This window comes from Stappia sp. BW2 (assembly GCF_008107695.1).
In the GTDB taxonomy this organism is placed as follows: Bacteria; Pseudomonadota; Alphaproteobacteria; order Rhizobiales; family Stappiaceae; genus Roseibium.
In genome coordinates this window covers 1198046-1255716 of the sequence record NZ_VIRG01000070.1, presented here as the reverse complement: position 1 = coordinate 1255716, position 57671 = coordinate 1198046, and the positions used below count along the sequence as shown (strand labels likewise).

Sequence of the window (57671 nt, the reverse complement as noted above, 5' to 3'; positions counted from 1 at the left end):
GTCAGGCCTTAGCCTTCATAGCCTCAAGCACCACATCTGCAGCAGCACCCCGCTGGCTATGACCATCCGGCAGTCGCATGACATCGTCTAGTCTCTGCAGATTCTCGATCTGCTTCTGACGCTCTGGACCGTTCTTCAGAAGCTCGACAAGATGACCGGCGAGCACGTCCGGTTGCACTTCCTCATCAAGGAATTCCGGTATCGCTTTTGTCCCGAGGATAATATTCGGCAGCACGAAAGAATCGACGCTGGAGAATTTGAAGATCCGGTTGAGATCCTTGATACGCCTGAAGAACCAGTCGACCTTGTAGGCAACCACCATTGGAACGCCTGAAAGGGCAAGTTCAAGCGAGACAGTACCCGACGCGGCCAAGGCTGCGTGCGCTTTCCTGAAGGCTGCCCGCTTTGCCTCAAGTCCCGTGACGATCTCGACCGGGACGGACCAACCGGCAGTTTCCAGGCGGATTTTGTCTACGGAATGCGCAACAGCAGGCAAGACCACCTTGAGGCCAGGCACCTTTTTTTCAACGAGTGCGACCGTTGCCCCGAAGTCCGCCAAGAGCCTGTCGATCTCGCTTCGCCGGCTTCCTGGAAGCACGAGCAAGATCTTCTCGTCTGCGTCGACCGATGATCTTTCGCCCGCCGTGGGGCGGAGCTCGTCTGCCTTTTCGCTCAAAGGGTGGCCAACATAATGCGTGCGTGGTCCACCGAGCTTGCGGTGAACGTCTGGCTCAAAAGGCAGCAGGGCCAGAAGGTCGTCTACATAGACACTCATCTTGCGGGCGCGGCCTGGACGCCAGGCCCAGACGGACGGCGAAACATAGCCTACGATGGGAATATGCGGTGCCCGTTTTCGCACGCGCTTGGCAACGTTGTGGGTGAAATCCGGACTGTCGACAATCACCAGCACATCTGGATTGGCCGCAACAACCGCATCCACGGTCTGGTAGACACGTTTGATGATCAACGGAAGTCTGGCAAGCACTGCGGTTAGTCCCATGACGGAGACATCGGACATATCGAAGAAACTCTTGAGCCCCAGAGACGTCATCCGTTCGCCGCCAACACCGCAATAACGAATCCCTGTCCCCAAACGCTCGTTGAGTGCCTTCATCAACTCCGAACCAAGCTGGTCTCCGGATTCCTCCCCGGCGACCACGCAGATCGAGGGCACCTGTCCGTTCATCACGAACGCTCGTCCGACTGATCAGGTGAAGCGCCATCGAGTTTCGATTCGTGCTCTATTCCGACAACAAAAAGACCCGCGTCATCAGCCCTTTTGAGGGTAACTTCCTTTTCGGCGATCAGGGCACCGCTCGCCTCAACAGCGATTCCCGCGAGACCTGCGGCCGCCGCCAAATCGATGGTTTTCGGCCCGACAGTAGGCAGATCCACGCGCAAATCCTGATTTGGTTTGGCCGTCTTCACGAGAACACCGGCGCGACCCTTGGCCCGTATCCGGCCATTGCGCTTCAACTCCGCACACCGCTGAAGGACGGCATCGGTTCCTTCCGCCCCCTCAAGCGCAACAACCCTTCCTCCCACAGCAACGGCTGCCTGGCCGATATCGAGTTCGCCAAGCTTTTCACACGCCCGCAAGGCGAGTTCCGCATCCCGCCAATCCGTCTGGGTTGGCTGCACTTTTCCCAGCACCCCGCTTGAAGCCAGCAGTTGCGGCGCTACATCCTTGATCCCCACAACCCGATACCCCTCGACTTCGAACAGGCGGATCACCTTGGTCAAAAGACTGTCGTCACCACCGGCCAACGCCCTGATAATCGTCGGCAATCGCTTCAATGTACCTAAATCACCAAGGATGGACGTGAAATCGGGGCGTCTGGAAACACCACCGATCAGAAGCACGTCCTGACAGCCCGTTTTTTCCAAAAATTTGTAGAGCCGACCGATTTCGCCCCAACCAAGCTCAGCGTCGGCCTGAACGCGTGTGCGTTCGTCCGCTTCACCCTTGATGGCGATAATCTTGAAGTCACGTCCGGCATTGCTGAGAGCATCCGCGATCTGGCAGGGCAAACTGCCATTCCCCGCAATCAGGGCAAGGCGTGGTCCTGTCGCCGTATCCGCCCCGGCCATCCGTCAGTCGTCGCTGCGCGGCGTGCAGAACCGGCGGTCTTCCTTTTCAAGGATGAAGTCGGTAACCGTCTTGACCAGAGGTTGATCAGCACCTTCAGCGGCCACCGCTTCAGCCCGGCTGCGCAAGGTTCCTTCATTGCTCTCAAACAGTGCCCGATATGCTGCACGCAGGGCATGGATCTGTTCCCGAGGAAAACCCTTGCGCTTGAGACCGACAAGGTTGAGCCCGGCAAGGCGGGCGCGGTCACCGATCACGGAGCCAAAAGGAATGACGTCGAATTCGACACCAGTCATGCCCCCCACGATTGCGCCCGTTCCTATACGCGACCACTGCCTGACAGCACTCAAACCGCCTAGAATGACAAAATCATCAAGTTCGACATGCCCCGCAAGCGTGGCATTGTTGGCCAGAATCGCATGGTCGCCGACCTTGCAGTCGTGGCCGACATGCGAGCTCATCATGAAAAGACAGTTATCACCGACCCTGGTATAGCCGCCGCCACCTTCCGTACCCGGGTTCATGGTCACATGTTCACGGATCTGGTTGTTGGCACCGATTTCCAAAAAGCTGACTTCACCAGAAAACTTAAGGTCTTGCGGTTTGTGGCCAATGCTTGCGAAGGGGAAAATATGCGTATTGGCCCCAACGCTTGTGTGACCCGAAACAACGACATGCGATTCCAGGACAACTCCGTCGGCGAGTTTCACGTCCGGGCCGACAATCGAATATGCCCCGATACGAACGCCCTCGCCGATCACGGCCCCGTCTTCGACTATGGCCGTTGGATGGATGTCAGTCATATATCCTCACGCATCTACCAGCATCGCGCTGACTTCTGCTTCTGCAACCTTGTTGCCATCGACTTTGGCGACAGCATCGAATTTCCAGATGTTGGAGCGTTGCTTGATCTTCTTGACGTGGAAATAAACCTGGTCACCAGGTTCCACCGGCCGGCGGAATTTCGCCTTGTCGATGGTCATGAAGTAGACCAACTGCGGCGGAGCATCGTCACCGCGCGCATGCACGCAGAGCGCGCCGGCCGTTTGAGCCATGGCCTCGATCAGAAGAACGCCCGGGAAAACCGGTCTCTCTGGAAAGTGTCCTGTAAAATGCGGTTCGTTGATGGTGACGTTCTTGATGCCGATACAGCTGTCGTCACCGTCCATCTCGATGATCTTGTCGATCAGAAGAAAAGGATACCTGTGCGGCAGGAGCTTCATGATCCTCATGATGTCTGCGCTGGCAAGTGTTTTGTTTTCTGCGTCTACCATATACCACCCCTTGGCGAATGACCGCCGCAAAGTCCTGTTTGTAATCCGTTTACGATCCGCTGCCGCGCTCTGCAAGCTTTCTGACGGCAGCGACCTCGCGGAACCACTGTTTGACCGGCTTAGCCGGTGTGCCGCCATAGCGCCCGCCGGCAGGCAGGTCATCATTTACAACGCTTACGGCAGCCACCTGAGATCCCATACCGATGGTAACGTGACCGCGCACTCCGCTTTGCCCGCCGATGGCGACAAAATCCTCAAGCGTGCAACTTCCGGACAAACCAACCTGGGAAACAATAACGCAGTGGCGTCCAACCACCACATTGTGGCCAATCTGAACCTGGTTATCGATCTTCGTGCCCTCGCCGATGATCGTATCCCTGTTTGCCCCACGGTCGATGGTCGTATTGGCACCGATTTCTACGTCGTCCTGAATGATCACCCGGCCGACCTGGGGAACCTTGAGGTGCCCCATGGGCCCCATTGCATACCCAAAGCCATCCTGGCCGGAGCAAACGCCCGGATGCAGATAAACCCTGTTACCAATAACAGTGTGCTGAACCGTAGAATTTGGACCTATTACGCAGTCGCGGCCAATCTTCACGCCTTGCCCGATGACAGCATTCGCACGAATGACCGTACCTGCACCGATTTCTGCACCGGCTGCGATCACAACGCCCGCTTCCACGGTGACATTGTCTTCAAGCGAAGCGGCCGGATCAATTACCGCCCGTTCTGAAATCACCGCAGGGCCTGCGTCTACCGGCACCATGGCCGCGGGGTAAAGTTTGGCAAGCACCTTTGCCCAGGAACGGTAGGCATCTGCACAGACAAGAACGGCAACGCCCTCAGGCACCTTGTCCTTGTGCTTCCTGTTAACCAGGCAAGCTGCTGCCGTGGTGCCATCCAGTTTCTTGAGATAAGCAGTGTTGTCGAAAAAGACCAGGGCGCCGGGCGTGGCATCTTCCAGCGGCGCGACACCCGTTATCATCAACTCAGGTTCGCCGCGAGCGATCTCCGCATCCGCCCAGGACGCGATATCTGAAAGAGAGACCGGAGCCGGAGATTCAAAAAAATTTGGCTCGGACATGATATTATCCTTCTTGCCAGCCAACAAAAACGGCCGCCGAACGGATCGGCGGCCGTTTTCTATCCTATGTGACCGCAGTTTAGAAGCGCGTACCGCCGCTCAACCGGAAAATCTGCGTTTTGTCAGAGTCGTTCTTGACAATCGGGTATGCAAAGTCTGCCCGCAGAGGTCCGAACGGAGAGTTCCAGCGGATACCTGCTCCAACCGACGCACGGACGTTGAAGTCGTTCGAGTCGATCTGACCACCATTGTTATCCACGAGGCTCACGAGGCTGCTGTCTGCATCCCACAAGGAACCAGCATCGGCAAACACCGCACCACTCAGGCCGAATTCCTTGGGAATGACCGGGAATGGGAACATCGTTTCGGCTGTTGCAGCGAAGTAGAAGCGGCCACCGATTGCATCTTCAGTCGTGGCGTCACGAGGACCGATACCCTGGTTTTCGAAACCACGCACTAGGTTCCCGCCCAGCATGAACTGCTCGGACACACGCAAGCGCTCGTCACCAAGGGCCATGATGTTACCACCACGCACCGACAGGCTTCCGATGAGACCGTAATCAGCCAGGATTTCCTTGTAGGCACGTGCCTGGACTTCGGTCTTGATGTAGAAGCTGTCACCACCCAGACCAGCGATTTCCTGACCGAAGGACGCATAGATACCGTCGGACGGATCCAGGACACGGTCCAGCGTATTGTAACGCAGCTCGTAACCAACCAGAGACGTCAGATAGGTACCGAGGGAGTCACAGACCGCCAGGGAAAGGCTTGCAGTGTCACAGTTGTTGATGTCGGTCGAGTTGTTGTCCGGATCGGAGTTCTGCTCCTGGAAGATGTTGTAGAACAGACGGACAGTCAGCTCATCTTCCCGTAACGGCAACGTGAAGCCGAAACCACCACCGGTCTTCTCCTGATCGAAGGAGCGATAGTCGTTGGCATCATCCACCTTGCGGTAGAGATCAAGATCCAGCGCGACACGACGCCCCATGAAGAACGGCTCCACAAAGCGGAATTCGTAGGACTGCGTGTCCGTGCCGCCACCAACAGCAAGCTTCACGAACTGGCCGCGGCCCAGAAAGTTCTTCTCGGTGAGCGAAATGTCGCCAATGACACCGTCGACAGTCGAATAACCAACACCGAAAGAGATTTCGCCGGTCGGCTTTTCCTCGACACGAACGTTCACAACCACGCGGTCGGGCGCACTGCCCTGCTGTGTGGTGATCGAGACCCTTTCGAAGAAACCAAGGTTACGCAGACGACGTTCAGCCTTATCGATAAGCGCACGGTTGAACGCATCCCCTTCGGCAATGTCGAACTCGCGGCGAATAACATATTCACGTGTGCGGTCATTGCCGATCACGTTGATCCGCTCGATATAGGCGCGCGGACCTTCTTCGATGTAGTAGATCAGCGAAATCGTGTTGTTGTCGTAGTCGCGAGCACCCCGCGGACGGACACGGGCAAAGGCATAGCCTTCTTCCGAGACACGCAGCGTGATGTCTTCGACAGACTGTTCGACACGCAGAGAATTGAAAGTCTGGCCACTCTTGGTACGTACAAGGCGGCGAAGATCTTCAGGATCAACGTCAGGGATCGTGGAAACGATCTCAACGTCACCAATCTCGTATTTCTCACCCTCTTCCACAGTGAAGGTCACGTAGAAGATGTTTTGCTCGCGATCGAGATCCGCACTCGTGGAGACAATACGGAAATCCGCATAGCCTTTCTTGTTGTAATACTGACGCAGCAGCTCCTCATCCGCGGCCAGACGGTCCGGATCGTAGGTGTCCGTGCTGCGAAGCCAGCTCAGAAGGCCGCTTTCCCGGGTACGGATAACATCGCGCAGCCGGCCATCGCTGAATGCGGAGTTGCCAATGAAGCTGATACGCTCAACGCCGGTCTTGGCACCTTCGTTGATCTCGAACACGAGATCGACACGGTTCTGACCACGATCAATGATCTGCGGCTCGACGGACGCGCCATAGCGACCGGAGCGGCGATAAGCTTCAAGAATGTTCTGAACGTCGGCCTGAACCTTCGCACGGGACAGCATCGAACGAGGCTGTGAGCGTACGGCCGTTTCCAGCGCACCGTCCTTGATCTTCCGGTTACCTTCGAAAGACACCTGATTGATGATCGGGTTTTCTGTAACCGTCACAACGACAACGCTACCACGCGGGGTGATGTCGACCGTTGCAAAAAGCCCGGTTGCGTAGAGCGCCTTTAGAGACTCATCGACATCGAACGCACTGTACGAACGCCCGGGAACGATGGTCATGTAACTGACAACGGTTTCGTCCTCGACACGGGTATTGCCACGCACGTCAATGCTTCTGGCAACGGCCGCCTGAGCCTGTGAAACCAGGGACACCGGCCCGAAAGCTTTCGGCAAAACAGTCCCGATCGAAAATACGGCCACCGCCAACAGTACGGCCCGTGTAAGTCTCTGCAATCGCTGCATTATTGCGCTATGCCTTTATTTTTAATACCCCTTCCGGGAATCCGCACTCACCCCAGCAGATTCTCGGAACCGACGAGTGTTTTATAGGTTTTTACCGATAACGCAACAGCCCTTCCGGGCGGAAAGCGATTTAGTCTGAAGACGTTGCGTCAATGTCACGGGTGTCATGAATTGGTCCCCACAAGCCGCATGATATCTTTCCAGGTGACGAACACCATCAACATGAGAACAAGCCCCAGTCCGATCCTGAAACCGACGTCCTGCACCCTGTCGCTAAGCGGTTTGCCACGCAGGGCTTCGGCAGCGAAGTAGACGAGGTGCCCGCCGTCAAGAATCGGCACCGGAGCCAGATTGATCAGACCGATGCTGACGGATAGCACGGCCGCAAGCGAAATAAGCGGCATGAACCCGAGGTCTGCGACTTGACCGGAGATCTGGGCGACGCGGATCGGGCCGCCGAGCTGATCGGCCGATTGCCGCTGAGAGATGATATCCCCGATATAGCTCACGGTGCTTTCAATAATGCGCCAGGTTTCCGCCGTGCCTTCAACAAGAGCTTCGCCGAGACCGTATTTGATGTGAACGAGGTGGGACGGATCGGAAACACCACGGAGACTGATATCGCCGGCCACCTGTCTCTCGCCAAAAAAGACTTCTTTCTCTTTTGCGTCAGGAGTAACCGTCAAGGTGACATCCTTGCCGGCACGCTCGACTTCAAAGACAAGAGGCGTATTGGCATTCATCAGGACGATCTGTCGCATTTCACCGAAAGTCTGAATCGGCCTGCCGTCAATTTCCTTCACGACATCACCGGCAAGAAGGCCATCGCGCTCAGCAGCCCCACCGGGCATCACCTGTTCGACGACAGGTTCGAAGCCCTGTTTGCCCGAAGTGACGAAAAGTGCCGTGAAAATCACGATTGCGAGGAGGAAATTGGCAATAGGGCCGGCGGCGACCACAGCCATGCGCTGCCAGACAGGCTTGGCGACAAACGCGGTTTTCCGTTCTTCCTCGCTCATTTGCGCAATGGCTTCCCGGCTGGGAACACTTGCCGCATTGTCGTCGCCGGCAAATTTGACGTAGCCGCCAAGCGGGATCCAGCACAGTTTCCAACGGGTTCCTTTCCGGTCGTTAAAACCGAAAAGCTCCCGCCCGAAGCCGACAGAAAAGGCGTCAACCTTCACATTGCACCAGCGAGCCACTGCGAAATGGCCCAATTCGTGGAAGAAGACCACGATTGTCAGCACGAATAAAAAGGGAATGATCGTGCCGACTATCAAGGAATAGGCGGAAGCAAGAAGATCCATGAAGTGTGTCCGATCCTGCGCAGCTAGGATTATTTTGAAGCTTTGTACTAAAAAGAAAATTACGGCGTGTTAATGGTCGCAAACCAAATTTCCAGAACCGTCAACACGCCATATGCCGCGCCTCTATCCATTCAGCGGTCTTTCGCCGCACTTCGGTATCGAGAGCAAGAACGTCTTCCACACCGGCGGCCTCGCTCAACAGCCCTCCTGCCCCCATGGCTTCAAGCACCGTCTCGATGGCAGCCGGAATATCCATGAAACCGATGCGTCCGGTAAGAAAAGCCTCCACGGCAATTTCGTCCGCGGCATTGAGGGCCGCCGGCGCCATTCCCCCTGCCCGCATGGCCTCCAGTGCCAGATGCAACGCCGGGAACCGATCGAGATCGGGAGCTTCAAAAGTGAGTGTGCCGAGTTCGGCAAGGTCCAGACGTTTCACCGGAACGTTCATCCGTCGCGGAAACGCGAGACAATGGGCAATCGGTGTGCGCATGTCCGGACTGCCGAGTTGCGCCAGCAACGAACCGTCTTTGTATTGCACAAGACCATGAACAGTTGATTGCGGATGGACGAGCACACCGAGCTGATCATGAGAAACCGGAAAAAGATGAGAAGCTTCAATCACCTCGAAGCCTTTGTTCATCATGGTGGCACTATCGATGGTGATGCGCGCGCCCATGTCCCAGTTCGGATGCTTGAGCGCCTGCTGCGGCGTCACCCTTTTCATGTCGTCTTTCGAAAGCGCCCTGAACGGCCCGCCGGAAGCTGTGAGAATTACCTTTTCGACCATATCGGCCTTGTCGGTTTCAAACACCTGAAACACAGCGTTGTGTTCGCTGTCGACGGGTAAAAGCTCCGCACCGGTTGCCCGGATCTTTTTCATGAACAAGTCGCCCGCGCAAACAAGGCATTCCTTGTTGGCAAGTGCAATGCGGCGTCCAGCGCGAATAGCGGCCATGGTCGGCTTTAGTCCAGCCGCGCCCACTATGGCACCGACGACAATATCCGTGTCCCGGTCGACCGCCTCCAGGACGGCAGCCTCCCCGGCTCCGGTATTAATCCCGCTGCCTGAAAGCCGATCCCTGAGTTCCGGATAGAAAGTTTCGTCAGCAAGGATCGCCGAACTTGCTTTCAGCGTTTTCGCCATGTCGGCGAGAGCCGCGGCATTCCGGTTCGAAACCAGCGCCACAACCTCATAGCTGTCCGGATTTCTTTCTATAAGGTCCGCCAGGCTCTGGCCGATGGACCCGGTGGCGCCGAGAACAGTTATCCGGGTTTTCGCGCCAGGGTCGCGTGCTGCTAAGGCAGCTGCCATGCCTGTTACTCCAAATTTAGGTCAGACCGAGACCGGCAAGCGGATCAGCGAGGCTGCCGCCTGCCGCCAGGCCAATGAGCACGGCGAAGATCGCAGCAGCGACCAACCCGTCGATCCGGTCCATGATGCCGCCATGTCCTGGAATAAGCCGGCTGGAATCCTTGACGTCGAAACGCCGTTTGATAGCTGATTCCAGAAGATCTCCGGCTTGAGAGACAACCGAAAGACCGGCGGCCAGCAATGCCCACAACACAAGATGCTGTGCATTGGCGACAAGGGCGACTCCCGTGCCGAACAGCGTCGCAAGCACCAGTCCGCCAATAGCACCAGACCAGGTCTTTTTAGGTGATACACGCGGCATAAGTTTGGGGCCGCCCAACGCACGGCCGGTAAAATATGCGAAGATGTCCGTGGCCCAGACCACGAACACCAGGAAAAATGCCACAAGAAGTCCTTCGCTGCCTTCGCGAAGCGCAAGCAGCGAAAACAGGGCAAGCCCGCTATAGACAATCCCCTCTATCGCCCATCGGCCAGTCTTCGAAAAGCCGCTGACGGCATAGGCGATGAAAGCGCCCAGCACCATAGCTACCAGCCCAGGCCCCGGATGCCCGGCGACGCACAGGATTGCAATTGCAAAAAGCGTGACGAACCCGGTCAGGGCCCCTACCGACTTTGCCGGGGTTCCTGTGATCGAAAACCATTCCCAGAGAAACAGACCGGACGCGACCAGCGTCAGTGCAGCGAAGGAAAGACCGCCAAGATACGTTATCAGCAGAACAAGCGGACCCAAAACGAGAGCCGAAAGGAACCTGAGGCGAAGGTCGGATAGTTTTTTCGGGTGCTGGTCGGGTTCTGCCATTGCTCGAGCCGGAGGTCAGTTTGCCTTGGCGTCAAGGCCGCCATACCGGCGCTCGCGGCTGCAGAAGCAGCTCAAAGCCTTGTCGAAGGCCGCTTCATCGAAGTCCGGCCAGTAAAGATCGCAAAAGTAGAATTCCGAATAGGCGGCCTGCCACAGAAGGAAATTGGACAGGCGCATTTCCCCGCTCGTGCGGATGATAAGATCCGGATCCGGCAATCCGGATGTGTCAAGCGCTGCGGTAATCGATTCCTCGGTTATGTCAGCCGGCTGAATTTCGCCCGATTGAACCTTTGCTGCCAGCTCCTGTGCCGCCCGAACGATTTCCGACCGCGAACCATAGTTGAAGGCAACCACAAGGTTCAGACCAGTGTTGTGACGGGTCAGGTCTTCAGCTTCGTTGAGAAGTGCGAGGATGCCCGGCTCCAGGTCGCTACGCCCGCCAATGATACGGATGCGCACATTGGCTTCGTGAAGCTCACTGAGATCACGCTGTACGAACCGGCGAAGCAGCCCCATCAGGAAGGACACTTCGGTCTGCGGGCGGTTCCAGTTTTCAGAGGAAAAGCTGTAGATCGTAATGGTTTCGATGCCGACCTGACCGGCATGACGGATAACCTTGCGCAGCGCGCCAAGTCCCTGCCGGTGCCCCTCAGTTCGCGGCAAACCGCGCGCGGTTGCCCACCGCCCGTTGCCGTCCATGATGAAGGCAACATGACGGGGCATTTTCGCACCGGTTTCATCTGCAGCAGGTGCATGCAGGTTGCGATCCGGGCTGACGCTCATATGCTCCCCCAACTCACCCTTCCCTGGTCGATCAAACCTGGGAAATTTCCTGCTCTTTTTTCTCCAGCATGGTGTCGACTTCCGCGATCATCTGATCGGTCAGCTTCTGCACCTCATCGGAGGCGACGCGACTGTCGTCCTGAGAAATGTCACCGTCTTTTTCCGCCTTCTTGGCGGTGTCCATGCCATCGCGGCGGACGTGACGGATAGAAACCTTCGCCTGTTCAGCGTATTTGTGAGCTACCTTGATCAGTTCCTGGCGGCGTTCCTGGTTCAGCTCGGGAATCGGCAGACGCAGCAGCATGCCGTCCACAACCGGGTTCAGACCCAGATTGGATTCCCGGATCGCCTTTTCGACGGCCGACACCATGCTCTTGTCCCAGACCTGAACCGCAAGCATACGAGGTTCGGGAACGGAAACGGTGGCCACCTGGTTGATCGGCATGGACTGGCCATAGGCTTCAACAGTAATCGGATCCATCATGGACGACGACGCGCGGCCGGTACGCAGTCCTGCAAATTCTGTTTTCAGAACCGACAGCGCTCCCTGCATGCGGCGCTTCAGATCATCAAGGTCCACACCTTCTACCGACATTGTTTCCTCACTGTTGTTTTGTGCTTGGCTGAATAGAGTCTCGGCGCGCGCCAACATGGCATAAACGCACCGAAACACAAGAGCTTGAACCGGGATTGGTTCTTAAAACTTTCAGTCACCCACGACAGTGTAGGTGCCAGTTTCCTGAAGCACGCTGACGAGAGCGCCGGGAGAATGAATGGAAAACACAATGACGGGAATGGAATTGTCACGCGCCAGGGCAATGGCCGTGGTGTCCATGACTTTCAGGTTCCGGGTTATGATTTCCTCATAACCGAGCGTCTCGTAGCGCTCGGCGTTCGGGTTGACCTTCGGGTCATCGGAATAGACGCCGTCCACCTGTGTGCCCTTCAGGAAAGCGTCGCATTTCATTTCCGCGGCCCGAAGAGCCGCGCCGCTGTCCGTGGTGAAGAAGGGATTTCCCGTACCGCCTGCAAAAATGATCACATCGCCGTCTTCCATGTAGCGGTCGGCGACACGCTGCGAGAAGGTCTCGCAGATCGACGGCACCGAGACGGCAGACAGAACACGCGCGTTGACTTTCAGGCGGCGCAGGGCATCAGCCAGCGTGAGGCTGTTCATGATAGTTGCAAGCATGCCCATGTGGTCGCCGGTCACACGATTGCCGCCCTTGGCGGCAACGGCAACACCGCGGAAGATGTTGCCTCCGCCGACGACAACGCCGACCTGGGCTCCCAGAGCCACTGCGTCGGCGATTTCCTTTGCGATCCTTTGCACAATGGCCGGGTCAATTCCAAACGCCTGCGACCCCATCAGGGCCTCGCCGGAGAGTTTAAGAAGGATCCGTTTCCAGCGCAAGGAATTCGTCATGGGTGCACCCTTTAAAAATTGTCTTTCTAAAAAAAAAAACGCCGGACTTGCCGGCGCTTTTTCTTGAGCTTACTGCCCGGTGGCTGCTGCCACCTCTGCGGCGAAGTCTTGCTCTTCCTTCTCGATCCCTTCGCCTAGGGCGAAGCGGACAAAGCCGGTAAGTTTGACTTCGGCGCCGATTTCTTTCGCGAGCGCCTCTACAGCCTGCTCAACCGTCAGATCCGGGTTGATCACAAAGGCCTGCTTCACGAGGGTAACTTCCTCGTAGAACTTGCGCAAACGGCCTTCCACCATTTTTTCAATGATGTTGTCCGGCTTGCCGGATTCGCGTGCCTGTTCGGAGAAGACGGACTTCTCACGCTCGACAACTGCCGGATCCAGCTGTTCGGTGTTCAGCGACAGCGGGCTGGTTGCCGCAACGTGCATGGCAATCTGACGGCCGAGACCATTCAGCTTGTCCTTGTCACCTGCTGATTCCAGAGCCACCAGAACGCCGATCTTGCCGAGACCATCAGCAACGGAACTGTGAACGTAGGTCGCAACAACGCCCTCATTCACCGCCAGAACCGCCGTGCGGCGCAGCGTCATGTTTTCGCCGATCGTGGCGATTGCGTCCGTGATCGCGTCTGCAACCGGCTTACCGCCGAGATTTGCAGTCGAAACGGCTTCAACGGAACCATCGGTGCCGACAGCAACCTTGGCAACGTTCGAGACCAGCTCCTGGAACCCTTCGTTGCGCGCAACGAAGTCGGTTTCGGAGTTCAGCTCGATCACGGCAGCTTTAGTGCCTTCAGAAGCAACACCAACCAGACCTTCAGCGGCCACACGGTCCGCCTTCTTGGCAGCCTTGGCCAGACCTTTGGTACGCAGCCAGTCAACAGCTGCTTCCATATCGCCGCCCGCTTCAGTAAGGGCGGTCTTGCAGTCCATCATGCCAGCGCCGGATTTCTCGCGGAGCTCTTTTACCATCGCAGCGGTAATGCTCATCGATTGCCTCGTGCATGGGGGTTTCAGATAAAACACGGTTTAGCCGATGGCCTTCCGCGTCTTTATGACGAGGCTGCAACAAACTGCAGCCCGCCTTGCGAATTTCAACAGTATTCTGCCGCGGCGAACCGCGGCAGGAGAGGCTTAAGCCTCGGCAGCTGTTGCTTCAGCCGGAGCTTCCTCGGAAGCCGTGGCAAGAACTTCTTCAACCGGAGCTTCTTCCGCTTCGCCGATGTCCATGCCGGAAGCACCCTGTGCACGGGAGATACCGTCGATGGCAGCACGTGCGATCAGGTCGCAGTACAGCGACAGGGCGCGGCCTGCATCGTCGTTACCCGGCACCGGATAGGTGATGCCTTCCGGATTGGAGTTGGAATCGAGGATCGCAGCAACCGGAATACCCAGACGACGGGCTTCCTGAATGGCGATGGCTTCACGGTTGGTGTCGATCACGAAGATCAGATCCGGGATACCGCCCATGTCCTTGATACCACCAAGGTTCCGCTCGAGCTTTTCACGCTCACGGTCCATGAACAGACGCTCTTTCTTTGTCAGAGCGTTAGCAGCATCGGAAGACAGGGTTTCTTCCAGCTTGCGCAGGCGCTGGATGGACTGGGAGATGGTCTTCCAGTTCGTCAGCATGCCGCCGAGCCAACGTGCGTTGACATAATACTGAGCGGAGTTGCGCGCTGCAGAAGCAACGGCTTCCTGAGCCTGACGCTTGGTACCGACGATCAGAACGCGACCACCACCGGCAACCGTGTCGGACACGGCCTTGAGTGCCTGGTGAAACAGCGGAACGGTCTGTGACAGGTCCATGATGTGAACATCGTTGCGTACACCAAAGATGTACTGACCCATACGCGGGTTCCAACGGTGTTTCTGGTGACCAAAGTGAACGCCAGCTTCCAGCAGCTGACGCATGGTGAAATCGGGCAATGCCATGGCCCTTATCTCCTGAGTTTTCCGGTTTGACCTCCGCAAGAGGATGTGGACCGTAGAGATTTCCCTTCGGCCACCGGAAGGATACCGATAAGCTCGGTTTCCGCCCCTTGCGTGTGGAATGCGCGCCTTATAGTTGGCTGGAAAGTTTATTTCAAGGCCTAAGGGCCGGTTTTCTTGCCGGTTTTGCACCTTTGCAGACCTTTGCCTGCATCGCCTGCATCCTACCTTCGGTTCAGCTCTATTTCTTGACTTCGATTTTCTCCAAAACCGCCTGCGACCACTTTTGCGACCAACCGCCGAACGGCGCCAGCAGTTCAAACAGTTCCAACCCAAGGTCTGTCAAAAGGTAGCCACTGCCGTCATGCTTTACCAATGCGCATTCCTTCAGTTCTTTCAATCGCTTATTGAGAACCGTTGGCGACACACCTTCGCAAAGATCCTGCAACTGTCGGAAAGTGAGGCTGCCTTCCGAGAGCTGCCAGATGATTCCCAGTGCCCAGCTGCGCCCGAGCAGATCGAACAACGCCATGATAGGTTTGCCGGACTTTGATCCACGCACCGGCAGCCCGGGCCTGGGTATGGAAGTTGCCATGTATTTTCCTTGCTATTATTTATGTAGCATTGGTATCGCTACTGAATATGTAGCAAACCAAGGATCACCTGTCATGCTGCTTCTGCCAATCGCTGCCGCCGTCGGCGCTTCAACCGGTTGGGCAACGGGCATTGTTCTTGCCCAGACACCAGCAAGGCTTCTAGGAGCGTTCGAATTCACGCGAATCCAGTTGACCGCCTGCGCGGCACTTGTCTCTGCGCTCTGCGCCATCCTCGGATACTGGTCGTCCATCCCCTGGCACCACTGGCCCGCATTCGTTCTGAGCACGACCTTCGGCATCCTCGCCGGAAATCTCGCCATGGTTGAATGCCTGCGCCTGGGAGGACCGAGGCGGACGGAACTGATGTTGTCGCTGAAGGGACCTGTTGTCGCCGTGATGGCATTCTTCTGGTTCGGTGAAACCCTCGGCACTTGGGATATCATTGGTGGTCTTGTCGTTCTTTCGGGTCTGCTGCTGGCAGTCCAGTTTTGCAGCAATGAAAACTCGGACTGCGATCGGCTCAACGGCCAACTCTGGGCCGTTGTTCTGCTGGGTCTTGTTGCGGTTCTGTGTCAGGGGTTCGGTTTTCTGGCGGTAAAGCCCGCTATGGCGGAAGGCATGAGCCCCCTCGCTGTTTCCGCGGTCCGGCTTCCTGGTGCCGCCTTTATCATATCCGTGATCGCGCTGTGGCCCACCCTGGTTTTCAAACCCAAGAGCCAACTGACCGTTCCGCTTCTTGGGCAGACGATCCTTCCTGGCGTCATTGGCTACATCATTTCGACATCGCTGCTGCTTTACGCCTTCAATAATTTCCACGCCGGCCTGGCTGCCATCCTGGGGTCGCTGTCTCCGGTCCTTGTCTTGCCGATCCTCTGGCTTAAGGAAAAACAGGCGCCAAAACCTCTGGCCACGCTTGGCGCCTTTGCAGTGGTCGGCGGGACGGCAATCATTGCGCTGCTCTGACGGTAAGGACAGAATCAGTCCGCGCATGTATGGATAGGCTTCCGCTACTTTTCACGGAGCCTCGTCTTGACCACCAAAGGCATCAACCACCTCGGCCTCACCGTCCAGGACCTGGACCAGACCACCGCCTTTTTTACCGAGCTGCTCGGCTGGAACCTGCTGGCGCGCGATGACAGCTATCCGCGCACCACCGTCTCGGACGGCACAGCGCGTTTCACTCTCTGGCAAGCCGACCGCTCGCGGCCCACGACGAAGTTCGATCGCAAGACCAATATCGGCCTGCACCACGTGGCGTTGGAAGTTGAAAGCGAGAAAAAGCTTCTTGACCTTGCAGCCAGAATTCGCACGTGGCCGGGCATTACAATTGAATTTGAGCCTGAGCCCCTCGGCGGCGGCCCGCGCAAGCACATGATGTTCACAGAGCCGGGCGGCATCCGGCTGGAGATTATCTGGCCAGCCGGAACTTAGGCTTAAACAAGCCTATGCAACCTGAACGTCGGTGACGCCCGGCACCGCCTTCAACGCCCCGGCGATTTCCGGAGAGAGACGGAAACGTCCTGGAAGCTTGACTTCGACTTCCCGTGCACCGTTTTCAAGAAGAACAATCACCGTCACATCGCCTTCCCCCCTCACCTGCAGCTGCTTGGCAAGGCTCGGGATCGGCCGCTCGTCACGGACGAAGACACGCATGCTTTTCTGAAGACGCGCTGCCATCTGATCAATCGGATCGACCTGCTCGATCCTGAGAGACGGTTCGTCGTCGCGCATGTCAGCCCCGACAAGCACCACCACAGACCGACCCGCCTGCAGGGCGTCGCGGAACTGTTCAAGCTTCTCGCGAAAGAGCAGCGCTTCATACTGGCCTGTCGCGTCGGAAAGACGGGCGATCCCCATGCGATTTCCGGTCTTGGTCTTGCGTTCCTGCATGGAAACCACTGTGCCGGCGAGGCGGCCATGGGAAGCCCCCTTCTTGACGGCCTCCGAAAACTGGCTCCAGGGCTGAACCCGCATCTTCTCCAGCACGGATGCATATTCGTCTATCGGGTGGGCAGACAGATAAAAGCCGATGGCGGAATGCTCGCGCTGAAGCTTTTCCTCGTTGGTCCAGCCATGAACATCGTCGAGCTGCAAGGGTTCTTCACTGTCGCTGCTGCCGAAAAGTTCGTCCTGACCGAGCGTCCTGTTTTCTTCCGTACGCTGCGCCAGCCCCATGATCCGGTCCAGACCTTCAAAGACCCGCGCCCGGTTCGGCTCCAACTCGTCAAAGGCGCCGGCCGCCACCAGGTTTTCAAGCGTGCGCTTGTTGAGAGCTTTGGGTGAAATTCGCCGCGCAAAATCACCAAGGCTCTTGAACGGCTTGTCGCCGCGAACCTCAACAATATGCTCTACAGCTTGCTCGCCGACACCCTTGATGGCCCCCATGGCGTAAAGGATCTTGCCATCGGCCACGTCGAAGTAGACCTGCCCCCGGTTGATGGAAGGCGGCTCGATCTCGATCTTCATGCGCCGGGCTTCTTGCCGGTAGTCTCCCAGCTTTTCGGTGTTCCCCAAATCCAGCGTCATGGAAGCTGCCATGAACTCGACCGGGTGGTTCGCCTTCAGCCAGGCGGTATGATAGGAGACCAGCGCATAAGCTGCGGCGTGTGACTTGTTGAAGCCGTAGTTGGCGAACTTCGCCACAAGGTCGAAGATCGTACCGGCGTGGCTCTTGTTGATGCCGCGCTCAACTGCACCATCGACAAAGCGCGCCCGCTGAACTTCCATTTCCGCGGCGATCTTCTTACCCATGGCGCGGCGCAGAAGGTCAGCTTCACCGAGAGAGTAGCCGGACAGAACCTGCGCGATCTGCATCACCTGCTCCTGGTAGACGATAATGCCGTTCGTCTCCATCAGGATAGGTTCGAGCAGCGGGTGCAGACAGTCTGCATCCTGCTCGCCGTGCTTCACCGCGTTGTAGACCGGAATGTTCTCCATGGGGCCGGGGCGATAGAGCGCCACCAACGCAATGATGTCTTCAAACCGGTCCGGCTTCATGCCGGCAATCGCGCGGCGCATGCCCTGACTTTCCAGCTGGAACACGCCGAATGTTTCGCCCCGGGCTAGCAGCTGGTAGGTTTTTTCGTCGTCAATCGGCAACGCCGCAACGTCTACGTCGATACCGCGCCGCTCGATCAGCTTCACCGCCGTATCGATAACCGTCAACGTCTTCAGGCCGAGGAAGTCGAACTTAACAAGCCCGGCATCTTCCACCATCTTCATGTTAAACTGGGCGACCGGCATGTCAGAGCGTGGGTCTCGGTAGAGCGGCACCAGCTGTTCCAGAGGTCTGTCGCCAATGACGACCCCCGCGGCGTGCGTCGAGGCGTGCCGGTAAAGGCCCTCGAGCTTCTGGGCCATGCCCAGCAGGCGCTCGACGATTTCCTCTTCCTTCGCCGCTTCGCGCAGACGCGGCTCTTCTTCGATCGCCTGACCGAGCGTTACCGGATTTGCGGGGTTGGCAGGCACGAGCTTGCAGAGGCGGTCAACCTGGCCATAGGGCATCTGCAGAACGCGCCCGACATCGCGCAACACCGCGCGGGCCTGGAGCGACCCGAAGGTGATGATCTGGGCAACCTGCTGACGACCATATTTTTCCTGCACATACCGGATCACTTCTTCACGCCGGGTTTGGCAGAAGTCGATGTCGAAGTCAGGCATCGACACGCGTTCAGGATTGAGGAAGCGTTCGAACAGCAGCGAAAACCGCATGGGATCGAGATCAGTGATCGTCAAGGACCATGCGACCAGCGACCCCGCACCTGAACCACGGCCCGGCCCGACCGGAATGCCCTGCCCCTTGGCCCACTTGATGAAGTCCGCAACGATCAGGAAGTAGCCGGGAAACTTCATGCGCTCGATGATGCCGGTCTCGTAGTCGAGACGGTCCCAGTAGTCCTTTTCCTCAAGCCCCGGCGCCAATCCATGTGCATCGAGACGCGCACGCAACCCTTCACGGGCCTGGCGGATCAGTTCCTCTGCTTCTGCCTTTTCAGCTTCTTCCGCATCCGCATCGGCTCCTGCAAAGCGAGGCAGGATTGGCGCGCGCTTCAACGGGCGGAAGCTGCAGCGACGGGCGATCTCGGCTGTGGACTCCAACGCTTCCGGCAAATCCGCGAAAAGCGCGCACATTTCCGCACGGCTCTTGAAATAATGCTCAGGCGTCAGGCGTCTGCGGTCGTCCTCGATCAGCACCCTGCCCTCGGAAATGCAGATCAGCGCATCATGAGCCTCATAATCTTCCCGCTTGGGAAAGAAAGCTTCGTTGGTGGCGACCAGCGGCAGCCCTTGTTCGTAGGCCAGATCCAGAAACGCATCTTCCGTCTTGCGTTCTGCTTCCATGCCATGGCGCTGAATTTCGACATAGCAGCGGCCTGGGAACCGGTCGGCGAGCGTCTCAAGGCGGCTTTTTGCAAGATCCTTCCGTGCGGCAAGGAGCGCAGCACCAATTGGCCCGCCAACCCCACCGGTCAAAACAATCAGCCCTTCGGACTTTGAAAGAAGATAGCCAATAGAAACATGTGGCCTCAGACCAGTTTCCGTATCGAGGAACGCGCGAGAGCTCAGCTCCATCAGATTGCCGTAACCGGCTTCTGTCATGGCAAGCAGAATGACATCGGAAAGCGCAGGCTCGCCCCGCCGCCCACTCTCCAGTCCGTCGTCAAAAAACACAGAAAGCTGGCAAGCGGCGATAGGCTGAATACCGGCTCCCCAAGCTTTGGTCGCAAATTCCTGCGCGCCAAAAAGATTGTTGGTGTCGGTAATCGCCAAAGCCGGCTGATCATCTGCTTTGGCAAGGTCAAGAAGTTTCTTGATCGGCAAGGCGCCTTCCAGAAGCGACAAGGCGGAATGCACGCGAAGATGAACGTAACCGGGACCGCCTGAACCGTCGCCGGCACCTTCTGCCAAACCGGAAGACCGGGAAATATTGGGATCTGTACCAGACATGGCGGCTCTCTTAGCATCTTCCAGAATCAGCGCTCAAGTGAAGCGCGTTCAGAATTGCCTGTCGAGACGCCAGGAGAGTTGTTCCCGCTGTTCTTTGCCCCAAGGCCTGCCACCCCATCGGCGGCATAGGCCCCGGTTCACTATGAAGTCGAACCGGCATTAGCTGCCGATACGAGACTGACACAGCCGGAAAGGATCAACCGACGGAGAGCAACACATCGCCCCAGACGGCAAGCGTCGTGCAGAAACAAACCATTGCACCGAAAGCGGCAAAATCACGAGCGACATGGATCATCATCACACCCTCCAACCTTGGCTCATTACGTAATTGGAGTATGTTCCATATTTGTTCTCTTTGCAAGCCCTTTTTGTTCCTCTTGCCACCAGACAAATCAAATTTGCTGAAAACTGAGAGTTTTTGCTTTGTTCTTCATCGCAGCAACACCTGAAGACAGCCAGGCACAGCCACAGTGGAAACTTTTGGCTTCAGAGAACTGTTTGGGGAAACTAGAGGTCCTTGACGAGACCATCGGCGAGCGTGATTGCCCTGTCCATGCGGCCCGCCAGTTCCAGGTTGTGGGTCGCAAACAGCGTTGCAACGCCAGACGCCCGCACCAAAGCCTGCAACGCGTCGAACACGTAACCCGCTGTATTGGGGTCCAGGTTGCCCGTAGGCTCGTCCAGAAGGAGGATCCGCGGCGCATTCGCAACGGCACGTGCAACGGCAACCCGCTGCTGTTCCCCACCGGAAAGCTCGGACGGGCGGTGGCTGCCACGATCCCCAAGACGCATGTATTTCAGAAGTTCGTCCGCACGCTCTGCGGCCATCTTACGCGAAAGACCGCGGATCATTTGCGGCATCATCACGTTCTCCTGCGCGGTGAACTCCGGCAGCAGGTGATGGAACTGATAGACGAAACCGATGTCGTTGCGCCGGATGGCAGTACGATCGTCATCCGACAGATCGGAGCAATTGACCGGCCCCAGAAATACATCGCCCTCGTCCGGACGCTCCAGCAAGCCGGCGATATGCAACAGGGTTGACTTGCCGGTCCCGGATGGCGCCACCAGGGCAACCATCTCACCTGCCTCGATGCGCAACTCTGCACCATTCAATATATGAAGTTCGCGGCTCCCCTCTTCAAAACTGCGGGTAATACCCGACAGTTGGAGGGCGGCTGGTGCCAGTCCGGGTGTCTGGCTGGGGTCAACGGCCATGTTCATCTCCCGTCTCCCTATTCATATCTGAGGGCTTCGACGGGGTCGAGCCTTGCCGCCCGCCAGGCCGGATAGACTGTCGCCAGCAGCGACAGAACAAGCGCCATGATGAGCACAGTGGTCGTCTCGCCTGAATCGATTTCCGCAGGCAACTGGGACAGGAAATAAAGTGTCGGGTCGAAAAGTTCGGTTCTCGTCAGCCAGGAAACGAACTGACGGATAGATTCAATGTTGAGGCACACCAGAAGCCCCAGAAAGAACCCTGCGAACGTTCCGACGAACCCGATGCTGGCCCCGGTAATCAGGAAAATGCGCATGATCGACCCGCGCGTTGCACCCATGGTCCTCAGGATCGCAATGTCCTTGCCCTTGTCTTTCACCAGCATGATCATGCCGGAAATGATATTGAGCGCTGCCACCAGAACAATCAGCGTCAGGATGATGAACATCACATTGCGCTCGACTTCCAGTGCCGAAAAGAACGTCACATTGCGCTGGCGCCAATCGGTCACAAACGTCGGACGGTCCGCGGTTTCCTCGATCATGCTCTTCATGGCGCCGACCTTGTCCGGGTCCGCCACATAGACTTCGATACCGGTCGCCTTACCGTCCATGTTGAAATAGGCCTGCGCCTCTTCCAGCGGCATGAACAGGAAGGTCGCGTCATACTCGCTCATGCCGATTTCGAAGATGGCGGTGACCGGATAAGCCTTCAGCCGCGGTGTCACACCCATCGGGGTCACGCTGCCGCGCGGCGAGATGATCGTGACATTGTCACCGAGGGTGACCCCAAGTTGCTGCGCCATGCGCGAGCCGATCGCAATCCCTTCGCCTTTGTCGAAACCATCCAGCGAACCCAGGCGGACATTATTCGCGATCAGCGGCACCTGGCGCAGATCGCTTTCATGAAGACCGCGCACCAGCGCTCCGAAATTTCCCGCGGGCCCGGAGACCAGCGCCTGTCCTTCGACGAAGGGCATCGCGCTGATAACATCCGGCACGCCCTTGAGCCGGCCGGAGACGGCATCGTAGTCCGTCAGAGGCTGATCGATGGGCTGAACCAGCATATGCCCGTTGATCCCAAGGATCTTGCCGAGTAGTTCCGTGCGGAAACCGTTCATCACGGCCATCACGATAATCAGCGTCGCAACGCCAAGCATGATGCCGGCGAACGAAAAGCCTGCAATAACGGATATGAAGGTCTCGCGCCGCCTGGACCGCAGATAGCGACCTGCGATCATCCATTCAAATGCGGAAAAGGCACGTGTTGGAGCTGCCGGTTTGCGACCGTCGTCAATGTCCGCCGTCTCTACCGCTGTCATTGTCCATCCAGTTCAGCACAGCCCCAAAATTCAGCACAGCCGCCCACCGAAGCACTGCAGGCAGACCGACTGGCCGCAACTTCCGCTGCGACCGAATCCCCGCACAGAGGATCACCGGACTTGGTTAGTCCGTCAATGCCGCCGTCAGCTTGTTCAAGGTGGCTTCCGGAGAAAGCATTTCCTTTTCCCCAGTTGCCCGGTCCTTGACCTCCAGCAATCCGTCTTTCAGGCCGCGCGGTCCGGCAACGACCTGGAACGGCAAGCCGATCAGATCCATTGTCGCGAACTTGGCGCCTGCACGCGTGTCCGTGTCGTCGTAAAGAACCTCGATGCCGGCAGCTTCAAACTTGGCATAGAGATCTTCACACACCGGATCCGTCAGCTCGTCACCCGGCTTCAGGTTGACCAGCCCCACATGGAACGGTGCGACGGATTTCGGCCAGACGATTCCATTCTCGTCATGATTGGCTTCGATCAAGGCACCAAGAAGGCGCGACACACCCACCCCGTAAGAGCCCATGTGGACCGGCACTTCCGTGCCTTCTGCAGTCGCGACCTTGGCCCCCATAGCGTCGGAATATTTGGTGCCGAAGTAGAAGATATGGCCCACTTCGATACCGCGTGCCGAAACCCGGGTATCCTCAGGCAACGCGCCGAATGCGGCTTCGTCGTGCATTTCGTCCGTCGCCGCATAGGGAGACGTCCACTCGGTCACGATCGGCGTCAGATCTGAGAAGAAATCCGTGTCTTCCCCAGGCGTCGGCAGCTCCAGCAGCGACTTGTCGCAGAACACTTCGCTCTCGCCGGTGTCGGCCAGAATGATGAACTCATGACTCATGTCGCCACCAATGGGGCCTGTGTCGGCCTTCATCGGAATCGCCTTCAGCCCCATCCGGGCGAATGTGCGCAGGTAGGCGACAAACATCCGGTTATAGGCATGACGAGCCGATTCCTTGTCCAGATCGAACGAATAGGCATCCTTCATAAGGAACTCACGACCACGCATGACACCGAAGCGCGGGCGCACTTCGTCGCGGAACTTCCACTGAATGTGATAGAGGTTCAGCGGCAGGTCCTTGTAGGAACGCACGTACCCGCGGAAGATGTCGGTGATCATTTCTTCGTTGGTCGGCCCGAACAGCATGTCCCGCTCATGACGATCGGTGATGCGCAGCATTTCTTTGCCATAGGCATCGTAGCGACCACTTTCCCGCCACAGGTCCGCCGACTGGATGGTCGGCATCAGCAGTTGAATGGCCCCTGCCCTGGCCTGTTCTTCTTCCACGATCCGCTCGATCTTGCGCAGGACCTTCAACCCAAGCGGCAACCAGGAATAGATTCCGGCAGACTGCTGGCGAATCATGCCGGCACGCAGCATCAGCCGGTGGGACACGATTTCCGCTTCCTTGGGTGTTTCTTTCAAAATGGGCAGGAAGTAACGGGAAAGACGCATGAATGTTCTCTCAATCTAGGGCATCGCCTGTTTTGTGCGCAGTCAAAGCGCAAGCAGCCACCAAATACAAGTCCTTTGCGCAGGCAGGGCTGCCTTATACAGAAATGACGGCAAAAAAGCGCACGAACGCGGGCATTGGCTGCGATTTTCCGTCTAATTTTTAGACAGTTTTGGAACCAGCAACTTGGCCCAAATTACCGCCAAGGAAATAGGCAAGCAAAAAAAATAGCCTGTGCACGACAAATAGGTGACAAGACTGAATCTATCCGCTAGTTTCCCTTTCAATAAGAAAAAGATGCCTTGGCAGAAATGCCAAGAGGCTCAAGGACATCGCGGTCTGAGTCTTGGGAGGAAGGACCCTTAGGCGCACCTTCTGGGTTGCAGCCGCCCAGCCATACGGGAATACCGGATGGTAAGGGTACAGGGTCGAATTTAGACGCGGAACTTTTCAAAGGCAGAGCTTGGCTCTGCCTTTTTTCTTTGCAGCTACGCTGCCGGTTTTCTTTGCTCTGAACTTCGATACTCATAGAGCCCGGTTCGAGACATCCCGACAGCGCCTCGTCAGTCGGACGGGTGGCTATAGCTGCCTGCGGGCGGGTTCAGGAACGGGATATCGTCGAGCCCAAATCCTGAACTGCGCAAACCGAGATACCCGACAAAGACCACCGTCGTCACGACGGTGGTCAGGATGATGACCCGACTGAAATTGGGACGCTCCGGAGCGCTTGGCTCGGAGCCAGGAACAATCTCGCCTGCTTCCTCCTGCGTCCGGTGCAACCCGAAGGGCAGCATGGCGAACAGGAAAATCCACCAGAGTATGAAATAGATGGCCATGCCAAACGGGATCGACATGAATTAAGCCTCTTCCAGTTCGGTCAAGGTGCCGAGAAAGTCCTTGGGATGGAGAAACAGAACAGGCTTTCCGTGCGCACCGATCTTCGGTTCACCATCGCCAAGCACCCTGGCACCATCTGCCAGCAGCTTGTCGCGGGCGGCAATGATGTCATCAACCTCGTAGCAGACGTGATGAATGCCGCCGGAGGGGTTCTTTTCCAGAAACTTCGCAATGGGAGAATTCTCTCCGAGCGGTTCGAGCAGCTCGATCTTGGTGTTCGGCAGGTGGATAAACACCGTGCTGACGCCGTGATCCGGTTGCTCTTCCTTGGCTGAAACCTCAGCCCCGAGCGTATCCCGGTAAACTGCCGTTGCCGATTCGATATCCGAAACCGCAATGGCGACATGATTGAGCCGTCCGATCATTTGACAAACCTCCGCTGTCGGCGGCCACCCGGGCCGCCGAGATGACTATAGTTGGGTCACCATCACCTTGCAGAGCGTCTTTTTGCCCCAGACCTTCTGGATCTCGGATCGAGCTGCACGGCGCGCGGCCTCAGCAACCAGATCCTTGTCCTTGCGCCGACCCTTCGGGATGCTGGTGACAGCCCCCCTTACGGCCTTGATGACGATATCCTCCATCGGATCACCTTCATCATCGGTGTCCGGCAAGCCCAGAAGCGCCACGTTGGGGTCGTCCAGAAGATCCCCTGCCCGGTTGACCACCAGTGCAATCACGGCAGCGCCTGCGAACGACAGTTTACGCCGTTCTCTTACGCCGGTGACTTCCGGATCGTCCAGGATGTCGCCGTCTTTCACCAGAATGCCCGAAGGAGCCTCATCGATGATTGCGGCACGGCCCGCGCTCAGACGGATGATGTCCCCGTTCTTGCCGCGCACCACTTCAGGCACACCAAGGTCCTTTGCAAGCGCAGCGTGGGCCGCAAGATGCAACGGTTCACCATGAACGGGAAGCACGACTTTCGGCTGGAGCAACTTGTAAAGCTGCTCGAGTTCGCCTCTGCGTGGGTGACCGGACACATGCACGAGCGCGTCGCGGTCGGTGACAATGTTGACATCCTTGTCAGCAAGATTGTTCAGCACCTCAGCAACGGCTTTCTCGTTGCCGGGAATCGTGCGCGAGGAAAAGATGACCATATCGCCCTTTGACAACGCGATATTACGGTGCTCTCCGGCCGCGATCCTGGCAAGTGCGGCACGCGCCTCCCCCTGGGAGCCAGTGCACAGGAGCACCGTCTTTTCGCGGGGCAGATAGCCGTAAGCCTCTTCATCGTGGAACGACTTCAGCCCATCCAGATATCCCAGCTCGCCGGCAACCTCGATCACCCGATGCATCGAGCGGCCGACAATCACCATGTCGCGGTCGTTGGCAGCAGCTGCTTCCGCGATGGCGCGAATACGCGCCACGTTGGACGCAAATGTGGTGACGGCAATGCGCTTGCTGGCCTTGGCCATCACTTTCTTCAGCTCGACGGAAACATCGGCCTCGCTCGGGCTGACCCCTTCGCGGATAGCATTGGTGCTGTCGCAGACAAGCGCCATCACGCCTTCCCGCCCAAGCTCTGCAAGCCGATCGAGATCGATCGGAAGCCCGACGCCAGGCGTGCGGTCAATCTTCCAGTCGCCGGTATGCAGCACCATTCCGGCCGGTGTACGGATCGCCAGAGCACAAGGCTCGGGAATGGAGTGCGCCATCGCTACAAATTCGACATCGAATGGACCGATCTTGTGGCGCTCCCCCTGCTTGACAACCGTCACCGGCACTTCTTCAGCACCCGGCTCGCTTTCCGTCTTGGCGGCGAGCAGCCCGGCAGTGAAGGCCGTCGCATAGACCGGCACCTTCAGGTAAGGCCAAAGGTGCAGGATGCCACCGTAATGGTCCTCATGCGCATGGGTGATCACCATGCCGGCGATATTGTCGACTTCATCTTCCAGAAACTTGATATCCGGGACGACCACATCGATACCCGGGAGCTCCGGTCCGGCAAAACTCACGCCGCAATCGACGATGAGCCATGTCCGGTCGTCCTCCGGCCCGTAGCCGTACAGACCGAGGTTCATGCCGATTTCGCCAACCCCGCCCAATGGCAGAAACACGATATCGTTGTTGTTGTTCTTGTTCTTGGCCGAAGCCATGAATTACTCCTTTAAACGTCAGATCGGGCAACGGCCCGGCGCTCAGGCACCAGGCAGAAACACATCACCCGCATAAATCGTACGCTCGCCGCCACCGTCCTGCTTCAAGACCAGGTATCCGCGTGCGTCCAGATCGGCAAAAGTGCCGGTAATTTCTTCCTGGGCGGTTCGAACCGTTATGGTCTTGCCCAGATGCGCCGCCCGTTTCAGCCAGGCAAGGCGAATTTCATTGAACCCATCTGGTTGCTGCCAGCGGGACAGATTGTCCGCAACCGTCTCTGCCAGACAGTCGAGCAGCCGCTGAGCTGTAACCTGATAGCCCAGGCTCCTCAGATCTGTCGCCTGGTACAGAGACAACGGCGGGTGGGAAACACAATTCACACCGAAACCGAGGACAACCGCCTGGCGTCCATCCGCCAGTGTTTCAGCCTCCAGCAGTATGCCGGACAGCTTCGCCTCCTCAACAAGCAGATCGTTCGGCCACTTCAGACTTACCAGTTGCAGTGTACCGGCAGCTTTGTCAACGGCTTCAGCAAGCGCAACAGCGGCAGCAAGCGGCAATTCGCCAATCCGTTCGGCCGGTTTGGGGTCGATCAAAAGCAAACTTGCGAACAGATTGCCCTTCGGTGAGGACCAGTCACGTCCCCTTCGGCCACGCCCGGAGGTCTGTTCTTCTGCCCGGATCCACAATCTCCCGGCGTCGCCTTGCCGGGCACGGTCAAAACAGAGCGAATTAGTGGAACCCACAGTTTCGAGTTCCACAACGCGAAAGTCCGGCGCACCGGGCGCCGGACGTTCAGATCCATTCAGCATCATAAGGTCGGTCAGAAGAGCGACTGCGCAGCAGTGCTTGCCGCGCCGACGATCTGCCCTGGTGCCAGCCAGAAGAAGATCACGAACAGGCTCGACAGACCAAGAACAACGCGAAGCTCCATCGGCATGGCCTCGAAGGCTTCAGCCGGTTCATCGAAGAACATCACCTTGACGATACGCAGGTAATAATAGGCCCCGACAACAGACGCGACCACACCGATAATGGCCAGCGGGAACAGCCCCGCCTCGACTGCCGCGCTGAAGACATACCACTTGCCAAAGAAACCGACCAACGGTGGGATACCGGCGAGCGAGAACATCAAGAGGCCCAGCAGAATAGCCATCGGCAGATTGGTCTGAGACAGGCCGGCCAGATCGTTGATCTCTTCGACCATGCCATCCTTGCGGCGCATGGACAGGATGCAGGCAAAGACGCCAAGCGTCATGCCCATATAGGCGATCATGTAGAAGATCACGCCTTCTACACCCGTCTGGGTGCCGGCGGCCAGGCCGACCAGCGCGTAACCCATGTGACCAATGGACGAATAGGCCATCAGTCGCTTCAGGTTGTGCTGCCCAATAGCAGCAAAAGCACCAAGCACCATGGACGCAATCGACACGAACACGATGATCTGCTGCCAGTCACTCGTAACCGGCTGGAAGCCCTCGATCACGATGCGGACCAGCATGCCCATCGCAGCGACTTTGGGCGCAGCCGCCAGGAAGGCAGTGACTGGAGTTGGCGCACCTTCATAGACATCCGGCGTCCACATGTGGAACGGCACCACGGAAATCTTGAAGGCAATACCGGCAAGAATGAACGTCAGACCAATCACGAGACCGATAGACGCGCCGTCGTGCGCCAACGCTTCTGCAATGCCATCGAAAGCGATCTGACCGGTAAAGCCATAGACCAGTGACATGCCGTAGAGCAGCATGCCAGAGGACAACGCGCCGAGCACGAAATACTTCAGACCGGCTTCCGTCGAGCGAACGCTGTCACGGTTGATGGCGGCAACGACGTAGAGTGCGAGACTCTGCAGCTCCAGACCGAGATAAAGCGCGATCATGTCGTTGGCCGACAACATCAGCATCATGCCGAGCGTCGCCAGAACGATCAGGATCGGATATTCGAAATGGTCGAAGGACTGGCTCTTGGCATAGGCCCAGGACATGGCGATGGCAAAGAACGAACCCGCCAGCACTAGCAATTTGAGCAGGTAGGCGAAATCGTCCAGGATGAAGGAACCGCCGAAGGTTTCACCATAGGCCGGCACGAACAGAAGCACCAGGAAGGTGCCGCCGAGCAGGCCCATTGCTCCGCCGAAGACGGCGTAGCTGACACGCTTGCCGCCAAAGGCGCCGATCATCAGCAGCACCATGGCTCCGAGGGCCAGGATGATCTCCGGCAGAACCGGCTTGAGATCTGGCAATAGGGTCAATTCAGACATAGCTCTGTCTCGTCCTCGAAACCTAGTGGGCCACGGCGGCGGATGCTGCGTGCTGGACTATGCCAGCCGCGTCGAGCGCCGCGGTGTATTGATTGATGAGATTGTCGACTGCCCCCTGTGTCACATCCAGGATCGCCATCGGATAGAACCCGAAGAAGATGGTCAGGATGATCATGGGAACCAGGATGACCTTTTCCCGCAGGTTGAGGTCGAGGATCGACTTGAGGCTTTCCTTTTCCAGCGCGCCGAAAACGACACGGCGGTACAGGAAAAGCGCATAGGCGGCAGACAGGATAACACCCGTGGTCGCAAAGAACGCCACCCAGGTATTGACCTGGAACGCCCCCATCAGCGTCAGGATTTCACCAACGAATCCGGATGTTCCCGGAAGACCGACGTTGGCCATGGTGAAGATCAGGAACGCGACCGCATACTTGGGCATCCGGTTCACCAGACCGCCATAGGCCGTGATGTCACGCGTGTGCATCCGGTCATAGATGACGCCCACACAAAGGAACAGCGCACCGGAGACAATGCCGTGGGAAAGCATCTGGAAGATACCACCCTGCACGCCCTGCTCTGTCATCGTGAAGATGCCCATGGTGACGTAGCCCATGTGAGCAACCGATGAATAGGCGATCAGTTTCTTGATGTCCTCCTGGGCGAGTGCCACGAGAGACGTGTAGATGATAGCCACCACAGACAGGGTGAACACGAAGGGCGCAAACATGTCGGAGGCAAGCGGGAACATCGGCAGCGAGAAGCGCAGCAAGCCGTAACCGCCAAGCTTCAGAAGCACGCCCGCCAGAATGACGGACCCGGCAGTCGGCGCTTCCACGTGCGCGTCCGGCAACCAGGTATGCACCGGCCACATCGGCATCTTCACGGCAAAGCTCGCGAAGAAAGCCAGCCAGAGCCAAGTCTGCATTCCACCCGGGAACTGATGCACCAGCAACTCTTCAATGTTGGTGGTGCCGGCGTTCCAGTACATTGCCATGATGGCGATCAGCATCAGAACGGAGCCGAGCAGCGTATAGAGGAAGAACTTGTAGGACGCGTAGACTCTGCGTGGACCGCCCCACACACCGATGATCAGGAACATCGGAATAAGGCCGGCTTCGAAGAAGACGTAGAACACGACCAGATCCATCGCGCAGAAGACGCCGATCATCAGCGTTTCCAGAACGAGGAACGCGATCATGTATTCCTTTACCCGCTTCTGTACGCTGTCCCAGGAGGCCAGGATGCAGAACGGCATCAGGAAGGTGGTCAGGATCACGAAGAGGACGGAAATACCGTCAACGCCCATGCGGTAGCTGATGTTGCTACCCAGCCATTCGCGGTGCTCCAGGAACTGGAAACCGGAGTTCTCGTAGTCAAAATTGCCCCAGATGAACAGTGACAGAAGAAAGGTCACCGAGGTGGTCACCAGAGCGACCATACGGATGTTCTTCTTGCTGCCCTCGTCATTTCCCGGAACCAGGAGAATGAAGAGCACGCCCAGCAGCGGCAAGAACGTCGTGAGTGACAGAATTGGCCAGTCAATCATTAGTGTGCACCCCCGCCGGTGCCCGCACCGGTGAACATCGACCAGGTGATAAGCGCAGCCACACCGATCAGCATCGCAAATGCATAGTGATAGAGATATCCGGTCTGCAGTCTGACGACCCAGTCGGTCAGGTTCTGGACACGGGCGGCAACACCGTTCGGGCCGTAACCGTCGATCACGGTTCCATCGCCCTTCTTCCAGAGGACCCGGCCGAGCCACATGGCAGGACGGACAAAGATGAAGTTATAGAGCTCGTCGAAGTACCACTTGTTGAGCAGGAACTGATAGAGGCCGGAATGGCGCTCCGCCAGCTGCTTCGGCATCTCCGGAGAGCGGACATAGAACTGGTAGGCAACCAGGAAGCCCAGAACCATCATCACGAACGGCGAGACCGTCACCCAGCCGGGTACGTCATGCATGGCATGCAACACGTGGTTGGTTTCACCTGTGAACAGCGCGCCCTTCCAGAACTCCGCATAGCCCTCGCCATAGAACGAACCGTAGAAGACCATGCCGGCAAGTGCGGCGCCGATGGACAGGATGAACAGCGGCACGGTCATCACCAGCGGCGATTCATGCACGTGTTTCATGACATCGACAGAAGCACGCGGCTTGCCGTGGAAGGTCATGAAGGTCAAACGCCAGGAGTAGAACGACGTCAGTGCAGCAGCGATCACGGTCATCCAGAAGCCGTAAAGCGCCATCGGATTGGCGTGTTCGCCCGTGGAGCCTGCAAAGGCCGCCTCGATGATCGCATCCTTGGAAATGAAGCCTGCGAAACCGATATGGGTGAACGGAATACCGACACCCGTCAGAGCGAGCGTGCCGATCATCATCGTCCAGTAGGTAATCGGAATATGCTTCCGCAACCCGCCCATCTTGCGCATGTCCTGCTCGTCGGAAACGGAGTGAATGACCGAACCGGCGCATAGGAACAGGAGTGCCTTGAAGAAGGCGTGCGTGAACAGGTGGAAGATACCGATTGAGTAAGCCCCTACCCCAAGCGCGACGAACATGTAGCCGAGCTGAGAACAGGTCGAATAGGCAATCACGCGCTTGATGTCGTTCTGCACCAGACCGATGGTCGCGGCGAAGAAGGCCGTCGTTGCACCGAAGAACACGATCACTGTCAGCGCTGTGTGAGAGAGTTCCATCAACGGCGACAGGCGCGCCACCATGAAGACACCCGCAGTCACCATGGTTGCCGCGTGGATAAGCGCCGACACCGGCGTCGGGCCTTCCATGGCGTCCGGCAGCCAGGTGTGCAGCAGGAACTGAGCCGACTTGCCCATGGCGCCCATGAAGAGCAGCAGGCAGACGACCGTCATCGCGGCATGCGGATCAAGATGATAACCGAGGAACGTCATCACCTCGCCGTGCTCCTGAATGAAGGACGGCGCATCGTTGAAGATGGTCGTGAAATCGATGCTCTGGAACAGGTAGAAAACGCCGAAAATGCCGAGCGCAAATCCGAAGTCACCAACGCGGTTGACGACAAATGCCTTCATCGCGGCCGCGTTTGCAGATGGCTTCTGGTACCAGAAGCCGATCAGGAGGTATGAGGCAAGGCCCACACCTTCCCAGCCGAAGAACATCTGCAGCAGGTTATCGGCTGTTACCAGCGACAGCATCGCGAACGTAAACAGCGACAGATAGGCAAAGAAACGCGGCCGATGCGGGTCGTGATGCATATAGCCAATCGAATAGACGTGCACCACCGCGGAGACCGTGGTCACCACGATCAGCATCACGGCAGTCAATGTATCGACCCGGATGGACCAGGATACCTTCAGGTCACCGGCATTGATCCAGCGGAACAGATCAACGACCTGCAATTCGGAGCCGCCGAGCCAGAACCCGAAGAAGGTGATCCAGGACAGCAGTGCTGCAACAATCAGCAGACCACTGGTAATATATTCACTGGCCTTGGCTCCGATAGCGCGGCCAAAAAGACCGGCGATCAGGAAGCCGATCAGCGGCAGGAACAGGATTGCGGAATACATCAGCTCCTACCCTTTCATCACGTTGACGTCTTCCACGGCGATGGAGCCGCGGTTCCGGTGGAAGACCACCAGGATCGCAAGGCCGATGGCGGCCTCTGCGGCAGCCACGGTAAGAACCAGCATGGTGAAGATCTGGCCCATCATGTCGCCGAGGAACGACGAGAAGGCGACAAAGTTGATGTTCACCGACAGCAAAAGCAATTCGATAGACATCAAGATAACAATCACGTTTTTCCTGTTCAGGAAGATCCCGAAGATCCCGATTGTGAACAGGATCGCCGCGACCGACAGATAGTGCGACAGACCGATTTCCATGGGCGCCTCGCCGTGCTCCCCTCGTTTACCCAAACCGGAAACAGCACGGAGGAGCGTGCCGGTTCCCGGACTTTCTCGAAAACGCAACGTGGTTGCGTCAGATACCCTTGCCCGTTTCCACCTTGCGGACCTCGATAGAGGTTTCGCGATTGCGCGCAACCTGGTCCGGAATGCTTTGACGTTTGACATTTGGCTTGTGGCGCAGGGTCAGGACAATTGCCCCGATCATGGCCACCAGAAGAACCAGGCCAGCGACCTGGAAGAAGTAGATGTACTTGGTGTAGAGCACCGATCCGATTGCCTGGATGTTGCTCACCTCGCTCAGCGCGGGCATTGGTTCGGCCCCATGGCCGAGAACGCCCGGTGCGATGACCCAGGCACCGAGGCCCATCAGCAGCTCGACCAGCAGAATCACACCGACCAGAGTGCCGATAGGCAGATACTGCAGGAAGCCCTGTCGTAATTCGACAAAGTCCACATCCAGCATCATGACGACGAACAGGAACAGCACCGCTACCGCGCCGACATAGACGACCACCAGCAGAAGGGCCAGGTATTCGGCACCCAGCAGAATGAAAAGACCTGCGGAATTCACAAACGCCAGGATCAGGAACAGAACCGACGTCACCGGATTGCGCGACGCGATCACCATGAATGCTGACGCCAGTGTGACGCCGGCAAACAGGTAGAAAAAGAGGGCTTTCAGGATCATTTCGAAGACCTGCCTGTCGTGTGGCCTTGCGGCCGGAAGTGCTGTGCCCGACCGGATTGCCGGGCTAGAATCCATTGGTGTGTATGCTCCTAACGGTAAGGAGCATCCATTTCAATGTTGCGGGCAATTTCGCGTTCCCAACGGTCGCCGTTCGCAAGCAGCTTTTCCTTGTCGTAGTAAAGCTCTTCACGGGTTTCCGCAGCGAATTCGAAATTGGGGCCCTCGACGATCGCATCCACCGGGCAGGCTTCCTGACAGAAGCCGCAATAGATGCACTTGACCATGTCGATGTCGTAACGCGTGGTGCGGCGCGTGCCATCGTTGCGGCGCGGACCGGCCTCGATGGTGATCGCCTGTGCCGGGCAAATCGCTTCGCACAGTTTGCAGGCGATGCAGCGCTCTTCGCCGTTCGGATAACGGCGCAGAGCATGTTCCCCACGGAAACGCGGGCTCACCGGGCCCTTTTCAAACGGATAATTGACCGTTGGTTTCGGCTTGAAGAAGTAGCGCATCGCCAGAACGAAGGCAGACACGAACTCCTGCAGAAACAGCGATTTGACGGCTTGACTAAGTCCCATCGCTTTTAGCCTCTCTTTCCTCAACCAGCCAGTTGACTGGCGGCCCAATAGCCGATGATCGGGAAACCGAACACCGGAACTCCAAAAACCAGTGCGCCCAGGAGCGCCTTGTGTCTGGCTGCGACACCACCGTCGCCGCCAGCTTGTCTGTTCTTCGTCTCAGCCGCCTGAAGCATACCCTTCAGGATCTTCCAATCGAGCCAGCCGACATAAAGTCCGACGGCGGCGCCGATCGCACCGGCGAGCGAGATGGTCACGCTGAGCCCGGTGCCCAGCCCATGATCATCAAGACTGCGGCAACGACCACGACCATGGCAAGCGACAGCGGCAGGAACACTTTCCAGCCCAGGCGCATCAGTTGGTCATAGCGGTAGCGCGGGACCATCGCCTTCACCATGGCGAACATGAAGAAGCCAAGGAGACACTTCAGAAGGAACCAGACGATGCCCGGAACCCAGGTGAAGGGTGCGAAGTCGAACGGCGGCAGCCATCCCCCCATGAAGAAGATGCTCATCAGGGCGCACATCAGGCAGATGGCGACATATTCTCCGAGCATGAACATCATGTACGGGGTCGAGCCGTATTCCACCATGAAGCCGGCAACCAGTTCCGATTCCGCTTCCGCAAGATCAAATGGCGGACGGTTGGTTTCAGCCAGCGCGGAGATGAAGAACACCACGAACATCGGGAACAGCGGCAACCAGTACCAGTTCAGAAACGACAGCCACGGCACGCCGAGCATGTTGGCAAGACCGGTTTGCTGAGCGTGTACGATCCCGGACAGGTTCAACGTTCCGGCGCACAGAAGCACGGTTACGATGACGAACCCGATGGAAACTTCATAGGAAACCATCTGCGCGGCGGAACGCAGCGCCGACAGGAACGGGTACTTGGAGTTGGATGCCCAACCACCGATAATGACACCGTAGACTTCCAGCGATGACACCGCGAAGACAAAGAGAACGCCGAGGTTGATGTTGGCGATCACCCAACCGTCCGCCACCGGGATAACAGCCCAGGCTGCAAGAGCCAGAAGCACGGACACCAGTGGCGCCAGCAGGAACAGCACCTTGTTGGAACCGGACGGGATCACCGGCTCTTTCAGAACGAACTTCAAGAGGTCGGCGAAACTCTGCAGCAAGCCCCATGGGCCAACCACGTTCGGACCACGGCGGATCTGGACGGCAGCCCAGATCTTGCGGTCTGCGTAAAGCACATAGGCGACAATCACCAGAAGCACGACCATCAGCAGAATGCTCTGGAACGCCATCCAGAGGAACGGCCAACCGTAGGTCGTCATGAACTCAGACATATCGGTCCCCTACCCCTTATTCTGCTGCTTCTGCCGCTCGCGTTTTGGCGAGCGCCGAACACTCGGCCATCGTCTTCGACGCGCGAGCGATCGGGTTGGTCAGGTAAAAGTCGCGGATCACATTGGCGAAGCCCGCGCTATCCATATTGGCCTTGGCGTTACCGAGCTTTTCGATATCGCCAGCATCACCGGCCTCGATCGCATCGATGCCCGTCATGTGCGGCACAGCTTCAAACAGCTTGGCACGCAATTCGGCAAGAGAGTTGAACTCCAGCGTCTGACCAAGAACCGCAGACAATGCCCGCAGGATTGCCCAGTCCTCGCGGGCATCGCCCGGAGGGAACGCAGCCCGGTCAGCCATCTGAACGCGGCCTTCGGTGTTGACGTAGATCGCGGATTTTTCCGTGTAGGCGGCACCTGGCAGAATCACGTCGGCACGATGTGCACCGCGGTCGCCATGCGTCCCCTGGTAGACAACGAAAGCCCCTTCCGGAACTTCAACTTCATCGACGCCGAGCAGGAACAGCACATCCAGTGCGCCCGGCTCGAGCATTGCGCCGGTGTCCTTGCCACCCTCGCCCGGTACGAAACCGAGATCGAGCGCGCCGACCTGCGAAGCTTCGGTGTGCAGGATGTTGAAACCGTTCCAGCCGTCTTTCACGACACCCAGAGACTTGGCAGCCTCGGCAAGCGTTGCCAGGATTTCAGCCCCGTCCGGACGGTTCAGCGCACCCTGGCCGATGATGAACATCGGACGCTCGGACTTTGCCGGAGCGTGCTTCACGAATTGCTTCAGGCTGTCCGGACCGGCCCCCAGATAGGTCACCGGATAGGTCAGGTCTGCATTTTCGCCGATCAGGCCGATGGTCACGTCGCCCCGGACCCAGCGTTTGCGGATACGGGCGTTCAGAACCGGTGCTTCCTGGCGCGGGTTGGTGCCAATCAGCATGATCGCGTCAGCGTCTTCAATGCCCTGGATGGTGCTGTTGAAGAGATAGCTTGCACGGCCATTTTTCGGATGCAGCGGAGATCCCGGGAAGCGGCTGTCGATGTTGGCAACACCAAGCTTTTCCATCAGGGTCTTCAGCGCAAACATGTCCTCAACGCCTGCCATCTGGCCGGCCAGAGCACCGACTTTGTCAGCGCTCGTGGCCTTCACCTTGTCGGCGATGATCTGGAACGCTTCGCCCCAGGACACAGGCTGCAGCTTGCCGTCCTTCTTGGCATAAGGCCGGTCGAGGCGCTGGGTCTTCAGACCGTCCCAGATGTAACGGGACTTGTCGGAGATCCACTCCTCGTTCACCTCTTCGTTGAGGCGTGGCATCACCCGCATGACTTCCTTGCCGCGCGTGTCGACACGGATCGCAGAGCCAACCGCGTCCATCACGTCGATGCTTTCGGTCTTGGTCAATTCCCAAGGACGGGCGTGAAACTCATAAGGCTTGTGCGTCAAGGCACCAACCGGGCAAAGGTCTGCGACGTTACCCTGCATTTCGGACGACAGAGCCGCCTCGAGATAGGTGGTGATTTCCGCATCTTCGCCGCGGCCGATCAGGCCCATATCGGTGACACCGCACACTTCCGTCGTGAAACGGACGCAACGTGTGCAGTGGATGCAGCGGGTCATGATCGTCTTGATCAGCGGACCGATTTCCTTGTTCTCGACGGCGCGCTTGTTCTCGTGGAACCTGGATCCGTCGACGCCATAGGCCATCGCCTGGTCCTGCAGGTCACACTCGCCGCCCTGGTCACAGATCGGGCAATCCAGCGGGTGGTTGATGAGCAGGAACTCCATCACCCCTTCGCGGGCCTTCTTGACCATTTCGGACTTGGTCTCGACCACCGGCGGCTCGCCGTTGGGTCCCGGACGCAGGTCCTTCACACCCATGGCGCAGGAGGCGGTCGGCTTGGGCGGTCCACCCTTCACTTCCACCAGGCACATGCGGCAGTTGCCGGCAATCGACAGCCGGTCATGGTAACAGAAGCGCGGAACCTCGGCGCCCGCCTCTTCACAGGCCTGAAGCAGCGTGTAATCCGCCGGGACTTCCACTTCCTTGCCGTCGATGATGAGCTTCGTCATCCGTTGCTCTCCAAATCCCGTTCCGCTTACTCAGCCGCCACCATGGTCGAAGAAGACTTCGACTTGGCGACATAGTCATCGATGCGTTGCTCGATAACAGGCCGGAAATTCTTGATCAAACCCTGGATCGGCCAGGCGGCCGCGTCCCCGAGTGCGCAAATCGTGTGGCCTTCGACCTGCTTGGTCACCTTGAACAGCATGTCGATTTCCTCATAGGAGGACTCACCCTTGACCATGCGTTCCATCACACGCCACATCCAGCCCGTGCCTTCACGGCACGGCGTGCACTGGCCGCAGCTTTCGTGTTTGTAGAAGTAGGACAGGCGGGCAATGGCCTTGATGATGTCCGTCGACTTGTCCATCACGATCACGGCCGCCGTGCCCAGGCCGGAGCCAAGGCCGCGCAACGTGTCGAAGTCCATCGGCGCGTCCTTGATCTGCTCCGACGTCAGACACGGAACAGATGAACCGCCCGGAATAACGGCAAGCAGATTGTCCCAACCGCCCCGGATGCCACCGCAATGCTTGTCGATCATCTCGGCAAACGGAACGCCCAGCTCTTCCTCGAAGGTCGACGGCTGGTTGACGTGACCGGAAACGCAGAAAAGCTTGGTACCTGTGTTGTTCGGACGGCCGAGCGCCGAGAACCATGCAGCACCGCGGCGCAGGATGGTCGGAGCAACAGCGATCGATTCCACGTTGTTCACCGTGGTCGGGCAACCATAGAGGCCGACGTTGGCCGGGAATGGCGGCTTCAGGCGCGGTTGGCCCTTCTTGCCTTCCAGGCTCTCCAGCAGCGCAGTTTCCTCGCCGCAGATGTAGGCGCCTGCACCGTGGTGGACATAAATGTCGAAGTCGTAGCCGTTCTTGTTGTTCTTGCCGATCAGACCGGCATCATACGCCTGGTCGATAGCTGCCTGAAGGCGTTCGCGCTCACGAATGAACTCGCCGCGTACGTAGATATAGGCAGCAATGGCACCCATCGCATAACCGGCGACGAGGCAACCTTCGACCAGCGTGTGCGGATCGTGCCGCAGAATTTCGCGGTCCTTGCAGGTGCCTGGCTCGGACTCGTCGGCGTTGACGACGAGATATGCCGGACGGCCATCGGACTCTTTCGGCATGAACGACCATTTCAAGCCAGTCGGGAAGCCCGCACCGCCACGGCCACGCAGACCCGAATCCTTCATTTCCTGAATGATCCAGTCGCGCCCCTTGTCGATGAGGCCCTTGGTATCGTCCCACTGTCCGCGCTTCTTGGCGCCTTCCAGGCCCCAGTCGTGGAGACCGTAGATATTGGTGAAGATCCGATCCTGATCCTTCAGCATCTCTTCCCCCTAGTCTTCGCTCTTGGAGGAGGCCACTTCACCGGCTTCCACGCGCTTGGAAAATTCCGTTTCCTCGCCGGAAGCGAGGATCTTTGCCTGTTCGACCCAGCCATCACGCTCGATCCGGCCCTTGAACTTCAACCGGCTATCGACCCAGGCAATCTCCTGAGGACCCCAGTTTGCGACCTGGTCGAAATGGTAGAACCCGAGTTCGTTGAGCGTTTCTTCCAGCTTGGGTCCGACGCCCTTGAGTTTCTTGAGGTCGTCTGCCTTGCCGTCACGCGCTGACTTCAGCAGCTCAGGCTCTTTCTCGACCTTACCGCCCTTGTCCGCTGCGGAGGTCTCGTCATCACTGGCATCAGCGGTGCGAGCAACCTCGACTTCTGTCCGGTCGTTTGAATCGGGACGACCCTTGTTCTCGCTGCGTGCCTTGGGTGTGGAAGGAGACGTTGCGGCGTCGCCCCCGCCAGACTGCGCCTTTTTGGGCGCTGCAGGCTTTGCTTTCTCCGGAGCGGCAACTTTGCCAACAGGTTCTTCGGTCTTCTGCTCGGATTTGGCTGCATGAGCAGCTCTCACACGAGCGACCGCGTCTTCAGCCGGCGTCGGCACACCATCATAATCGTTGCCGCCTGCGTTGATCGAAGGACCGGCAAAGGCATGAGAGGCTACTTCAGATCCATCGACCAGATGCGGGACAGGCAGAACACCCTTTGTATCGTCATCGATCTCGGTCAGGCTCGTTTGACCGCCTTCGGCCATGGCAAACCGGCGACCGTTTTGCGGGCCCGGAGTCACTTCCTTGCCGGCGGCAATATCATCGATCAGTTCGTTGAAGCTATCCGGCGTGAGGTCTTCATAGGTATCCTTGAAGATCTGCACCATCGGCGCATTCACGCAGGCTCCCAGGCACTCGACTTCTTCCCAGGAGAACATGCCGTCCTCGGAAATTTCATGCATGTGCTTGGCAATGCGGCTTTTGCAGATCTTGATCAGGTCTTCGGAACCGCGCAGCTGACAGGGCGTCGTACCGCAAACCTGGATGTGCGCCTTCTTTCCGACCGGCTGCAACTGGAACATGGTATAGAACGTTGCCACTTCCAGAACGCGGATCTTCGGCATGTCCAGCAGCTCCGCTATATAGCGGATCGCCGGCTCACTCACCCAGCCATCGTTCTGTTCCTGCGCACGCCACAAAAGCGGAATGACCGCGGAGGCCTGACGGCCTTCCGGATAACGGTCGATCAGCTTCTTCGCCCACTCGAGGTTCTTCTCGGTGAACGCGAAGCTTTCTGGTTGTTCCGCGGCAAGTCGACGAACTGCCATGGTGTTATCCCCGTTCTGTCATAATGACCGGAGCCGGACGGGCGGCTGCCAGGATCGAAAATTGGTTGTGAGCCGCCCGCATCAGCGGTCGACCTCACCGAACACGATGTCCATCGACCCCAGCACTGCCGAAACGTCGGCAAGCATGTGCCCGCGGCACAGGAAGTCCATGGCCTGTAGGTGGCTGTAACCCGGAGCCTTGATCTTGCAACGGTACGGCTTGTTGGTACCGTCCGCGACCACGTAGACGCCGAATTCACCCTTCGGTGCCTCGACGGCGGCGTAAACTTCGCCCTCGGGCACGTGATAGCCTTCGGTGTAAAGCTTGAAGTGGTGAATAAGCGCTTCCATGGAACGCTTCATCTCACCACGCTTCGGCGGCACGATCTTGCCGTCGATAGAGGAAATCGGACCGGTTTCGACGGTCAGCTTTTCAAGACACTGCTTCATGATCCGGACTGACTGGCGCATTTCTTCCATGCGGATCAGGTAGCGGTCATAGCAATCACCGTTCTTGCCGATCGGGATATCGAAATCAAGTTCGGAATAGCATTCATAAGGTTGCGACTTGCGCAGATCCCAAGGTGCACCGGAACCGCGAACCATCACACCGGAGAAGCCCCAAGCCCAGGCGTCATCCAGATCGACAACGCCGATGTCAACGTTACGCTGCTTGAAAATACGGTTGTCGGTCAGAAGCCCCTCGATATCGTCGAGCGTCTGCAGGAACGGATCGCAGAAGTCCCAGATATCGTCGAGCAACTCGCGCGACAGATCCTGGTGAACCCCGCCCGGACGGACGTAAGCGGCGTGCATACGCGCACCGCAGGCTCGCTCGTAGAACACCATCAGCTCTTCGCGGGGCTCAAAGCCCCAAAGCGGTGGCGTCAGGGCGCCGACGTCCATGGCCTGGGTCGTCACGTTCAGAAGGTGCGACAACAGACGGCCGATTTCCGAGTAAAGGACGCGGATCAACTGGCCGCGTTTGGGAACCTCAACACCGAGCATGCGCTCAACAGCGAGGGCAAACGCATGTTCCTGGTTCATCGGCGCCACATAGTCGAGGCGATCGAAATAAGGAACGGCCTGCAGATACGTCTTCTGCTCGATCAGCTTTTCGGTTCCACGGTGCAGGAGACCGATGTGCGGATCCACACGCGTTACCACTTCGCCGTCGAGTTCCAACACGAGGCGCAGCACACCGTGCGCCGCCGGGTGCTGCGGACCGAAGTTGATGTTGAAATTACGAACCTGAGCCTCAGCCATTTTGAGGTTCCTGCATTTTTTGCGTGAAATAGGCGATGACTTCGGGACCGGTCATTCTGCGGGTTTCATTAGCGAAAGCGTAGTTTTCCGGCTGTTCGTCAACGAAAATTTCGGACATGAACTTGAACACGGAAGGGTCGTCAAAGGCTTGCGCGGAAACGTTCACATGCGAGCCATCGGCCATGCGCCACATCAGTGAGGAACCGCATTTGCTGCAGAAAACCCGTTCGCCGTAGTCGGAAGACTTATACACGCCGAGCGCATCCTCACCTTCAACATCAAGACTGTCCATCGATCCGCAGCTGACGGCCATGTAGGTACCACCGGTCCAGCGGCGGCACATGGCGCAGTGGCAGACCCCCATTTCGCCGTCAACGGGCGTTGCGGTAAACCGCACTTCGCCGCAAAGACAACCACCTGAAAGTCGTTCGCTCATTCCTGCTCCGCCCCTCAGTTCGTCGTTGCCTTCTCGTCACCAGGCAGCACGTAGTCCGTGCCTTCCCAGGGCGAGAGGAAGTCGAAGGAGCGCATTTCCTGATTCAGGCGTACCGGTTCGTAGACAACGCGTTTCTTCTCGTCGTCGTAGCGAACTTCCACAAAGCCCGTAACCGGAAAGTCCTTGCGCAGCGGATGGCCGTCGAAACCGTAGTCGGTCAGGATACGGCGAAGATCCGGATGGCCGGAAAACAGAATGCCATACATGTCGTAGGCTTCCCGCTCGAACCATTCAGCACCAGGAAACAGCGGTGTCAGGGATGCGACCGGCGTATTCTCGTCGGTGGCCACCTTCACGCGGATGCGCTGGTTCTGAACAGGAGACAGGAAGTGATAGACAACGTCGAAGCGCTTTTCGCGCGACGGATAGTCCACACCGCAAATGTCCGTCAGATTGACAAACTTGCACGAACTGTTGTCGCGCAGAAAGCGGATCGCATCGAGAATATCGGTCGCGTTTACGGTCAGCGTCAGCTCACCGTATTCGACCTTCCAGGACACAAGGGACTCACCCAGACCGAGCTCGATATGCTCAGCGAGTTCCTTCAACGTCTCGTCCATCGTGTTCGACCTCACTCGTGGATCAACAGGCGGCTAACCGGTTCCGGTTACGTGCCAACTGCAGATCGATCCAGTTTGCCGGGTCTTCAGTGCGCCCCACAGGACGCGGCCCGGTCAGTCAGTTTTACGGGCGCCATGCGCCCATTTCCTCAAAAATCCGCCGCCTCTCCGGCGGCAGATCCTTATCGCTCGATCGTGCCCGTACGGCGGATCTTCTTTTGAAGCATCAACACGCCGTAGAGCAGCGCCTCGGCTGTCGGAGGACAGCCCGGCACGTAGATATCGACCGGCACGACCCGGTCACATCCACGCACCACAGAATAGGAATAGTGGTAGTAACCGCCACCATTGGCACAGGAGCCCATGGAGATGACATAGCGCGGCTCAGGCATCTGGTCGTAGACCTTGCGCAGCGCCGGCGCCATCTTGTTGGTCAGCGTTCCGGCAACGATCATGACATCGGACTGGCGTGGAGAAGCGCGCGGCGCGAAACCGAAGCGCTCGGCATCGTAGCGCGGCATGGACATCTGCATCATTTCCACGGCGCAGCACGCCAGACCGAACGTCATCCACATCAAAGAGCCGGTGCGGGCCCACTGGATGAGGTTGTCGGTGGAGGTGACGAGGAAACCCTTGTCGGCCAACTCGTTGTTGACTTCCATGAAGAATGCGTCATCCGCGCCGACAGGCTTGCCCGTGTTCGGGTCGATAACACCCTGCGGCTGCGGCGCGACGAGCGGCTTGGTCGTGGTCAATCCCATTCCAGCGCTCCCTTTTTCCATTCGTAGATGAAGCCGACGGTCAGGACACCGAGAAAGACCATCATGGACCAGAAGCCGAACCAGCCAAGGTCACCGAAAACAGTTGCCCAGGGGAACAGGAACGCGACTTCAAGGTCGAAGATGATGAATAGGATCGAGACCAGATAAAAGCGCACGTCGAATTTCATGCGCGCATCGTCGAAGGCGTTGAAACCGCACTCATAGGCCGACAGCTTTTCCGGATCCGGATTCCTGTAAGCCAGGATGAACGGCGAAATAAGCAGCGCAAGGCCGATCACCAGCGCAATGCCGATGAACACGACGATCGGGACATATTCCCGCAAGAGTTCTTCCATGTCTTTCGCGTCCTTGCATATGGAGGCGGATCGGGAGGCGATCCGGTGCCGGGGCTGCGCGCCCCGTTGCCTCATTATACCGGCAGGTCACGCAGTGCCCGTCGGCATAATGAAACCAACATGCGATCGCACGCTTAGCTTACGACTTGGTGCAACGCAAGACCCACATGCGGTCAAACTCTTGCCATGTTTGCACCTACTTCGCACCTACCCCCGACAAATCCTTAATTTCAGCCAGTTTGCAGGTGGGCAAAAACTTTGCACAACCCTTCAGGAAATATGCCGCACCTGCGTTCGTATTCAACCCGCGCGCAGAATCGCGAACTGCGACATTCAAACACCAAAAGAGCTGAAATTTGAATGAACTGCGCCGCACCTGCATTGAACGCATGATAGTCATATTACCGTCGATGCCAAGGGGGGCGACGACCGACGCAACAAGACAACCGCTTCAAGCGCGGCGTAACCATTTCGGCAGATTTATCTGGTGAAGAAGAGAAACCGTGAGTGGCGCGAGTGACGGGGCTCGAACCCGCGACCTCCGGCGTGACAGGCCGGCACTCTAACCAACTGAGCTACACCCGCACATTCACGGTATCTGCGCCATTTCCCGTTGCACCAAAGTACATTGATGGGAAGTGGCGCGAGTGACGGGGCTCGAACCCGCGACCTCCGGCGTGACAGGCCGGCACTCTAACCAACTGAGCTACACCCGCTTCGTCAGGCAACGCGTTGTCGCCCTGAAGTGGCGCTGATGTACGGCGGCTGGTTTGGGAAGTCAAGCACCCTATTCCATCCGAATTGCCGTTTTTTGACAAAGCCGCGCCCAATCGCAGATTTTCCCCAAGGCTGCTTTGCCATTCAATGTGGATAACTTCCTGTTTCGTAACGGAATTGTCTGTGCCTTGAGCGGCCATTTTCTGTTGGCTTCAAGCAAGACCGTTTCGCCGGCACACAAGGTGACTCAGGTTTGCGCGGCTCCAGCAAGCTGGCCGGGCATTATTATTCCGCAGGCACCAGCCGCGTGTCGCGCAGCAGGCCTTCCTTGGCGAGAATTGGAACGGCCGCGGCAGCGAACAAAGAATTGATTTCCTTGAGACTGCGCATCACCTCCAGATGGGCGTTGCTCGATTCCATGCTCTCAACCGTCTTGGACTTCAATCGCTCAAGATGCCGGTTATGGCTTTCCCTCTCCAGCGTGCGCATCTTGTCTTTTTCTGCAATCAGCTCACGCGCGGAAGCGACATCGGCGGAGACCAGCACATTGAGGGCCAACTCCATATTTGCCAGAACGCGGTCGTGCATCCAGGTCAGCTCCTTCAGCCCTTCCTGCGAAAAGCTGATCTTGTTTTTCTGCAGTTCAAGCGCAAGTTCGAGAAGGTTCTTTGCCACCAGGTCACCTGCCCTCTCCAGATTGACCGCGAAACCGACCAGTTCCATGCTGCGTTCGGCCTGTTCTCCAGTCAGCTCTCCTCGGTTTACCTCCGCGATATAGAGTTTGACCGAGGAGTGGATCGCGTTGACCTGATTGTCCAACTGCTGCAGGCGCCTGATTTCCGGCTCACTGCCCTTCTCCAGCATCATGAGAACCGGTCTGGCCATCACCTCGACCAGCTCTCCCATGCGCAGCAACTCGCGTGTAGCGCTGGCAAGGGCGAGCCTGGGATTGCCGATCAGTTGTTTGTCGAGCGCGCTTTGCGGCATCAGCCGGTCCCTCTCCTCTGCTTCCTGAGTGTCAGGCACCAGGCGCTCGACCAGCCAGGCCACCGGCTTCGTCAGTGGCAGACAGACAAGAACGAGAAGAAGATTGAAGAGGACATGAACGGCAACAATCTGCTGTGCCGGATCCGTGCTGAGCGCTGCCAGCGGCAAATCGTGAACTTCTAGCGCCAGCATCACCAGCACAGCACCGGTGGATCTGAACACAAAATTTCCGAGTGGCAGAAGCTTGGCCTTGCGGTCCATGCCGCGCGTCAGCCAGAGCGCGACGATACCGGCACCGATGTTTGCCCCCAGAACAAGCGGAATGGCGGCCTCGTGCGGCAGACCTGTCTTCTGCACCAGGGCAGCGATCATCAGAACAGCTGCCACGCTGGAATGCACCAGAAACGCCAGCAGAGCGCCAACGGCCATTGCCGTCGGCGTGTCCTGCGCAAGGTAGCCTGCAAACTGCGGCATGAATCGCGCTTCCTTCAAAGGCGTTGTCGCCTCGCCGATCATTTGCAGCGCAATCAGAATAAAGGCAATTCCCAAAAGAATGCGTCCGATCTGCTTTGCAGACCGCGCGTCGAGCTTCAGGAACAGCCAGGCGCCACCTCCCAACAAGAGAGGCACCAGCCAACTGAGATCGAAGACCAGGAACTGTACGACAAGCGCCGAGCCGAGATCGGCCCCCAACAGCACCGCCAATCCGGCAGCGGTGGTAATAAAACCGGATGTCGCAAATCCTGCCGCCAGAATCGCAACCGCTGTTGCGCTTTGCAGCAAGATGGCAACAGCTGTTCCCGACAAGGCGCCGGCAACCGGCCCGGCAGACGCCTTGCCAATGGCACGCCTGAGCGAGGGCCCGGCAGCTCTTTCAAACCCCGTTCGCACCATCCGAACCGCGTACAGGAGCAGCATGACCGCCCCGAACATCTTGATGAAAACTAGGATCCCCATCGCGCCAAGTAGCTACCTTCAAACAGTTTTTTATTTAGCCGAAGAAGTTTATCGGACAAAAAGGAAAAAGAAAACTCACCAATCGAAGGCAAAACGAAATCAACACAGCACAAAAGCGCAACCGAGCGCAGGAACCCGGGAGACAATGTGAGTTTGACCGTCTCCGCCAGCCGGTCGCTTGGCGGAGCCTAACGACAGCAAACAATGCAAATAGCCCCCGATGCACAGACACCGTGGGTTCAATTGGCGGATTTTACGAGGGGGAATGGTGGGCGATGAGAGACTCGAACTCCCGACATCTTCGGTGTAAACGAAGCGCTCTACCAACTGAGCTAATCGCCCTCAACGAGGTGAGACGCCTTTTAGGGGCTCGCCAGCTGCTTGGCAAGAGCAAAATCTCAGATTTCTACTTCCATGCCAAAGCCTGTGGATGACGGTGGGAACTGAAGGCAAACTGGCTATTCCGGAAGCAGGAGAAAGCCAACACCATGCTGACGTCACGCCGGTCAATTCTGACAGGAATTTTGTCAGGTCTCTTCGCTCTGCCGCTTTTGAAAGGAGCCCGCGCTGCCTCTTCTGCCAATGGCCGCAAAGCGTTGGTCATCGGCGCAGGTATCGCCGGTTTGGCTGCGGCGAAAACGCTGGCAGACAGTGGTTTTTCTGTAATCGTGCTTGAGGCTCGCAGCCGGATCGGCGGCCGTCTGCATACCGACAGGTCACTGGGTACGCCGCTGGATCTTGGAGCAAGCTGGATCCACGGAACCAGAGCCAACCCGATCACGGAGCTCGCACAGCGTTTCTCTCAACCACTGTTCGACTGGGACTATGATAACGAGGAGGTCTTCGATCTGACCGGACATGATGGCCGCTCGGTCGAGCGTTTCGAGATCTTCGCAGATGCTCTGGAGGGCTTCATGGAGGAAAATGAAACCTCCCTCTCCCGGATTTCCGCCAAGAATGCCATCAGGAAGATTCGCCAACAGAGATCCCTGTTGCAGCTCACAGATGACGAAATCGGCTTTCTGGCGCATAGCCTGCTGGAGCAGGAATTCGCAGCTTCAACCACCGAATTGTCGCTGGCGGGCGTAGACGAAGGCACGGCATTTGGTGGACCCGATGCGGTGCTGCCAGACGGCTACGACAAGATTGCACTAGGGGTATCTCAAGGATTGACCATCCTCACCGAAGCCGTCGTGGACCGCATCGAGCATTCCTCGAAAGGCGTCAGCGTCAGCGTCGCAGGCAAGGTTCTTGAGGCTGATTATGCGGTCTGCACGGTGCCTCTCGGTGCCCTGAAGGCTGGTTCAATCGCCTTTTCCCCGCCTCTCCCCGATACCAAGCGCCGCGCTATCGATGCTCTCGGGATGGGCTTGCTCGACAAGGTCTATCTGTCGTTTCCAGAACCCTTCTGGCACGAAACCGTCCTGAATTTCGGCCGCATCTCCACCACCCATGACGCATTTGCCTATTGGCCAAATCTTTTTCCCGTCACCGGAAAACCGATTCTCTGCGCACTGAATGCCGGAGCCTTTGCGCTGGAACTTGAAAAGCTCAGTGAAGAGAACCGCAGACGCGCCGCCTTTGAAGCGCTGCAGACCATGTTCGGACGCGACATACCGCCACCTGTCACCAGCATAAGCTCAGCCTGGCAACAGGATAAGTGGACACAAGGCTCCTACTCTTTCTTGCCGGTTGATGTGGCGCCCGGTGCAAGAACAGCTCTGGCTGCGAACCTCAACAGCCGGGTCTTCTTTGCTGGAGAAGCAACAGTTGCCGACTATCCGGCAACCGTACACGGCGCCTGGCTTTCCGGACAACGCGTCGCGCAAGAGGCAATCGCGCACGCCAGGTAAGCCTACTGGAACTTGTAGGCAAACTCGAGCATGTCGACGAGCCCGCGCTGCGGGTTGTCCGCGGCAAGACCGTTCTGATTGAAGAATTGCACCAGACGGGCAATCCCTTGCTGATCGTTCGGTCCCCTCGGCGGCGGCTGATCCATGAGCTTTGCGGCTATAATCCAGGACATCGTCCGGCGAAGACGATTCTGATTTGCGCTGAAGTCGGGATTGCTGGCGGCACGTTCGAACAAGCCGCCCCAGGCCTGATTGACGGCATCATTGATAGCCTCGACCCGAATGAAACCGGCCTTGTTGGGACTGCGCGCCTTGTTGAGAAGGTGATCGATATTATAGCCGGCAAGGTCGGATGGCGTCGCCTTGATGCCATAGACCTGTTCGACAAAACGCAGCCAGGCTTTCTGATAGGAGGAATAACCCGCCCTCACCCAGACGCTGGCATATTCATCCGGATTGCCGGGTTTCCGCACGACAGCAACGTTTTTCAGGCTGCTCCTGCCGACTTTGGCAGTGTGTACGTCATCATCAAAATCATCGAGGAACACCAGGTGGCCAAGGGCTTCAGGGTGTTCCACCTGAACCTGCACCAGAGGGTTACGGACCCAGGCATCAAAAAGCGCCCGCTGGCGCCTGCGGATCAAGGCTTGCAGTGACATTCCAACTCCTGTCGAGCAATTGGCATCGCCTCACGACAGGCGGACTATACTGAAGACGGCGCACGTCGCCAGCCCTCCACCCAAAATAGATCAGCCAGACAAGAAAAACCCCGCATCCGTTTCCGGATACGGGGCTCAGCGAAGAAATCGCAGGTGAGCGCTATTAGGCGTTCACGGCGTCCTTCAGGCCTTTGCCGGCCTTGAACTTCGGCGTCTTAGAAGCCGGGATCTGAATCGTTTCGCCAGTCCGCGGATTACGGCCTTCGGTTGCTGCACGTTCGGAAACAGTGAAGTTACCAAAACCGATGATGCGGACTTCGTCACCGCTTTTCAGCGTTTGGGTCACAGCATCAAAAGTTGCGTCAACTGCTTCGCCTGCCTGCGCCTTGGTGAGGCCGGTCTTTTCTGCAACAGCTGCGATCAGATCGTTCTTATTCATAGCAGATACCTTTCTAAGAAACGGCAGATTGCCGACGATTCCTGTCAGCGCCGTTGCGCGAAATTCGGTTGATTTGAACTGAAACGCAAGTGGTTTTTTCGCAGAAAACAGCCATTTCGACCGATTATTCAAAAGAAAAGCCCCGGTTTTCCCGGGGCTCTCCAATTTATGCACTGCAATGTCGCGATTAGTGGGCAAGAACACCGGAGGCGTCATCGTCCTTTTCACGCGCTTTGGTTGCGGCCTCGTGGGCTGTCTCATCCCATTCGATGGGTTCAGGCTGACGGATAAGAGCGTTTTTCAGCACTTCTTCCATGCCCGAAACCGGGATGATCTCAAGCGAGTTCTTGACCGAGTCCGGAATGTCCGCCAGATCCTTGGCGTTGTCTTCCGGGATCATGACCAGCTTGATGCCTCCACGCAGAGCGGCCAGCAGCTTTTCCTTCAGACCACCGATCGGAAGGATGCGACCGCGCAGGGTGATTTCACCAGTCATCGCCACATCCCGGCGAACCGGAATTCCAGTCATGGTCGAGATCACGGCCGTTGCCATGGCAATACCCGCGGACGGGCCATCCTTGGGGGTGGCGCCTTCCGGAACGTGGACGTGAATGTCCTTCTTCTCGAAGGTCGGCGGTTCGATGCCGTAATCGATCGCCCGCGAACGGACGTAGGACGCCGCTGCAGAAATCGATTCCTTCATCACGTCTTTCAGGTTGCCGGTGACGGTCATCTTGCCTTTACCAGGCATCATGACGCCTTCGATGGTGAGCAACTCACCCCCGACTTCCGTCCAGGCAAGGCCAGTCACGACACCGACCTGATCTTCAAGTTCAGCTTCACCGTAACGGTAACGCGGAACGCCGAGATATTTCTCGACAACTTCGCTCGTCACCGTGATGCTTTCCTTGTCGCTCATCAGGATGTCCTTGACCGCCTTACGGGCCAGGGTTGCCATTTCACGCTCAAGGTTACGCACACCTGCTTCACGGGTGTAGCGGCGCACGATGAAGTGAAGCGCTTCATCCTCGATGGAGAACTCACCTTCACGCAGGCCGTGATCCTTCTCGGCTTTCGGAATGAGGTGACGGCGGCAGATTTCCACCTTCTCTTCTTCCGTGTAGCCGGCAATGCGGATCACTTCCATACGGTCCATCAACGGGCCCGGAATGTTCAGCGTGTTCGCCGTCGTAACGAACATCACATCCGAGAGGTCGTATTCGACTTCCAGATAGTGGTCCATGAAGGACGAGTTCTGTTCCGGATCCAGCACTTCCAGCAGAGCCGAAGACGGATCGCCGCGGAAATCCATGCCCATCTTGTCGATTTCATCGAGCAGGAAGAGCGGGTTGGACTTCTTCGCCTTCTTCATCGACTGAATAACCTTGCCGGGCATCGAGCCAATGTACGTCCGGCGGTGACCGCGGATTTCCGCTTCGTCACGCACACCGCCAAGCGACATGCGAACGAATTCACGTCCAGTGGCCTTCGCAATTGACTTGCCGAGCGAGGTCTTACCGACGCCGGGAGGGCCAACGAGACACAGGATCGGACCACGCAGCTTGTTGGCCCGGCTCTGCACTGCCAGATACTCCACGATCCGTTCCTTGACCTTCTCCAGGCCATAATGGTCGGTGTCGAGCACCTTCTCGGAGAAGGCAAGATCGTGTTTGACCTTGGACTTCTTGTTCCACGGAATGCCGATCATCCAGTCCAGATAGTTGCGCACGACGGTCGCTTCCGCGGACATCGGGCTCATCTGTTTCAGTTTCTTTATCTCGGCCGCGGCGCGTTCACGCGCTTCCTTGGTCAGCTTGGTCTTCTTGATCTTGTCTTCGAGTTCGGCAATCTCGTCGCGGCCGTCCTCGCTGTCGCCGAGTTCCTTCTGAATGGCCTTCATCTGCTCATTCAGATAATACTCGCGCTGGGTCTTCTCCATCTGCCGCTTGACGCGGGAGCGAATGCGCTTTTCAACCTGCAGGACAGAGATTTCACTCTCCATCATGCCCAGAACGCGCTCAAGCCGCTCTGCGACGGAAACCACGCCGAGGATTTCCTGCTTTTCCGGAATCTTGATTGCCAGATGAGACGCAACCGTATCGGCCAGCTTGGAATAATCGTCGATCTGATTGATCGCACCCAGAACTTCCGGAGAAACCTTCTTGTTCAGCTTCACGTAGTTTTCGAACTCGGACACGACCGAGCGCGCAAGCGCTTCGATTTCGATGTTCTCGCCATCACGCTCCGGCAGAACCGTTGCGGAGGCTTCGAAGTAGTCGGTACGGTCGGTGTAATCGCCGATCTGCGCACGTGCGCCGCCTTCCACCAGAACCTTGACCGTGTTGTCGGGCAGCTTGAGAAGCTGCAGGACGGTCGCAAGGGTGCCGACGTTGTAGATCTGGTCCGGATTGGGATCATCGTCAGCGGCATTCATCTGTGTCGCCAGAAGAATGTGCTTGTCGGTGGTCATCACCTCTTCGAGCGCCTTGATTGACTTCTCGCGGCCGACGAACAGCGGCACGATCATATGCGGGAAGACAACGATGTCGCGCAGGGGCAAGACGGGGTAGACAGACGTGCTGTCCTGATCTGTGGCGCGAATTTCTGCGTCGCTCATTTTTTTTCCTTTCTCAGCGTGTCCCGGCCCCACTCGGTAAAAGGCAGCCAAAACACTGGAAAACGGCTTCGAACCGAAGGTCCTGAAGGCCAGACCACGGCACCCCTGATGGGCGCGCCGACAATCCGCATAAGCCGTCCTTAGGCCTATTAGGTGGACACCAGACCTGCCGGTGTCAAGGCAATCGGTTGCTGCCCACAGGTCTTGTCTGTTGACGACTCATCGTGCCGGTGGAAAACGCTGCACCACATGGCCCTGTCGCCCAAAAACAAAATGCCGCTCGGTTGGAGCGGCATTTCGTCAAAGTCACTGGAAACAGACTTCAGCGCCTCAGGCGCTGGTAGCCGATGTTTCTTCACGGTCTTCGTAAATGTAGAGCGGGCGCGCCTCGCCCTTCACGACTTCCGGAGAGATCACGACTTCCTTCACGCCCTTCAGACCCGGCAGCTCATACATCGTATCGAGCAGGATGGATTCAAGGATCGAGCGCAGGCCACGAGCACCGGTCTTGCGTTCGATGGCCCGGCGGGCGATTGCCTTGAGGGCTTCCTCGTGGAAGGACAGTTCAACCTGTTCCATTTCGAAGAGACGCTGATACTGCTTGACCAGAGCGTTCTTGGGCTCTGTCAGGATCGTGACCAGGGCGTCCTCATCGAGGTCTTCAAGGGTCGCAATCACCGGCAGACGGCCGACGAATTCAGGAATAAGACCGAATTTCAGCAGATCTTCCGGTTCCAGTTCGGAAAACAGCTCACCAATGCGGCGATCTTCAGGTGCATGGACCTTGGCCTGGAAGCCGATGGAGGTCTGCGTTCCGCGGTCGGAGATGATCTTGTCGAGACCGGCAAAAGCACCACCACAGATAAACAGGATGTTGGTCGTGTCCACCTGCAGGAATTCCTGCTGCGGATGTTTGCGACCACCCTGAGGCGGAACAGAAGCAACAGTGCCTTCCATGATCTTCAGAAGTGCCTGCTGAACACCCTCGCCCGAAACGTCCCGGGTAATCGACGGATTGTCGGCCTTGCGGCTGATCTTGTCGACCTCATCGATATAAACGATGCCGCGCTGCGCACGCTCGACATTGTAGTCGGCGGACTGCAGAAGCTTCAGGATGATGTTCTCAACGTCCTCGCCCACGTAACCGGCTTCGGTCAGCGTGGTGGCATCTGCCATGGTGAAAGGCACGTCCAGAATGCGGGCAAGGGTCTGCGCAAGCAGCGTCTTGCCGCAACCGGTCGGCCCGACCAGCAGGATGTTTGATTTCGCCAGCTCGACATCGTTGTTCTTCGATGCGTGATTGAGGCGCTTGTAATGGTTGTGAACGGCGACCGACAGAACCTTCTTCGCGCTGCCCTGCCCGATGACATAGTCATCCAGAACATCGCGAATTTCCTGAGGAGTCGGGATCCCGTCCCGTGATTTCACTAGCGAGGATTTGTTCTCCTCACGAATGATATCCATGCACAGCTCGACACATTCATCGCAAATGAAAACAGTCGGGCCGGCGATCAGCTTGCGAACTTCATGCTGGCTCTTGCCGCAGAAGGAGCAGTAAAGCGTATTCTTGGAATCGCTGCCGCTGGCCTTGGTCATGTAGTCAACCTCGCGTTTACGGGGGATATTTCCCCTTAATCTCTCCGGTTAAGGCCAAATTATGACTGAACCGGTTCAGAAGCGGCGCACACGCGCCACTTCACATTGTGATGTCATCATGCTTCGCCAGTAAAAATCAATATAGGTTTAAGGCGAAGATGAAAACCCGGCATCACCCGAGGATTTTCCGGCTTTAAGCGTGGAAATTCAATCCATGCTTAAAGCCGGGTAACTCTCTCACTTCTCTTCGTCGCTGCCGAGCGTGTTGCGGTCGGTGATCACCTTGTCGACGATCCCGAATTCTTTAGCTTTTTCAGCGGTCATGAAGTTGTCACGTTCCAGCGCGCCCTCGACCTGGTCGAGAGTACGGCCGGTGTGCTTCACGTAAATATCATTCAGCCGGCGCTTCATAGCCAGGATTTCCTGTGCATGAAGCATGATGTCGGCCGCCTGACCGCGGAAACCGCCGGAAGGCTGGTGCACCATCACCCGCGCATTCGGCAGGATGTAGCGCATACCCTTCTCGCCTGCGGTCAGAAGGAGCGAGCCCATGGAAGCGGCCTGGCCAATGCAGAGCGTCGACACAGCCGGACGAATGAACTGCATGGTATCATAGATCGCGAGACCGGAGGTCACGAGACCTCCCGGGGAATTGATGTAGATCGCGATCTCTTTGCTCGGGTTTTCAGCTTCCAGATACAGAAGCTGAGCGCTTACCAGGGTTGCCATATGATCCTCGACCGGGCCGGTCAGGAAGATGATGCGCTCCTTCAGCAGGCGCGAATAGATATCGAAGGCCCGCTCTCCCCGGTTGGTCTGCTCGACCACCATAGGCACGAGAGTGTTCATGTAGATATCGACAGGATCCTTCATACCTCATCCATATGCTTGAGATGTTGCCTGGAGACTCTCCAGACAGGAAACAGGCCTTGAAGCGCATCGATTCAGGGCCTGACTCGAAAAAAGCGACACCCCGTATATATGGGATGTCGCCCTCAACGCAAAGTCATGACAGATGCGGCGTGAATGCAAGGTTAAATCTGCAGCCACATCTGGGGATAGACGGGAAAACCGATTGGCCAGATTGGCCGCTATCGAGAGGATGCTCTCGATAGCGGTTTGACCTTAGGATTCGTCTTCTTCCTCAGCGACCAGCTTCTCCAACTCTTCCTTGGTCACCGTCTTGTCGGTCACCTTGGCGAGTTCCAGCATGAAGTCGACGACCTTTTCCTCGTAGATCGGCGCACGCAGGGAAGCCAGAGCCTGCTGGTTGTTCTTGTAGAATTCGAACACCTGCTGTTCCTGACCCGGGAACTGGCGGACGCGGTCGTACAGAGCGCGCTGCAGTTCTTCGTCAGTCACCTGGATGTTGTTCTGCTCACCGATTTCGGACAGGACAAGACCAAGACGGACGCGGCGTTCAGCGATCTTGCGGTATTCCGCTTTCGCTTCTTCTTCCGTCGTTTCTTCGTCTTCGAAGGTCTTCTCGTTGCGCTGCATGTCTTCTTCGACCTGACGCCAGACGACATCGAACTCGGAGTTCAGAAGCTTCTCGGGCAGGTCGAACGAATAGTGCTCGTCCAGCTTGTCGAGCAGCTGGCGCTTGACGCGCTGACGGGTCATCTGACCGAACTGGCCTTCGATCTGGCCGCGGACGATTTCCTTCAACTTGTCGAGAGACTCAAGGCCGAGGTTCTTCGCAAACTCATCATCGACCTTGGCTTCGCCGGGAGCTGCAACTTCCTTGACGACGACGTCAAAGGTTGCTGCCTTGCCGGCCAGATGTGCAGCCGGATAGTCGTCCGGGAAGGACACTTCCACGACCTTCTCGTCGCCAGCCTTCACGCCAACGAGCTGCTCTTCGAAGCCCGGGATGAACTGACCGGAACCGAGAACCAGCATGCCGTTTTCGTCGGCACCGCCTTCAAAAGGCTCGCCGTCGATCTTGCCAAGGTAGGACATGGTGACGCGGTCGCCGTCGGCAGCCGCACCGTCTTTCGCGTCGAACGGAGCGTTGTTCTTGGCAATCTGCGAAACCTGCTCGTCGACTTCTTCTTCGGCGATTTCAACGACCGGACGCTCGATTTCGATACCGGAAAAATCGACGATCTCGAAGCTCGGCAGAATGTCGTAGGTCATCTTGAAGGAAAGATCGGCGTCACCGGCCATGATCTTCTCGGCATCTTCTTCCGGCAGATCGATTTCCGGGGTCAGAGCCGGGCGCTCGGAGCGCTCCTCAACGGCCTTCTGAGTCGTTTCCTGGATGGTGTTCGACAGGATCTCGGCCATGGCCTGGCGGCCATACATCTTTTTCAGATGGGCCAGCGGAACCTTGCCCGGGCGGAAGCCCTTGATGTTGGCCTTGGATTTCAGGTCGGCCATGTAATCGTCGAGCTTGGCGGCGAGATCACCAGCCGGAATGTCGATTTTCAGCTCACGCTTAAGGCCCTCGGAGAGGGTTTCGGTTACCTGCATGGGTTTTGTCGTCCTCGGTCCCGAGCGGCAATCCGCCCCGGAGGTTTCGTTTTTAAAATCCCGTGTGCCGCATTGCCTGCACTCCCCTTTTGCCGGGAGCGTTCAAACGGCAACGCATCGCCTTGAACACAGTCCAAGACGCACGATGGGAGCGCGATACTGCGTAGGCCCGAAAGTGTCAAGGGGAGACAAGGGTTTTGCTGGCGTAAATCGCCTGAAATCGGCTCTTTCGGCAAGGTCATTTGATCTTTGCCGACCACCTGGGCCGAAACGTTCGCCCCTGGCTTCACCGGTATTCCCGCAGCACATGTCGCAGCCGAACACTGCGCCTGCCGCACCAGCTGCACCACAACGATGCTCCTTACCAAGGCGGCACTTGAGCGCGTAGCGCCTGCAAGGCTTTCAACACCCAGCCCAACAAGTGACGACCGCACCGGATCATGGCTCAAAGGGAGAAGCCTAAATCAGCCCGAATACCAGCAGGCATGGAAATATCGATCATAGAGAAGAATGGTGCGGATGGAGGGACTTGAACCCCCACGCCTTGCGGCACCAGAACCTAAATCTGGCGTGTCTACCAATTTCACCACATCCGCATCGCAGTGAGTGACCCGGCACCCAGCGATTTAAGCGGGGCCTCTATAGCATCGCAAATTTTCCCGTCAAAGGAAAAAGCGGTGCTTTGCCTCATCGGAAACCGGACTTCTCCACAAGTGTGCGAAGCGCAGGTTTCAGGGCTGTCTCAAGATCCTCTGAGGTCAGCCCCGGTCCCGCCTCCCGGCCCGCTTCACCGTGTAGCCAGACCGCCATTGCCGCCGCCTCAAAGCCGGGAACGCCCTGCGCCAGCAGACCGACAACGATTCCGGCGAGCACGTCGCCGGACCCTGCCGTTGCAAGCCATGGCGGCGCATTGCAATTGATCGCCGCCCGCCCATCCGGTGCTGCAACAACACTGTCCGGCCCCTTCAAAATCAAGACAGCCCCGGATCTACGCGCAGCCGCGCGAGCGCGGGATAACTTGTCACCGGAAAGATCAGGGAAAAGACGGACAAACTCCCCCTCATGCGGCGTCAGGACAACAGGCTCCGGATGCGATTTCAGACGAACGAACAATTCGGATGGGTCGTCCGCGAAACTCGTCAGCGCATCGGCATCGAGAACGCTTGCCCGCTTGCCATCCAGAATATCCGCAGCTGCCAAGCGCGTCTTTTCCCCGACACCATAGCCTGGACCTATCAGAACCGCATTGAGGCGCCTGTCTGACAAGAGGTCGCGAATTCCGGTTTCGGATGCAACCTTCTTCAGCATCACTGCCGTCAGATGGCTGGCATTGACCAGAAGCGCATCCGGGGGCGAGGCCAGCGTGACGAGGCCCGCCCCTGCCCGCAATGCAGCTCCGGCAGACAGCCGCGCA

50 protein-coding genes and 4 tRNA genes (1 of these 54 cut by a window edge) are annotated in these 57671 nt (G+C 57.6%); 3 read left to right on the top strand and 51 right to left on the bottom strand.

Going from position 1 to position 57671, the window contains the following annotated elements; translation table 11 throughout:
• Window position 1: 1 nt before the first annotated feature.
• The 15 genes from lpxB to FMN63_RS24710 form a co-directional block, all read right to left on the bottom strand.
• Complete coding sequence (gene lpxB, locus FMN63_RS24780; protein WP_148586762.1) at window positions 2-1186, bottom strand: lipid-A-disaccharide synthase; 1185 nt, start codon at window positions 1184-1186, stop codon at window positions 2-4.
• On the bottom strand, window positions 1186-2091 hold the full coding sequence (locus FMN63_RS24775; protein ID WP_148586761.1) for an LpxI family protein: 906 nt from the start codon (window positions 2089-2091) through the stop codon (window positions 1186-1188). The genes lpxB and FMN63_RS24775 overlap by 1 nt, the downstream gene beginning before the upstream one ends.
• 3 nt (window positions 2092-2094) lie before the next feature.
• The gene (gene lpxA / locus FMN63_RS24770) at window positions 2095-2892 is read right to left on the bottom strand and encodes an acyl-ACP--UDP-N-acetylglucosamine O-acyltransferase (protein WP_148586760.1); all 798 of its coding nucleotides are present in this window, start codon (window positions 2890-2892) and stop codon (window positions 2095-2097) included.
• A 6-nt stretch (window positions 2893-2898) separates the two neighbouring features.
• Window positions 2899-3363, bottom strand: a complete 465-nt coding sequence (gene fabZ / locus FMN63_RS24765; RefSeq protein ID WP_148586759.1) for a 3-hydroxyacyl-ACP dehydratase FabZ — start codon at window positions 3361-3363, stop codon at window positions 2899-2901.
• Between the two features lie 49 nt (window positions 3364-3412).
• A complete protein-coding gene (gene lpxD, locus FMN63_RS24760; protein WP_148586758.1) occupies window positions 3413-4450 on the bottom strand; it encodes a UDP-3-O-(3-hydroxymyristoyl)glucosamine N-acyltransferase in 1038 nt (345 codons plus the stop codon).
• A 79-nt stretch (window positions 4451-4529) separates the two neighbouring features.
• Window positions 4530-6773 (bottom strand): outer membrane protein assembly factor BamA, encoded by a 2244-nt coding sequence (gene bamA, locus FMN63_RS24755; protein ID WP_209001303.1) that lies wholly within the window; start codon window positions 6771-6773, stop codon window positions 4530-4532.
• 302 nt (window positions 6774-7075) lie between these two features.
• The gene (gene rseP / locus FMN63_RS24750) at window positions 7076-8218 is read right to left on the bottom strand and encodes an RIP metalloprotease RseP (protein WP_148586756.1); all 1143 of its coding nucleotides are present in this window, start codon (window positions 8216-8218) and stop codon (window positions 7076-7078) included.
• 100 nt (window positions 8219-8318) lie between these two features.
• Window positions 8319-9530: a 1-deoxy-D-xylulose-5-phosphate reductoisomerase gene (locus FMN63_RS24745; RefSeq protein ID WP_148586755.1), complete on the bottom strand. Its 1212-nt coding sequence runs from the start codon at window positions 9528-9530 to the stop codon at window positions 8319-8321.
• A 16-nt stretch (window positions 9531-9546) separates the two neighbouring features.
• Window positions 9547-10389: a phosphatidate cytidylyltransferase gene (locus tag FMN63_RS24740; RefSeq protein WP_148586754.1), complete on the bottom strand. Its 843-nt coding sequence runs from the start codon at window positions 10387-10389 to the stop codon at window positions 9547-9549.
• 15 nt (window positions 10390-10404) lie between these two features.
• On the bottom strand, window positions 10405-11172 hold the full coding sequence (locus FMN63_RS24735; protein WP_148586753.1) for an isoprenyl transferase: 768 nt from the start codon (window positions 11170-11172) through the stop codon (window positions 10405-10407).
• Between the two features lie 31 nt (window positions 11173-11203).
• Entirely contained in the window at window positions 11204-11767 is a 564-nt protein-coding gene (frr, locus tag FMN63_RS24730; RefSeq protein ID WP_148586752.1) for a ribosome recycling factor, read from the bottom strand.
• Between the two features lie 111 nt (window positions 11768-11878).
• Window positions 11879-12598, bottom strand: a complete 720-nt coding sequence (gene pyrH / locus FMN63_RS24725) for a UMP kinase (protein WP_148586751.1) — start codon at window positions 12596-12598, stop codon at window positions 11879-11881.
• Between the two features lie 69 nt (window positions 12599-12667).
• Window positions 12668-13585 (bottom strand): translation elongation factor Ts, encoded by a 918-nt coding sequence (gene tsf, locus FMN63_RS24720; RefSeq protein WP_148586750.1) that lies wholly within the window; start codon window positions 13583-13585, stop codon window positions 12668-12670.
• Between the two features lie 144 nt (window positions 13586-13729).
• Window positions 13730-14530, bottom strand: coding sequence for a 30S ribosomal protein S2 (gene rpsB, locus FMN63_RS24715; protein WP_148586749.1), 801 nt, complete (start codon window positions 14528-14530; stop codon window positions 13730-13732).
• Between the two features lie 238 nt (window positions 14531-14768).
• Window positions 14769-15059, bottom strand: coding sequence for a winged helix-turn-helix transcriptional regulator (locus tag FMN63_RS24710; RefSeq protein WP_286192755.1), 291 nt, complete (start codon window positions 15057-15059; stop codon window positions 14769-14771).
• A gap of 136 nt (window positions 15060-15195) precedes the next feature.
• Here FMN63_RS24710 and FMN63_RS24705 point away from each other — a divergent pair, with 136 nt between their 5' ends.
• Both FMN63_RS24705 and FMN63_RS24700 read left to right on the top strand, forming a co-directional pair.
• Complete coding sequence (locus FMN63_RS24705; protein WP_148586747.1) at window positions 15196-16086, top strand: DMT family transporter; 891 nt, start codon at window positions 15196-15198, stop codon at window positions 16084-16086.
• Window positions 16087-16152: 66 nt separating this feature from the next.
• Window positions 16153-16554 (top strand): VOC family protein, encoded by a 402-nt coding sequence (locus FMN63_RS24700; RefSeq protein ID WP_148586746.1) that lies wholly within the window; start codon window positions 16153-16155, stop codon window positions 16552-16554.
• A 12-nt stretch (window positions 16555-16566) separates the two neighbouring features.
• Here FMN63_RS24700 and dnaE read toward each other — a convergent pair whose 3' ends face one another.
• From dnaE to FMN63_RS24560, 28 genes are all read right to left on the bottom strand, one after another.
• Entirely contained in the window at window positions 16567-20070 is a 3504-nt protein-coding gene (gene dnaE / locus FMN63_RS24695) for a DNA polymerase III subunit alpha (protein WP_209001302.1), read from the bottom strand.
• A 507-nt stretch (window positions 20071-20577) separates the two neighbouring features.
• Entirely contained in the window at window positions 20578-21294 is a 717-nt protein-coding gene (locus tag FMN63_RS24690) for an ABC transporter ATP-binding protein (protein ID WP_148586745.1), read from the bottom strand.
• An 11-nt stretch (window positions 21295-21305) separates the two neighbouring features.
• Entirely contained in the window at window positions 21306-22610 is a 1305-nt protein-coding gene (locus FMN63_RS24685) for a lipoprotein-releasing ABC transporter permease subunit (protein ID WP_148586744.1), read from the bottom strand.
• A 124-nt stretch (window positions 22611-22734) separates the two neighbouring features.
• On the bottom strand, window positions 22735-24063 hold the full coding sequence (gene proS, locus FMN63_RS24680) for a proline--tRNA ligase (RefSeq protein WP_148586743.1): 1329 nt from the start codon (window positions 24061-24063) through the stop codon (window positions 22735-22737).
• A gap of 561 nt (window positions 24064-24624) precedes the next feature.
• Window positions 24625-24915, bottom strand: a complete 291-nt coding sequence (locus FMN63_RS24675; protein ID WP_148586742.1) for a DUF1467 family protein — start codon at window positions 24913-24915, stop codon at window positions 24625-24627.
• A gap of 3 nt (window positions 24916-24918) precedes the next feature.
• On the bottom strand, window positions 24919-25323 hold the full coding sequence (gene mce / locus FMN63_RS24670) for a methylmalonyl-CoA epimerase (RefSeq protein ID WP_148586741.1): 405 nt from the start codon (window positions 25321-25323) through the stop codon (window positions 24919-24921).
• Between the two features lie 45 nt (window positions 25324-25368).
• On the bottom strand, window positions 25369-27054 hold the full coding sequence (locus FMN63_RS24665; protein WP_148586740.1) for a ribonuclease J: 1686 nt from the start codon (window positions 27052-27054) through the stop codon (window positions 25369-25371).
• Window positions 27055-27096: 42 nt separating this feature from the next.
• Window positions 27097-27867, bottom strand: coding sequence for a biotin--[acetyl-CoA-carboxylase] ligase (locus FMN63_RS24660; RefSeq protein WP_148586739.1), 771 nt, complete (start codon window positions 27865-27867; stop codon window positions 27097-27099).
• A gap of 11 nt (window positions 27868-27878) precedes the next feature.
• Complete coding sequence (nuoN, locus tag FMN63_RS24655) at window positions 27879-29318, bottom strand: NADH-quinone oxidoreductase subunit NuoN (RefSeq protein WP_148586738.1); 1440 nt, start codon at window positions 29316-29318, stop codon at window positions 27879-27881.
• 22 nt (window positions 29319-29340) lie between these two features.
• On the bottom strand, window positions 29341-30867 hold the full coding sequence (locus FMN63_RS24650) for an NADH-quinone oxidoreductase subunit M (RefSeq protein WP_148586737.1): 1527 nt from the start codon (window positions 30865-30867) through the stop codon (window positions 29341-29343).
• Window positions 30867-32870 carry an NADH-quinone oxidoreductase subunit L gene (gene nuoL / locus FMN63_RS24645; protein ID WP_148586736.1) on the bottom strand — a complete coding sequence of 668 codons (2004 nt, stop codon included), beginning with the start codon at window positions 32868-32870 and terminating at the stop codon, window positions 30867-30869. The genes FMN63_RS24650 and nuoL overlap by 1 nt, the downstream gene beginning before the upstream one ends.
• 6 nt (window positions 32871-32876) lie before the next feature.
• On the bottom strand, window positions 32877-33185 hold the full coding sequence (nuoK, locus tag FMN63_RS24640; protein ID WP_006934707.1) for an NADH-quinone oxidoreductase subunit NuoK: 309 nt from the start codon (window positions 33183-33185) through the stop codon (window positions 32877-32879).
• Between the two features lie 97 nt (window positions 33186-33282).
• A complete protein-coding gene (locus FMN63_RS24635) occupies window positions 33283-33897 on the bottom strand; it encodes an NADH-quinone oxidoreductase subunit J (RefSeq protein ID WP_148587343.1) in 615 nt (204 codons plus the stop codon).
• A gap of 89 nt (window positions 33898-33986) precedes the next feature.
• Entirely contained in the window at window positions 33987-34475 is a 489-nt protein-coding gene (gene nuoI / locus FMN63_RS24630; RefSeq protein ID WP_148586735.1) for an NADH-quinone oxidoreductase subunit NuoI, read from the bottom strand.
• Window positions 34476-34495: 20 nt separating this feature from the next.
• Window positions 34496-34732, bottom strand: a complete 237-nt coding sequence (locus FMN63_RS24625) for a hypothetical protein (RefSeq protein WP_006934710.1) — start codon at window positions 34730-34732, stop codon at window positions 34496-34498.
• On the bottom strand, window positions 34729-35787 hold the full coding sequence (nuoH, locus tag FMN63_RS24620; protein WP_148586734.1) for an NADH-quinone oxidoreductase subunit NuoH: 1059 nt from the start codon (window positions 35785-35787) through the stop codon (window positions 34729-34731). Before nuoH ends, FMN63_RS24625 begins: the two co-directional genes overlap by 4 nt.
• A 16-nt stretch (window positions 35788-35803) precedes the next feature.
• Entirely contained in the window at window positions 35804-37867 is a 2064-nt protein-coding gene (gene nuoG, locus FMN63_RS24615) for an NADH-quinone oxidoreductase subunit NuoG (RefSeq protein ID WP_148586733.1), read from the bottom strand.
• A 26-nt stretch (window positions 37868-37893) separates the two neighbouring features.
• Window positions 37894-39195: an NADH-quinone oxidoreductase subunit NuoF gene (nuoF, locus tag FMN63_RS24610; protein ID WP_148586732.1), complete on the bottom strand. Its 1302-nt coding sequence runs from the start codon at window positions 39193-39195 to the stop codon at window positions 37894-37896.
• A 9-nt stretch (window positions 39196-39204) separates the two neighbouring features.
• Window positions 39205-40518 (bottom strand): NADH-quinone oxidoreductase subunit NuoE, encoded by a 1314-nt coding sequence (nuoE, locus tag FMN63_RS24605; RefSeq protein WP_148586731.1) that lies wholly within the window; start codon window positions 40516-40518, stop codon window positions 39205-39207.
• An 81-nt stretch (window positions 40519-40599) separates the two neighbouring features.
• Window positions 40600-41784: an NADH-quinone oxidoreductase subunit D gene (locus FMN63_RS24600; RefSeq protein ID WP_148586730.1), complete on the bottom strand. Its 1185-nt coding sequence runs from the start codon at window positions 41782-41784 to the stop codon at window positions 40600-40602.
• The gene (locus FMN63_RS24595; protein WP_148586729.1) at window positions 41777-42220 is read right to left on the bottom strand and encodes a GFA family protein; all 444 of its coding nucleotides are present in this window, start codon (window positions 42218-42220) and stop codon (window positions 41777-41779) included. Before FMN63_RS24595 ends, FMN63_RS24600 begins: the two co-directional genes overlap by 8 nt.
• Window positions 42221-42234: 14 nt before the next feature.
• On the bottom strand, window positions 42235-42840 hold the full coding sequence (locus FMN63_RS24590) for an NADH-quinone oxidoreductase subunit C (RefSeq protein WP_148586728.1): 606 nt from the start codon (window positions 42838-42840) through the stop codon (window positions 42235-42237).
• A 182-nt stretch (window positions 42841-43022) separates the two neighbouring features.
• Entirely contained in the window at window positions 43023-43601 is a 579-nt protein-coding gene (locus tag FMN63_RS24585) for a NuoB/complex I 20 kDa subunit family protein (protein WP_148586727.1), read from the bottom strand.
• On the bottom strand, window positions 43592-43957 hold the full coding sequence (locus tag FMN63_RS24580; RefSeq protein WP_148586726.1) for an NADH-quinone oxidoreductase subunit A: 366 nt from the start codon (window positions 43955-43957) through the stop codon (window positions 43592-43594). The genes FMN63_RS24585 and FMN63_RS24580 overlap by 10 nt, the downstream gene beginning before the upstream one ends.
• A 508-nt stretch (window positions 43958-44465) precedes the next feature.
• Window positions 44466-44542: transfer RNA gene (locus FMN63_RS24575), tRNA-Asp, on the bottom strand.
• Between the two features lie 54 nt (window positions 44543-44596).
• A tRNA-Asp gene (locus FMN63_RS24570) sits at window positions 44597-44673 on the bottom strand.
• 286 nt (window positions 44674-44959) lie between these two features.
• Window positions 44960-46618 (bottom strand): Na/Pi cotransporter family protein, encoded by a 1659-nt coding sequence (locus FMN63_RS24565; protein ID WP_148586725.1) that lies wholly within the window; start codon window positions 46616-46618, stop codon window positions 44960-44962.
• A 266-nt stretch (window positions 46619-46884) separates the two neighbouring features.
• A tRNA-Val gene (locus FMN63_RS24560) sits at window positions 46885-46960 on the bottom strand.
• Window positions 46961-47106: 146 nt separating this feature from the next.
• Here FMN63_RS24560 and FMN63_RS24555 point away from each other — a divergent pair.
• Window positions 47107-48471 (top strand): flavin monoamine oxidase family protein, encoded by a 1365-nt coding sequence (locus tag FMN63_RS24555; protein ID WP_148586724.1) that lies wholly within the window; start codon window positions 47107-47109, stop codon window positions 48469-48471.
• Window positions 48472-48473: 2 nt separating this feature from the next.
• On the opposite strand, the gene FMN63_RS24550 is transcribed toward FMN63_RS24555, so the two are convergent.
• From FMN63_RS24550 to FMN63_RS24515, 8 genes are all read right to left on the bottom strand, one after another.
• On the bottom strand, window positions 48474-49130 hold the full coding sequence (locus FMN63_RS24550) for a hypothetical protein (RefSeq protein WP_148586723.1): 657 nt from the start codon (window positions 49128-49130) through the stop codon (window positions 48474-48476).
• 163 nt (window positions 49131-49293) lie between these two features.
• The gene (gene hbs / locus FMN63_RS24545; protein ID WP_006934728.1) at window positions 49294-49569 is read right to left on the bottom strand and encodes a non-specific DNA-binding protein Hbs; all 276 of its coding nucleotides are present in this window, start codon (window positions 49567-49569) and stop codon (window positions 49294-49296) included.
• A gap of 187 nt (window positions 49570-49756) precedes the next feature.
• On the bottom strand, window positions 49757-52186 hold the full coding sequence (gene lon, locus FMN63_RS24540; protein WP_148586722.1) for an endopeptidase La: 2430 nt from the start codon (window positions 52184-52186) through the stop codon (window positions 49757-49759).
• Between the two features lie 330 nt (window positions 52187-52516).
• Entirely contained in the window at window positions 52517-53782 is a 1266-nt protein-coding gene (clpX, locus tag FMN63_RS24535; RefSeq protein ID WP_148586721.1) for an ATP-dependent Clp protease ATP-binding subunit ClpX, read from the bottom strand.
• A gap of 237 nt (window positions 53783-54019) precedes the next feature.
• Window positions 54020-54655 (bottom strand): ATP-dependent Clp protease proteolytic subunit, encoded by a 636-nt coding sequence (locus FMN63_RS24530; protein ID WP_148586720.1) that lies wholly within the window; start codon window positions 54653-54655, stop codon window positions 54020-54022.
• Window positions 54656-54907: 252 nt separating this feature from the next.
• Window positions 54908-56257, bottom strand: a complete 1350-nt coding sequence (tig, locus tag FMN63_RS24525) for a trigger factor (RefSeq protein ID WP_148586719.1) — start codon at window positions 56255-56257, stop codon at window positions 54908-54910.
• A gap of 511 nt (window positions 56258-56768) precedes the next feature.
• A tRNA-Leu gene (locus FMN63_RS24520) sits at window positions 56769-56853 on the bottom strand.
• A gap of 91 nt (window positions 56854-56944) precedes the next feature.
• A protein-coding gene (locus FMN63_RS24515) for an NAD(P)H-hydrate dehydratase (RefSeq protein ID WP_148586718.1) crosses the window boundary here: on the bottom strand, window positions 56945-57671 show its 3' end. The gene runs 809 nt beyond the window's last position; 727 of the gene's 1536 nt are visible here — the last part of the coding sequence; its start codon lies beyond the right edge, outside the window; its stop codon occupies window positions 56945-56947.

Excerpts from the sequence above, each read along its gene's own strand:
- FMN63_RS24590 (WP_148586728.1), bottom strand. The coding sequence starts at position 42,840 with ATGGACGAGACGTTGAAGGAACTCGCTGAGCATATCGAGCTCGGTCTG.
- FMN63_RS24665 (WP_148586740.1), bottom strand. The coding sequence starts at position 27,054 with ATGGCTTCGGCCAAGAACAAGAACAACAACAACGATATCGTGTTTCTG.
- lon (WP_148586722.1), bottom strand. The coding sequence starts at position 52,186 with ATGAGCGACGCAGAAATTCGCGCCACAGATCAGGACAGCACGTCTGTC.
- rseP (WP_148586756.1), bottom strand. The coding sequence starts at position 8,218 with ATGGATCTTCTTGCTTCCGCCTATTCCTTGATAGTCGGCACGATCATT.
- FMN63_RS24550 (WP_148586723.1), bottom strand. The coding sequence starts at position 49,130 with ATGTCACTGCAAGCCTTGATCCGCAGGCGCCAGCGGGCGCTTTTTGAT.
- dnaE (WP_209001302.1), bottom strand. The coding sequence starts at position 20,070 with ATGTCTGGTACAGATCCCAATATTTCCCGGTCTTCCGGTTTGGCAGAA.
- tig (WP_148586719.1), bottom strand. The coding sequence starts at position 56,257 with ATGCAGGTAACCGAAACCCTCTCCGAGGGCCTTAAGCGTGAGCTGAAA.
- FMN63_RS24565 (WP_148586725.1), bottom strand. The coding sequence starts at position 46,618 with ATGGGGATCCTAGTTTTCATCAAGATGTTCGGGGCGGTCATGCTGCTC.
- FMN63_RS24595 (WP_148586729.1), bottom strand. The coding sequence starts at position 42,220 with ATGAGCGAACGACTTTCAGGTGGTTGTCTTTGCGGCGAAGTGCGGTTT.
- nuoF (WP_148586732.1), bottom strand. The coding sequence starts at position 39,195 with ATGCTGAAGGATCAGGATCGGATCTTCACCAATATCTACGGTCTCCAC.
- FMN63_RS24710 (WP_286192755.1), bottom strand. The coding sequence starts at position 15,059 with ATGGCGTTGTTCGATCTGCTCGGGCGCAGCTGGGCACTGGGAATCATC.
- lpxA (WP_148586760.1), bottom strand. The coding sequence starts at position 2,892 with ATGACTGACATCCATCCAACGGCCATAGTCGAAGACGGGGCCGTGATC.
- nuoI (WP_148586735.1), bottom strand. The coding sequence starts at position 34,475 with ATGGGACTTAGTCAAGCCGTCAAATCGCTGTTTCTGCAGGAGTTCGTG.
- FMN63_RS24735 (WP_148586753.1), bottom strand. The coding sequence starts at position 11,172 with ATGAGCGTCAGCCCGGATCGCAACCTGCATGCACCTGCTGCAGATGAA.
- FMN63_RS24555 (WP_148586724.1), top strand. The coding sequence starts at position 47,107 with ATGCTGACGTCACGCCGGTCAATTCTGACAGGAATTTTGTCAGGTCTC.
- clpX (WP_148586721.1), bottom strand. The coding sequence starts at position 53,782 with ATGACCAAGGCCAGCGGCAGCGATTCCAAGAATACGCTTTACTGCTCC.
- nuoH (WP_148586734.1), bottom strand. The coding sequence starts at position 35,787 with ATGTCTGAGTTCATGACGACCTACGGTTGGCCGTTCCTCTGGATGGCG.
- hbs (WP_006934728.1), bottom strand. The coding sequence starts at position 49,569 with ATGAATAAGAACGATCTGATCGCAGCTGTTGCAGAAAAGACCGGCCTC.
- rpsB (WP_148586749.1), bottom strand. The coding sequence starts at position 14,530 with ATGGCATTGCCCGATTTCACCATGCGTCAGCTGCTGGAAGCTGGCGTT.
- FMN63_RS24685 (WP_148586744.1), bottom strand. The coding sequence starts at position 22,610 with ATGACAGCGGTAGAGACGGCGGACATTGACGACGGTCGCAAACCGGCA.
- FMN63_RS24660 (WP_148586739.1), bottom strand. The coding sequence starts at position 27,867 with ATGCTGAATGGATCTGAACGTCCGGCGCCCGGTGCGCCGGACTTTCGC.
- frr (WP_148586752.1), bottom strand. The coding sequence starts at position 11,767 with ATGTCGGTAGAAGGTGTGGACCTTGATGATCTGAAGCGCCGCATGCAG.
- nuoG (WP_148586733.1), bottom strand. The coding sequence starts at position 37,867 with ATGACGAAGCTCATCATCGACGGCAAGGAAGTGGAAGTCCCGGCGGAT.
- FMN63_RS24600 (WP_148586730.1), bottom strand. The coding sequence starts at position 41,784 with ATGGCTGAGGCTCAGGTTCGTAATTTCAACATCAACTTCGGTCCGCAG.
- FMN63_RS24705 (WP_148586747.1), top strand. The coding sequence starts at position 15,196 with ATGCTGCTTCTGCCAATCGCTGCCGCCGTCGGCGCTTCAACCGGTTGG.
- FMN63_RS24690 (WP_148586745.1), bottom strand. The coding sequence starts at position 21,294 with ATGAACATGGCCGTTGACCCCAGCCAGACACCCGGACTGGCACCAGCC.
- FMN63_RS24650 (WP_148586737.1), bottom strand. The coding sequence starts at position 30,867 with ATGATTGACTGGCCAATTCTGTCACTCACGACGTTCTTGCCGCTGCTG.
- lpxB (WP_148586762.1), bottom strand. The coding sequence starts at position 1,186 with ATGAACGGACAGGTGCCCTCGATCTGCGTGGTCGCCGGGGAGGAATCC.
- fabZ (WP_148586759.1), bottom strand. The coding sequence starts at position 3,363 with ATGGTAGACGCAGAAAACAAAACACTTGCCAGCGCAGACATCATGAGG.
- FMN63_RS24580 (WP_148586726.1), bottom strand. The coding sequence starts at position 43,957 with ATGGAAGAACTCTTGCGGGAATATGTCCCGATCGTCGTGTTCATCGGC.
- nuoE (WP_148586731.1), bottom strand. The coding sequence starts at position 40,518 with ATGGCAGTTCGTCGACTTGCCGCGGAACAACCAGAAAGCTTCGCGTTC.
- nuoL (WP_148586736.1), bottom strand. The coding sequence starts at position 32,870 with ATGTATTCCGCAATCCTGTTCCTGCCGCTGATCGGCTTCCTGATCGCC.
- FMN63_RS24635 (WP_148587343.1), bottom strand. The coding sequence starts at position 33,897 with ATGATCCTGAAAGCCCTCTTTTTCTACCTGTTTGCCGGCGTCACACTG.
- FMN63_RS24740 (WP_148586754.1), bottom strand. The coding sequence starts at position 10,389 with ATGGCAGAACCCGACCAGCACCCGAAAAAACTATCCGACCTTCGCCTC.
- FMN63_RS24745 (WP_148586755.1), bottom strand. The coding sequence starts at position 9,530 with ATGGCAGCTGCCTTAGCAGCACGCGACCCTGGCGCGAAAACCCGGATA.
- FMN63_RS24585 (WP_148586727.1), bottom strand. The coding sequence starts at position 43,601 with ATGGGATTGACCACGACCAAGCCGCTCGTCGCGCCGCAGCCGCAGGGT.
- pyrH (WP_148586751.1), bottom strand. The coding sequence starts at position 12,598 with ATGACGAATTCCTTGCGCTGGAAACGGATCCTTCTTAAACTCTCCGGC.
- mce (WP_148586741.1), bottom strand. The coding sequence starts at position 25,323 with ATGATCGGACGGCTCAATCATGTCGCCATTGCGGTTTCGGATATCGAA.
- nuoK (WP_006934707.1), bottom strand. The coding sequence starts at position 33,185 with ATGGAAATCGGTCTGTCGCACTATCTGTCGGTCGCGGCGATCCTGTTC.
- FMN63_RS24675 (WP_148586742.1), bottom strand. The coding sequence starts at position 24,915 with ATGTCGATCCCGTTTGGCATGGCCATCTATTTCATACTCTGGTGGATT.
- nuoN (WP_148586738.1), bottom strand. The coding sequence starts at position 29,318 with ATGTCTGAATTGACCCTATTGCCAGATCTCAAGCCGGTTCTGCCGGAG.
- FMN63_RS24775 (WP_148586761.1), bottom strand. The coding sequence starts at position 2,091 with ATGGCCGGGGCGGATACGGCGACAGGACCACGCCTTGCCCTGATTGCG.
- proS (WP_148586743.1), bottom strand. The coding sequence starts at position 24,063 with ATGCGTCTTTCCCGTTACTTCCTGCCCATTTTGAAAGAAACACCCAAG.
- tsf (WP_148586750.1), bottom strand. The coding sequence starts at position 13,585 with ATGAGCATTACCGCTGCGATGGTAAAAGAGCTCCGCGAGAAATCCGGC.
- lpxD (WP_148586758.1), bottom strand. The coding sequence starts at position 4,450 with ATGTCCGAGCCAAATTTTTTTGAATCTCCGGCTCCGGTCTCTCTTTCA.
- FMN63_RS24530 (WP_148586720.1), bottom strand. The coding sequence starts at position 54,655 with ATGAAGGATCCTGTCGATATCTACATGAACACTCTCGTGCCTATGGTG.